The organism is Chryseobacterium formosum (assembly GCF_026460885.1).
Lineage (GTDB): Bacteria > Bacteroidota > Bacteroidia > Flavobacteriales > Weeksellaceae > Chryseobacterium > Chryseobacterium formosus.
The window spans coordinates 403,701-458,431 of the sequence record NZ_JAOVZW010000008.1 but is presented as its reverse complement, the minus strand read 5'-3'; the positions used below and the strand labels follow the sequence as shown (position 1 = coordinate 458,431).

Sequence of the window (54,731 nt, the reverse complement as noted above, 5' to 3'; positions counted from 1 at the left end):
TTTACCAATACCCAAAATGACCTTACATTTTGAGTATGAAGCCAGCCGCTATGACTCTAATTGTGTGCATAATGATTATGTACAGCAGCATGGTGATTTCCCGATTAACTTTCCGAAGGATATTGTGTTGACGAAGCAGTAGATTAAAGTTAGCCTAAATTATTAACCGTAAGATTTAAATTTTACGGTTTTTATATCGATAAATCATCCCAAAATAGGAAATAGAAACGGTGCACATCTTTTTCGAAAAAATAAAATAACTAAATGTTATTAAGCTTTCAAATTTTGAGACAGCTTCATTAAACCTAAGTAATCATAAATCTACGAAGGAACTTTCTCCTCTAAAACATCGTTTTCATTTTTATCAAAATAAGTACACGTCATTTTATTTAAATCCATCCTCCAGCCTTCTACTCCATTTTCTGCACAGTCTTCACAGAAAGTCATGTAATCTGTTCCTCCTTGCTGGTGAAGTTTTAATCTTGTTTTAAACTGTTCAAGATTTAGATTTTCAGAAATTTTTAAAGCTTCATATTTAGCTCCTGTTTCAGAAAAATTGTTTTCAGTATCAAAATATTTTGTGTTTCCATCTGCAACAAGTGCTTTGTAATGAGATACTCCAAGATTTTTTATTGTCTGAATATATTTTGGAAAATCTGCACCACTTTTTACTTTTTGGTGTTCTGCTTTGATTTCATCAATTGTAAATTTCATTTTGTTTGTTTTTTATTTGTTTTTAACGCAAAGGGCACAAAGTTTTTTTTTATGTTTGAAAATATTTTTCGTTCGCAAAGGCGTTTCACTCAGCAAGGACAAATATTTTATTAATTAAATTTCTGATCGATTTTGTGAGCAAATATATTTTAAAATTAAAACCGACAAAATACTCTGCCGGTTATTTATAACTATTAATTCTTATTCAAAAATGAATATTAAGGATGTTGCTGCATTTTTACCGGATCGTCGTAATTTACCATCCAATTGATGTCGAATTTATCGGTAAACATTCCGAAATAAGCGCCCCAAAAAGTATCTTCCATTGCCATTGTTACTTTTCCTCCTTCAGAAAGTCCGTTGAACAATTTGTCAGCTTCTTCTTTTGAATTTGTATTAATAGAAACTGAAATATTATTTCCAATTTTTAGACTTGAAGCCCATTCTCCGCCTGTATCGCTTCCCATCAAAATTGTTTCTTTTGAAATCGGAAGAGAAACGTGCATAATTTTGTTTTTGTCTTCTTCAGACATTTCCATTCCTTCTTGCGGTGGCATTTCGCCAAAAGTTCCGATGTACGGATATTCGCCACCAAAAACCGATTTGTAAAAATCAAAAGCTTCTCTGCAGTTGCCATTGAATGTAAGATAAACATTTACTGTTGCCATATTATATAGTTTAGTTTGAATTAGATGTTAGATGTTAGATGTTAGATGTAAAGTTACTAGATTTCGGCAAATGCATTTTTTATTATACATTACTTATTACCCATAATTATCTGTGTTGGTCGATAAGAATCATATTTCCATCAGGGTCTTTGAGGAAAATATGTTCTGGTCCGGTTGTAGATTCATCTGCTGATTTTTCTAATTCGATTCCACTTTCTTTGAGTTTTTTCTGAATTTCCCTTACGTCATCAAAAGATTCCAGGTTTTGCGCATTTTCATCCCACCCCGGATTGAAAGTCATCATATTCCCGTCAAACATTGCCTGAAAAAGACCGATTAAAGTGCTTCCATTTTTCATGATGAGATAATTACTCTCCATATTTCCGCCCATTGAACTGAAGCCTAATTTTTCGTAAAACTCTTTCGATTTTGTCAAATCTTTCACACTTAAACTCAGTGAAAAAACGCCTAATTTCATACTATTGTTATGTATTTATTTTTGAACTCACGCAAATTTTGATGACTTATCAGATTTAAAACACCAAAATCAATCAGCGTAATTTTTCAAAATCTGTGAGAAAAATTATTTTTTGTTTAAAGCCAATTTATATCCAACTAAAACCAATCCCCAAACCAAAATTCCTAGAGCCCAAAACCAAGCTGGTGTAGGCAAAACTGACATATTGTAAATCGTAAAGCAAAGGAAAATAACACCACAAATTATCGCTGAATTTGGCTTCTCGCTTCTAGAAACTTTTGTAGCAATAAATCCTGAAACCAGAGCTCCCAAAGCATACCCAACAATAACCATGAATTTTCCTAAAAATGGAAGAGTTTCAATATAATTTTTAAAACCTTCCATATTATCTGGTTTCATTCCTTTAGGAAAAGGATACAATAGATGATTAAGAGTTTCAACTCCCCAAATACAGATCGATCCGGCAATAATTCCGGCAAAAACCGCAAGTATATTTCTTAACATGATTATTGATTTTTTAAGTTGGTTTTAAAGTCTAAAGTTTTATCATAACTCACCCAATTTCCTGTTAATTCGATGTTTTCGCTTTCAATTTTTTCTGAAGTTTTATTCCATTTAAAAGTATAAACAAACTTCCCTTTGAAAATTCCGGAATGCTTTCCTTTATTCTCTTCTACCAATTCATAATCACCATAAACCACTCCTTTTTTCTTAGAATCTTTGTATTTGGTGATTTTAAGCTTCCCTTCAAATTTCGAATAATTATTTTCTACGACAGAATATCCTGAAACGAAATATTCCTGATCGTTTTTCTTATCCTGCTCGGAAATTTCTATTTTAAGCTTAATGGTTTCTTTGTCATTTCCAATCGTTCCTGCATAAGGTTTTGAATTATTCAACCATGCATTAGAAATATTTGGCATTTGTGAAAAAGCAAAATTCGAAATGAGAATAAAAAGTAATAAAAGTTTTTTCATTGTGTATTATTTAAATATAACTTTAGAAATATCATTATGGGAAAAATTGCTAAACCAAACTTCAGATTCTTTTCCGCTTTCTAAATTTGTCCAAATTCCTTTAAATGTCGTGTTAGAATGATTACCTCTGTCATTAGGATTTTTCATTGTTTGAATCCTGAATTTGCCTTTCATAAAACCATCATCAACATCGGGCTGAGTTCCCTTTAATTCAAAATCACCAAATACCAACATTTCATTTGGACGGTCTTTTACATTAAAAACATAATTGAAAGTTAATTTTCCTGAGCACGTTAATTTTTTCCCATTTAATGTATAAATCCCTTTTACAAAATAGTTTTCCGGTTTTTTGGAATCTCGGGAAATATTCACAAATTTAACGTCTATACTTCCTTCATCGATTTTACCGTCAAAACCTAAATCTGCGTTACTGATTATCTTACTGAAATCTTCATTTTTCAAAGGAAAATCATTCGACTGTGCAGAAAAATTAAAAAACGGAAACAGTAAAAAGAAAAATAATATTTTAGTCATTCTAAACTCCAAACTGACTCAAATGATGATTTAAATGTTTTGCAAACATATTGTTCCATTCGTGAGATTTTAATTTTCCAAAAGAAAACGACTCTTTACCGTCAAAAGCCTGAGAGCCTAATTGTTGCGTTTTTTGAATATAGCCAATTAATCTTTTCTTTTCCTCTTCAAAATTTTTTCTTTCTTTAATTAAAAACTGAGGAGCAGTAGGAGAATCGTGCGGATAAGCTTTTTCACTTACCACTTTTGGTTTTACAAAATTTTTCAGGATAAATTTGGCAATCGACCCTGGTTTTTTGTGTTTTTCGGGTTCATATACCATTTCATAAGATACACAACAGTGTGCCAACATCTGGTCAACCGTCATTCTGCCCCATAAACCATGAGTTTCTTCTACAAGATTATTTATTCTATTGATATAATTCTGAGCATCTTTTGCGTCAAATACGTTTTCCATTTTAGTTTAAATCTTTGTAAACAAATATAATATTATTTCGGATGATTTAAAAATAGTTTTTTTGATCTCCAATTGTGAATTATTGAATTACTATTGCTTCAATTTATAACAAAAAACTCCTCACAAAATATGTGAGGAGCAGATTATTTTAAAGTTAATTTACACTTATTTCTGAACTGCTTTTTTCATCGCAGCATCGGGACGTAAAATTCTGTAACGAACTTCCAAATCTTTAGGCACATAAAAAACCATTGGTAATTTACTGTTGTATCTCACAATTTCGGGTTGTAGAGAAACAAATTTCTTTGTCTTTTTCTGATCCGGACAAGCCATTAAAGTTCCGCCCGTTTCACCGTTGGATTCTACTTCGTAATAGTTATAACCCCAACCCTGCAAATCTTGGGTAGTAACTTTTCCCATTAAAAAATGTTTGTTACAATCGAGTAATTTTTCAACCCCTACAAAAAATTCTACTTTCAAGTCATTTTCATTTTTTACAACCGGCAATTGAATATAAACCTGCTTAAATCCTTCTTTAGCTTTTGGGAACATATCAATCTGAAGTTTTTCAAATTTTTCTGTTTTCTTTTGAGCTGAAATATTTCCAATAAAAAATATCATTAAAAAGGCAGATATAGCTTTTAAAAATTTCATAATTAATGTATTTAAAAATTATCAATTCCTTAACTCAAAAATTATTCCATAATTTCTACATTGCTACCTTTTGTATGAGCATTCATCTGCGGTGCATAATAGTTTTGGATTGTGGTAATTCCGTTGGAGAATTTTCCGGATACATTGGCTACGTAATCGTATTCAAAAACATATTTTCCTTTCGGCATATATTGAATATAGAAATTGGTAGATGCATCTTTTGCCGATTGGTAATATCCTAAATTATTCTTCCATTGATAACCAGAAAGTACATCTAAAGGCTCAAATCCTGCAGCTCGCATATCTTTGATGTGAATAAATTCCATTGCACGATCTGTGTTTAAAATCATTCTTACGGTAACTTTATCCCCTACTTTTAAAGGAGTTTCAGAAGAAATTTTCTGTAATTCTTCCCCATTTACCGTTTTTATTTTTTTGTATAATTCTTTAGTAACCGAAATATAATTCTCAGAAGATTTTATCTTATCTAAATTCTCATAATATTGCCAGAATAATCCACCCTGAACAATTCCTGCGCCAGGTTTTGTAACAGTAACTGTTGCTAAGTTTTTATCTAAATTATCCGTTTTGACTGTAGATTTCACATAACCTGTTGCCTGAATTTGCGGTTTCAATTCTTTTCCACCCCAAATTATTGTTGCTTTGTCGCTTTCTGCTGAAGTCCAGGATTTTCCTGAATTTAAAATGGTAAAAATCACTTCTGATGTTCCTCTTGAACTTCCCCAAGAATTAACTTCTTTCTGTGTAATCAACCAGATTTTCATGTCTTCAATGAATTTCTGATCGTTTGGCTTTAATTTATTGAAAGCCTCCAAAGCTCCTGCATGATTCACCACTTTTGAACTAAACCAGCCCCAATCATCAAGATTCTGTTTCCAATAAACACCTTGAGTTTTGGAGTCTACAGAAGTTTCTTTTAAATAGTTCAATAATTTATCTGAAACATCTTTCAAACCATAATCATTCATCAACAAAGCAGCTCTGTGCAACCCAAAAAAAGTAAAATCTGTAATTTTTGCCGTCTTTACTTTTTGTTTTACCAAAGATTTCAAAGTTGCACCATTTCCTTTTAACGGATATTGTTTTTCCCAATAATTGCGGGTATCAAGATAATCAAGCGTCCAGTTGGTCCAAATATTTTTTTCTTTAATATCTGAATATTTATTGATCTCATTGTCTACATATTGAACCAACTTCGCCACCAATTCTTTTTGTTCTGAAGACTGATAATCTTTTACATTGTCTTTTAACCAAACATTTATTTTCCCTAAGTTTTTAAGAATATAGAGCGAAGTTCCATAAGAACTCGGATAACCTTGATACCAAGAAAAGCCACCATCTGGATTTTGGAGTTTTTTGAAATCATCCCAATCCTGATTAATCGAATTTTTCATTGTATTAGTATCAAAAAGCAATGCTAATTTTGCCATCTGTTCCTCTTCGTTTTTACTTTCCAAAACCCATGGAGTTTCTTCCAATAATAATTGTTTCAGTTCCTGATTTTTTTCAAGATTTGAATTTAGTATTCCTGCATCCTGATATTGTTCGAAGATTGTTTTAATCTTCGGATTTGCTTTAAAAATTTCCGAAGCCAAAACATCGGCAAACCATTTATTAAAAATCACATCAGCCGAATTATTCTGGTCATTTTTCAGACTTGGAAGCGCAAACATAATTTCCCAAATCGGGTTCGTCGTCAGCTCCAAAGTATTTAAAACATTTGACAGGGTTGTTGAATTGGTATTTTTAAGGTTTTCTAAAACAAAAGTTTTCGTTTCACCCTCTTTTACAAAAATTGGCAAAGCGTCTGTAACCAGCATTCTGTTTGGAAGAATGGCAATTGCTTTTTGTTCGCCGTCAGAATATTGACCGGCTTTTGCAACCACTTTCAGAATGATTGATGAAACGTTATTCGGAACTTTTACTTTCCAAGTTAACGCTGAATTTCCGTTTTCGTCTATTGAAAAAGATTGTTCTTTATTATAACCGGAAACTGCAGTCAATGTGCTCAATCCGAATTTATCTGAAATATCTTCGTTGGTGAAAGCATCAAGAATCTGCAGTTGTGCAGAACCACTTAACTTTTTGCTTGTTAAATTGGATAATTTAGATTGAAGATTCAACTCATCACCTTCTCTCAAAAATCTTGGATAATTTGGTGTAACTGAAAATTCTTTCTGCGTCACCACTTCTTTTTCCAATGTTGCTGCTCTTGCGTCTTTTGTGTGAGCTAAGAACATTAATTTCCATTTTGTCAAAGCTTCGGGAGAAGTAAATTCGAAACTTACGTTTCCTTCAGAATCGGTTTTTAAATCTGGATAAAAAAAGGCTGTTTCGTTTAAATTTTGACGGACTGGGATTTTATTTAATTCCTGTTCAAATAAAGCAGCAGGATCGATAACATCGGTATATTCTTTCATTTCCTCTTTCGTTACTTGCCTTCCAGAAGCAATAATATCAATTGCTGCATCATTAACCATAACTTCTTTTCTCATTCTTGGAAAACTTTGTGGTGCAGGTGAATAAGCTGCTGTTTTTATTCCTTTCTCTGCAATTACTCCGGCAGCTTTTCCTTGTATTAATTTATCAATACTATAATAATCAAACCAATTAAACTGAGGAATTTCCACATATTTTCCATTAAAATCTTCCATTCTAATATGGAAATATTTTTGTTCAAGATTTTCATTAATTAAATATGAAGTTACTATCGAATATGGACTGTATAAATTCTGCCAATCAAAAATATTTACAGCAAACTTATCCAAAGACATATCATACATATTCGCTAAAATCTCTGCATTAACTTTCTCTTTTTCATTTCCTAAAACTTTAATTAACCATTTTTCCTTAGAATTTGGCTCTATTTTATCCCTGAAGGTAACGGTTTCAATTTTTAAAGTTTCTTCTGAGTTTTTGATTTTTAAATTAACTGTTTCAGTCTGAACATCATTAAACGCAACCAACTGAAACTGAATATTCAAACTATTTACATTTTTATCTTTTGGAACTTCAAGTTCATATTCTAAAACTCCATTTTTAAACTGTTGAGTTTCAGAAATTGTTTTTCCTAAACCGTTTTGCACAAAAATATTCACCATAGCATTCGGAACTGATGAATAAGCATAAATTTTAGCTTTTTCACCTCTCAAAACCTCATCTTTCGGACCTAAAACTGAAAGGAAAGTTTTCTGATTATTTTGTAATGCCTTTTTATCCCAAACTTTGAAATTTTGTGTAGATTTTATCGTGTCTTTACCCTCAATATTGTATAATTCCAGTTTGTAATCTCCGGAATCAAGCTTTCCAAGATCTAAAGATTCTGCGTTTAGTTTTTCTCCATTCAGAATGACAGATGATATTTTCCAATTTTCTAACTGATCATTTTTATCATATAAATCATGTGGAAATCTGCTGATAAATTCTTCTTTTGACAGCTTCGGTAAATTTTGAACTTCATCTTTAAAATTATCTCTGAAAATTCTTTGCGGAGCTTCCAGTTTTGATAATTTCACCTGATATGATTTTTTAAGATTTTGTTCGTTGTAATTTTTAGTTTCAACTTTCAATTTCACATTTTCCCCTGCAAAAATATTATTGAGATTATCCGTTTTGATGTAATGAGAAACCGACGACACTTTTAAATCTGTATTTGCAGTCTGTGTTTCACCATTAATATCGGTAACCGAAGCATTGATTTGATAATTATCAATTTGAATTCCTTCTAATTTATCATCTTTTTTCAGGTCTAATTTTATAGTGAATTCACCTTTTTCATTGGTTTTTGCTTCACCAAGAATCGAGTTTTCATTTTCGTGATTATTCGGATACCATGGAAAATATCTCCAGCGAATATTCTGTTTTCTGATTTCATAATTCACATTGGTATTGCTCAAAGCAACACCCGAAAACATCATTGCTTTACCTTTTAACTCAATGATTTGACCATATTTATATTCATCTTTTACAGGCTCAAAAGTCACTTCAAATTTCGGACGTTTGTATTCTTCTACATTTAAATTTTTATAACCATCCGTTCCACCATCTGTTGAAAGAGTGAAATTTCCGTTCAATTTTCCTTTTGGCAAAATAAAACTTCCGTGATAAGAACCAAACTCATTAGATGTAAAATTCTGAACAGAAACTTCCTGATTATTGGCATCTTTTAATGTGATTTTTTGTTTTAAACCCGAAGCAATTCCCTCAATTTCTTTATCAATTTTTGTATTGACAACCTTAAAATAAACAGTTTGTCCAGGTCTGTAAATTGCTCTGTCTGTGAAAATTTGAGCTTTAGTTCTGGTTTGTTTATTGGGATTGTACTCTTCCCGATTGTTGTAGCCATACATTTGCATGATTTGGAAATCATTAGTTTTCGGCTGTTGCACTAAAATGGTTCGGTAATATTCTTTATTTTCGGTTGCAGGAAGTTTAAAAATACCTTTATCATCTGTTTTTCCTTCAATTTTATTTAAAGTTTCATTCTGAAGAAATTCATAAAATGAAAGATTTTCATTAAGAACAGGTTTTCCGTTTTCCGAACTGACTAATTTTAGCTCATTTAAAAGCTGATTTTTTTCACTTTTATTATGGTAAATAATCTTATGATTTGATACTAAAAAATAAAAATTCTGACCGTTGTTTTCATCACTTTTCACGCCGGTAACTTGGTATTCTGCAACATAAATTCCAGAAGAAAGCGGCTTTATTTCTAATGAAGTTTTGTGAAGCAGATAATCTTTAGGATCATTTAATTGAAAAACTTCTTTTCTGACCAAAGTCTTCTTTACTTTCGAAAAAGTATTGTTATAAGAATTCTTTGAATATTGCATAAACGACAACCAATTATCTTTCACTTCATAAATATTCACAGAAAATTCGGTCACATTTTTAAATTCTGCAACCAAATGAATGGGTAAATTTGGCTGAGTTTGCTCTTCATACTTAATACTTAAAAAAGGATTTACAATCTGATTTTCCTTGTTTTTAATATTATAAATAAAAGGAGATTTTGGATATTGACTTTTTATAGAATTGGCAAATTGAATGGCTTCCTTTTCTTTATTTTTTAAAATCAATTCATTTATTATTTCTTCTGCAATCAAAACCTTGTAATCCCCTTCAATATTTGATTTCATTAAACTTTGAAGTTGCTCCAATTTGTCTTTGCATGAATTGAAATTACAGTCTTCAGATAATTTCTGGTGCATAAAATACAGTTTTGAATTCCCGCTGTTTTGAGCAATTAATTCATCAAAAATTGTATTGATAGAATTTCTGTTTTCCGCTAATTCATTTTTTGTAAACAAACCATTATCAGACAGAAAACTTACTTTTTTCAGCGAATACCAATCTAGCAAACTTGGGAAATAACTGGTATTTTCTGAGTTCGAAAAAACGTCTTTATATTTTGCCAAAGCAACTTTTTTCATTGCCTGATTCTGCTGATCTAATTCTTTGAAATTTTTATTCAAATAATTTTTAAAATCAAGTTTGCTCCACGTCTCAATTTGCACAACATCTTGAGAATTAATATTTGTTCTTCCATCAATTTCCCATGAATGATTATTGTAATAATCCATCAAAAAACCGGAAAGCAAAACTTTATAAACCAACTGGTCATCACCTTTCAATTGTTTTTCTGCAGATTGAAGTTTTATAAAAAACCTGGATTCAGAATCATTCTTTTCATCATCGGTTGTCTGATTCACTAAACTGAATTCTGCTCTTAGAGAACGAATCAATTGAAGTGCATTATTTTCTTTCATAGCTTGTTTTTGAATTTCTAAAACAATGGGAAGATTTGATTTATACGTTCCTTTTTTGGAATTTTCTTGTACTTTACCCCATTGTGTATCGTAATATTTCTGAGCAAAAACCTCTGAAAAATTGGATAGAAATAGGATGAGGAACAAAATCTTGGAAAATCTTAGCATAAGTGTTATTTTTGATAAATGAATTTCTTAAAAGTACTGAAAAAATCTGTCATAGACAGCCAACTTTACGTATCCTTAATGGGGACACTTTTTGCAGTATTTTTCATGCTTGAGCAAAACACATTCCGTTTTCCGACGGTTTTTCTCATCTTCATAACGTATTTCAGCGGTTATCTGTATACAAAATATCAAAAAACAAAATATTTCTATCGAATATTGATTCTGAATTTCTTTGCAGGGCTCATTTCAGCAGCTTTAATTATTTTCAATCATAATGAAATACGGTTATTAAAATGGTTTATCATTGTGGTTTTGGGTTTACTCTATAACAGTTTTTTTCTGGAAACATACATCCGGAAAATTCCTTTTCTGAAAGTTTTTTATGTTGGTTTAGTTTGGGCACTAATGAATTGCTGGTTAACATTACCCGAGTTTGACTTACCTATTTTTTTAATCAGTTTTTTCTTTATCACAGCATTGGTTTTACCGTTCGACATCCGTGATATGAAAAGTGATACCGTTCAAACATTTCCAAAATTAATTGGCGTACAAGACACAAAATATCTTGCTTATTCATTGGTATTCATAGCATGTATTTTATCTATTTTTAATTTAAAACTAGAGTTTGCGTTAAGCTTTTTCTTGACCTCAATCTTCACCTTCATCTTCATTTATTTCTCAGAAAACAAAAGACAAGATGTATATTTTTCTTTCGGGGTTGAAACTTGTTCGGCATTACCTTTTTTATTTTCACTAATAATGAAGTATTTTTGACAAATGATTATTAAGAGGCTTTCTTTATACAATTTCAAAAATCATTCAGAAAAAAAGTTTGAATTTTCACCACAAATCAACTGTTTTGTAGGAAATAACGGCGTTGGGAAAACGAATATTCTCGATGCATTGCATTATCTTTCTGTTGGGAAAAGTTTTTTAGGAAACACAGACCTTAACAACATCAAACAAGAAGAAGATTTTTTCACCATCGATGCTGAAATCCAAAATGAAGATAGTGAAGATACTTTGAAAATTTCTCAGCCAAAAGAAGCAAAAAAAATCATTAAAAAAAACGATAAAAGCTACGATAGAATGGCTGATCACATTGGTTATTTGCCAAGCGTGATGATTTCTCCTTATGATTCTAATTTGATTTCAGATTCCGGAGAAAGCCGTAGAAAATTTTTAGATTCGATGATTTCTCAGACCGATTCTAGCTATCTCTATGATTTGATTCAATATCAGAAAACGATTCAGCAGCGAAATGCTTTATTGAAATATTTTGCCAAAAACAGAGTTTGGGATAAAGATTCTTTGGAAATTTATAATGATCCAATCACGAAATCCGGAACTAAAATTTTTGAAAAAAGAAGAGAATTTGTAGCAAAATTAAATCCTATAGTTCAGAACTTTTATCAGATTATTTCGGGAGGAAAAGAAAGTGTTTCTGTTATTTATGAATCTCATTTATTAGAGGAAACATTTGAAAACTTACTTTTGCAAAGTTTAGAACGTGACAGAATGTTAACTTACACTTCAAAAGGAATACACAAAGATGATCTTCTTTTTGAAATGGATTCTGTTTTAATTAAGAAAATCGGTTCACAAGGACAGCAAAAATCATTTTTGATTTCACTGAAATTAGCTCAAATGAGTTTGATAAAAGAACTGACAAATAAAACACCAATTCTTTTATTGGATGATATTTTTGATAAATTAGATGACTCCAGAGTTTCTCAATTAATTGAATTGGTTAATCAGGAAAATTTCGGACAGATTTTTATTACTGATACGCATCGGGAACGTACTGAAAATGTTGTGAGAAGAATAAACGAGGAAAGTGTTATTTTTGAAATTTAAGGCTATGAAACGAAATAAAAAACGAGAATTTCAATCCTCAGAATTAGTAAAATCTTTTGCCAGAATTCATGGTTTTGAGCATAAACTTATTGCTTTTGAAATCAAAGATTTTCTAGAAGATTATCTTGATGAAAGCCTTTTTCAGGAGATTATTAGTGTAAATTTAGATAACAAAATCATTCAGATCAGAATCAAATCACCTTTGCTGAAAAATGATTTTAATATGAGAAAGAGCTTTTATTTAAAAAAGTTTCAGGATAAATTTGGAGAAGAAAAATTTAATGATCTTCAGATTTTGTAGGAATTGAATTCTGTACTAAGTTATTAGATTTCAAATCAAAAGTAGATTGTAGAGGAAGGAAAAACTTCAAAGGATTTCTTAAAAAATATCTGAAAATTGCACGGTAAATTTCTCTTACTTCACCGAAATTCATTTTTCTCGAACGGAAAGCCAAAAACATCGACAAACTGAAACTCACCAAAAAGTTGAAGAATCCGATAACAAAAACGGTGATAAATGATGTCCAAAATATTGAAGAACCAACCGTAAAATCTTTTCCATACAAACCAATTGCAAAATTTCCGGCAGCAAAAGTGATGTGACGAATATCTAAATCGAGCCCGAAAAACAAGCCGATTGGCGCTGTTGCTCCCAAAAAAACTCCAAACCAAAAATTAGAAATAATTCCTGCCCAGTTTTTAGCATAATATTTTGAAAGACCTTTCGCAAAATGAGCTCCAAATAATCTTCTTATCGGAATATTTTTAGCAATCCGATCCGGAATTTGATAAAAAACAGAATTATTACCGATATTTCCTGAAATAATTCCTGAAATAAAAAGATAAAAACCGGCAATACATGCATGAAGAATTGCTTTAGATTTAAAAGGATCTAAATCTTTCAACAACTTATCAGATTTTTCAACGGCTAAATTTTGAGAGAAAAAAACATCCAAACCATAAATTATCAGCAAAGCAATCGGAAATGAAAGCAAAACATTTCCCACAAATGCAATAAACTGACTACGGAATAATTTTGAAACCAAATCAGCAAATTCGGTGTAGTTACTTTTCGTATTTTCCTGTTCAGACAAAACCTTCGTCATCGTTGCAGCCGTCATTGCAGGCTGTTTTGTTGCCAAAGTAAATCCCATCAGGTAAATCATTACAAATCCCATTGCATAATTTAACGAGTATAAAAATGCGTGAAAAAAGTCGCTTCCGGGCATAAAACCGTACAACATTTTCAAGACACATAATGCTCCAACAATAATTCCTCCACCGCTCGCTTTGTAGAACATTTTCATGTACTGTTTTCGGCTTGAAGTGATGTAATGGCTTCCTGTTTCGGCAGTGTGATTCGTAATTAAATGTGAAATTAATCTCGTACTGTCGTTGATGAGATCGGAAATATTATTTTTGTGAGATTTATAATTTAGAATGTTAAAAATCAATTGTTTAGACTTAATAATTACATCCTCATGTTGATCAATAATTAAAAGATTTACAATCTCAGAAATTCGCTGTGTTTGTTGACGGATTTTAAGAAGTGACTGATTAATCTTCCCGGAAATCCCGTATTTTGAAGAGTTTTTAAAGGCAATATTTACAAAATCCTGACATTGTTCGGCATAAATTTTAATCTGTTTATATCGACTGTCTTTGGAATTTAGTTGAATTTCAGGATTTATTTTAAAATCTTCTGCTAAAGCTTCCAGCTCATTTTGTAGCGCTAAAAATGGGTTATCAAAATTTCTGTATTCAGGAGCCATCCTCACAACATCCACTTCCAAAGCCATTCCGGTAACACGCCACGAAAGAATATTCATTGAAAAAATAAGTTCATTTTTCACTTTTGGTTTCAAAATAAAATCTGAAACTCCTAAAACATTCATCAACTCACTGAGTTCATTTTCGGGAAGATTGTGAAGATATTCGAGATCTTTTTTAGTACTAAAACTTATGTTGTCAATAAGATACCAAACCGTATTTTCGTGTTCAACGGGTGGTAAAATTTTATTTAAAATCCTTTTTTTAAGCTCTGGAAAGAAGGCATTTTCAGAAAGAATATTGGCCTCCGTCAAAGAAAGATTAAAAGGTCTATCCGAAAAAATATTGTAGAGATAATGTCTGAAATTATCCGCAGAATTCTGATTTGTTTGAAGAAACTCAAGAATATTTTTAAAATCTGTTTTTTTTATTGCCTCTAAAAACTCGGTCAAAGGTTCGAGCGAAGTGGTTTCATTCTTAAAAGAAAAATATTTTTTAAGAACAGATTCGAAATTTTTTGTACTTGAACTCAGCAGTTTCATTGGTGCAAAGATACTATTTCAAACTCACATTCCTCATTTGTCTCATAATCCAGTTATGTTTCTTTCTTAAATATGCTGAAGGATTTTTAGGATCATACTTTTTCGGATTTGGTAAAACCGCTGCAATCCACGCTGCCTCGGAAGTATTTAAATCTTTTGAAGATTTTCCAAAATAATACTGCGAAGCCGCTTCAATGCCGAAAACTCCCTGTCCCATCTCGATGGAATTTAAATATCTTTCGAGAATAATATCTTTAGACCAAACTTTTTCGATAATGAAAGTATAAACTGCTTCAAGTCCTTTTCTGACCCAACTTCTACCCTGCCAAAGAAAAATATTTTTTGCAGTTTGCTGGGAAATCGTACTTCCACCTCTTATTTTTTTTCCTTTTTCATTATTTTTCATGGCTTTTTCGATTGCCGTATAATCGAAACCATTATGATTAAAAAACTTTTGATCTTCAGAAGCAATCACCGCTTTTTTCACATTACTTCCCATTTCATCGTAAGAAATATAGTCACGTTGTAATCTTCCATATTCAAAAAGTCCACCGATTTGAGTAATCGTGATGGGCGGATTGAAGAATCTTCCCCAAATAATGAAGACTACGTTCAGAATCAGAACTATAAAAATAAACTGTTTTATTTTTTTCCACATAAGCTAAAAACTTGGGGCAAAAATATAAAAATACTGCGAGTTAATGCAATTCATTCATATAAGTAAGTTGATAATTTGGCAAAAGTTCGGGATGAAAAATCTTGATATAATCTTTTAAAACCAAGTCTGAGCGCACTACTCCGCTTTCAAAAAAATCATTGGCTTTCTGTCTCTCTTTTCCTGAAACTCCGTAAATTTTTCCTTTGTTAAACACTTCTAATTTCCCATAAAAAGGATTGATGCTCAACATTTCTTTTTTCGAAATATGATTTCCCGCATTTATCCAGAATTGAATATTTTTTGATTTTGCAAAAACTTCTTCAAAGCTCATTGTAACAGCTTTTTCTTCTGTATTTTCTTTTAAAATATAATTAGCATTCGCGTCGGCAACGTAATTGGCTGTAAAAGTTTTCCCACCCGGCAAATACCATACATCGCCGTACATTTCATTAGCTAAAACATTTGGTCTTGAAGTTGATTTTAAAGCTAAACTTTTCAAATCGTTATAATTTTTTTGAATTTCATCAAATTTTGTTTGAGCTTCTTTTTCTTTGCCTAAAAGTTTTCCAAATAATTTAATGTAAGAAGTCTTTACCATTGGACTTTGCTCCATGTATTCATCCAAAAAAATCACCTGAATATTATTGTTTTTTAAAAGCTGGTAAGTATTATCGAAACTTGCAATGTAATTGGTGAAAATCGCATCTGGTTTCATTGAAATAATTTTTTCGACATCATATTTTTGTTCATTCCCTACATTTTGAATTTTCCCTGATTTTATTAAGCTATGAATTTTTTCAGAATAAATATACTCTGGACTTGCAATTCCAATAACCAAATTTTCTGCATTAAGCTCGGAAACATAGCCCATCAAACTTGCATTTAAAAGGATAATTTTAGAAAACGGAACTTTATTTTTCTCAAAACTATACGTGAAATTTCCTGATTTTACATCTAATTTCCCACCATCATCTTTAAATTGTACTCTTTCAGATATCTTTTCCCATTCTGAAGATGATATTTTTTGTTCTCTTTTACAGTTGATTAGAAATAAAAATGCGATTAACAGTAAAAATTTTGCTTTCATCTTTCAAAGAAAGCAAAAAAGTATTATATTTGCAAACCAATAAAAAAGGCCTCGTGGCGCAACTGAATAGCGCATCTGATTACGGCTCAGAAGGTTACAGGTTTGAATCCTGTCGAGGTCACAAATAGCCAAATGGCGCCAACTAAAGACAGTTGGCGCTATTTTTTATCGGTACTATATACTTCTATGTACCAACAGGAAGTTCCTTCACTATTTTCATGAAAATTATAGTTATTCTTAATTAGAAGAGAATTTTTAAAATATCATCTATTTGGTACAAGAAACTATATAATATTGCTTATAAAAATTTAAGAAAGGTATTTCTATGGTCTTCAGATTGACTTACAATTGACTTAGAATCAAATTAATATTTAAAGACTTAAACCCAGATGAGGCAAGTTTTATAGAATAGTATTCTACAAATTACACTATCAAACATATTTTTTTAAAAATTTCAAACTTTCTAATGCCAGTTCTTCCGCATCATAAGGTGATTTTTGCCAAAGTGAAACCATCTGCTGCATTCCCGAAATTGAGGATGAAAAATTTTCCAAGACAAGATTTCCTTCAAAATTAGTTTCAATTAAAGCTTTGAAAAGTTCTTCCCAATTGACAGTTCCTTCGCCTAACATTCCGCGGTGAGATTCTGTGATATGAACGTGTTTCAGTTTTTTTCCGGCAAGAATGATTGGATCATAAAAATTATTTTCCTCAATGTTCATGTGAAATGTATCTAAATGAAGAAACAAATTATTTTTGTCTGTCTTTTTGATTAAATCCAACACATTTTCAGCCGTATTACAGACATAAGATTCATAACGGTTTATAGGTTCGATTCCAATATTGACGCCTTTTTCTTGAGCATAATCCGCAACTTTGCTCCAAACTTCGACGATAATTTCAGCTTCATTTTCAGTTAAAGGATTTCCAGAGAAAACTCCGATTCCGCCGTGAAGGACACCGCCTAAAAAATCAGTTTCTATTTCTGAGGTTTTATCAATTGCCTTTTTTATTAATTTTTCTGCAACGTCGGGATAAAAAGCGATATGTGCTTCTTTGGGAAGATTCAATGAGCAGACAACATCCAGATTATTGTCTTTCAACTGTTGTTTTACTTCTTTTGAATTGAATTCCATTGAAGCTGGTAAAAGAATTTCAATCAAATCAAAACCTGCTTCCGTTGTTTTTTCAATCGCATATTTTCCAGCTTCGGGAGTCCAGTTGGGTGTAATCCAAGATAGCAGTGAAGCTCCAAATTTTACTTTCATTTTTTTACTTTTAAATTTTAATTAGAAAATCCACCATTCTGTTCTCACGCCAAAATAAGTCCCAAATCTTTTAGAGCCAGATTGTTGTAAAAATGGAGAATAAAAACTGTTCATTGCCTGATCATTATATCTTGAAACTTCTGCAATGAAACGGATATGTGGCCTTGCCCAGACACTTCTTTCCGCAGTCGGGACGATGGTTGGTGCCAGAACCAATTTTGTCATCGAAGCTGAATTCTGATTGCCGTCTTTCCTTGATGCAAAATGCAATTCTGAGAGAATGTGAAACCAATTATTAAAGTAATAGGTCGCTCTAACACCAGTATTAAACTCCGATTTCTTATTAAAGATTTCACGCTCATAATAATCTATGGCTTTATTATCACTATTTGCTCCGCCTTTACTCATTGTGAAAACTGCATATGCATTGGCCGACCATTTATTGGAAAGATTTAACAAAATATGTTCGACTGCGGTCAAAGAATAAGCGCCTTTATAGGTTTTGGTAATCTCGTTGGGAGCACCATAAGTTCGCCAAGTTTGAGTATTTCCGCTGTCACCTCCGTTGGCAATTCCGCTTCCGTATCTTACTGATATTTGATTGAAAGAGCCTGTGATTTTTGTTTTTAAATTGGTATTGAGTTTCGCTCCCAAAACCCAACCATTATCGGATTTATATTGCTCCATCGAGTTTTTACCCGACTTTTCTAAACTATGAAATTCTGCCAAAAGTTTCAGTTTGTGAATATTATTTTTGAATGGAATTGTTTGTTCTAAAACCAAAACCTCACGTTGCCTGTAGATCAGATTTTTACTTCCACTGATCACATTTGTGTAAGAATATGGTGTCGAATTACTTGCTGCGGTATCAATTGCTGCCGGAAAAAACATAGAGAATCTGGTATTTTTATGCCTCACACCCCAGCCGGTTGCAGAATGATCATCGAAGTAAAAATAATCTGCAATGTGAACGTCATCGTATCTCAGCCAACGCGAACCTGCCCAAACATCCCAATCGCTTCCCATAATATTTCTGGCTTCTACAAAAGCTTCCGGCAAGGCAATGATCATTCCCTGGTTTGATTTTGAATCTACATTTCCCAAGAAAGTTCCACCGGAATAGAAGCTCAATCTCGCCTGCATATCGATTTTTGTCGTTTTCACACTGTCACCATTGACGACTGGAGTGAAATGAAAAGCTGGTAAAAAATCCACATAATCGCTCTGATCCATTCTTCCTCCAAGTGAACCTTGATTATTAAGATTCAGTTGTCTTCCGGTTTTCCCATCTGCATTTGGAGAATATCCGGCGCCAATTCTGCCCGTCGTTCCGAAAGAAAAATCCTTATTCGTGATTACAATTTGTGCGTAGGAAACCTGGCTAATGATCAATATAAACCAAAAGCTGTATTTAAAAACGTTGAAGTTCTTCATCTTATTTAAATGTCTTTGGCTTGTAGAATTTCAAAGCAAACAATAGAATTACAGCATAACAAACAATTGGAAGAAGATAAGCGTGAGCAATATCTTTCTCAGCAATTTTTCCCATCAAAGGAGGAAATACCGCACCTCCAAACATCGCCATCACAAGGAAAGAAGATGCCTGCGGAACTCTATTGCCCAATCGCTTCAATCCAAGGCTGAAAATGGTGGGGTACATAACACTTAGGAATAGATTCAATAATATTAAACTGATGAAAGATGCCCAACCGAAACTTTGCGAAATAATCAAACATAATACAATATTACAAATTGTGAAAACCGCAAGAAGTTTATTCGGAGCGATGAATTTCATCAAAAATGTTCCTACAAAACGTCCGATCATCATCATCGCCATACTAAGGGAAAAATAGTAGGAAGCCTCAATTTCCGGAAGATTCATTTTCTCAACACCATAATTGATAAAATAGGCCCAGGTTCCGCCTTGTGCAGCGATATTGAAAAATTGTGCGATCACTGCAAATATAAAATGTCGTTGTTTCCAAAGTGGTGCGTGAGGATCTGATATTGAAGCCTCTACTCCATTTTCGTTCTCAGAGATTTGAATATCTTCTGCGTGGGGATCCTTCAAACTTGGAACTTTAATAAAAGAAAAAATAATAGTGATAGTCAAGATCACAACGCCAATCCAAGTGTAAAGATCTTTGACGGAATCCAATGAATTATCATCCAGACCAGACTTTCCGAAGATAAAATAGCCTCCCAAAAGCGGACCGATAATCGCTCCCAAACCATTGAAAGACTGAGCGAAATTCACTCTTTGATCACTCGTTTTTTCATTTCCTAAAGCTGCAACAAAAGGATGTGCAACAGTTTCCAAAGTCGCCATTCCCATTGCCAATACAAAAAGTGCAATTCTGAAAAAGTCAAATGACATTTGGTTTGCTGCCGGAATGAAAAGAAATGAACCCAACGCAAACAATGACAATCCCAGGATAACACCCATTTTGTAACCAAATTTCTTCATAAACAAACCCGCCGGAATTCCCATCAGTGCATAAGCTCCAAAAATTGAAAGCTGTACTAATCCAGATTTTGATTTGGAGATATTCAAAACATTCTGGAAATGTTTGTTCAGAACGTCGCCCATCGTCAAAGCGATTGCCCAAAAGAAAAATAGTGAAATCACAAATGCCAATATGACATAATATTTCTTTTCTGTAAATTTTGCAGTATTCATAGTGTTGATTTTAAATAGTTTGACCGTAATGCTCTTCACGGAAAGATTTGAATTCTTCGTAAGTATAATCTGGGCAAGCACCTGATTTTGAAGTAATAAAAGCACCAAGGGAAACAGCCTGTTTCATAATTTCTTCAGGTGATTTCCCCTGAATTCTTTTCGATAAAAAGCCGGCTAGAAAAGAGTCACCGCTTCCTACTGTATCGTTAATTTCTATCGAAACTGCCGAGAAATTGTAACTTTTATCTCCCACAAAATATCTTGCACCTTTGCTTCCTTTTGTAAGAACGATCTCATTCAGGTCAAAATGTTTTTGAATATGCCTGATGCTGTAATCTTCATCAATGTAATCTTCGCCAAGACATTCTATTATGGTTCTCAATTCCGCTTTGTTCATCTTTACGAGATTAGCTTTCTGAAGTAAAATTTTAATCAAATCAAAATCAATGAAAGGCGGACGGAAATTGACGTCAAAAACTCTGAATTTGGAAAGTTCTATCAATTTTAAAAGTGTATTTTTGGATACCTCGTTTCTGGCACTCAGACTTCCAAAAACAAAAGCTTCGGAATTCTGAATTAAGTCTTTTTGTTCCTGTGTAATTTTGATATGATCCCAGGCCACATTCTCTACAATATCATAATGTGCTTCTCCGTGTTCGTCGAAATTAGCAATGACAGTTCCTGTTGCTTTTTCATTATCAATCTGGATAAAATCTGTTGAGATGTTCCAGTTTTTGATTTGATTCAGAAGTTCATTTCCCAATTTATCATTCCCGACTTTACTGATCATCTGAACTTCTACTCCCATTTTGTCAAGATTGTAAGCCACATTGAACGGTGCACCACCGGCTCGTGATGCGGTAGGAAAAATATCCCAGAGAACTTCTCCGAAACATACGGCATAAGATTTATTATTATCCATAATTTGATTAAACGTTTAAGTAAATTGGTAAAAAAATTATTTTATTGAATTTTTAATGATTAATTCTCCTGACAGCGTTACTTTTTTTGCTGTAGAACTGTATTGGTTAATTTGATTATCAAGCAATTTAATAGCTTCATCTGCCATTTCTTCCAATGGCTGTTTTACAAAAGTGATTTCTGAAGGAAATAATTTGTAGGCTTCAGTCTCATCAAAAGCAAGTACAGAAACCTGTTCAGGCACTTTGATATTATTTTTCACAAGATAAGCCAGACCGGCAACAGCAAGTTTATTACTCGAGAAATATAAAGCGGTATTCTTTGGATTTTCACCTAAAGACAGTTTAAGTTGAAACTGAATTTCTTCCGTGATATTTTCCAGACCCACAGCTATATATTTTACTTTAACTATCTTTCCTGACTCTACAATGCCAGTTTTAAATCCAGCCTTTCTGTCTAAAAGGTGAGGCAATTGCGTATCATAACCTAAATAGATCATCTCATCAAAATCCTTTTCCAACAGATAAGAGGTTGTACTTTCCGCAATCTCTCTGTTATTCAATATCACCCCAGGAACATTGATACCTTTAAGATATCTGTCGATTGTGACCAAAGGATAGTTTTTATCTAATAACTTCTGCAGGATAAGTTCCGAACCGGCGACTGGAGCAACAATCATCCCATCAACCTGTTGTTGGGAAAACAGGTCAATCAGTTTTTCAAACTTCTCTGCATTTTCATCAGAACTTCCGATAATCAAAGTGTAACCCAGCTTTAAAGCCCTGTCTTCCAGACTTCTGGCAATACTGGAATAAAAATCATTGGAAATATCTGCTACAATCAGCCCTAATAATTTACTTTTATTATTCTGAAGACTTCGGGCAATCTTATTTGGAGTATAGTTAATCGTTTCAGCTATTTCAAAAATTTTTTTCTTTGTATCCTCGCTGATTCTCTGTCCTTCTTTTCGGTTCAGAACATACGAAACGGTTGCAACGGAAACTCCGGCAATTCTGGCAATGTCTTTAATGGATGCTCGTTTCATTGTTCTGATTTACAATGCAAAGTATTTAATAATAAATTAAAAAAACAAGAGTTGATTTTTTTTCGTCATTTCAGAAAAAAGTGTAATTTGGCAAATTTTTCTATAAACAAGAAATCATATATAACCCACACACAATCAATACATTAAAAATTAATTTAAATTCAGACATTAATTTATCTTTAATAATTACTATTCTAATATTAAATTTTGGTTAATCGTTTAATCTAAATCTTTAAAAAAAATTTTTTCAAAAGCTTATCTCTGTGAAAAACAACGCCAATAGATTTATTGACGTTGTTTTGATTTGATATTTAAATTTTAAGCTAATAAAAACTGATTGATATTTAGTTGCAATTAATTAGTCAAGTTTATTTCTCATTCACTTCCGCAATCGCAGCCTGAATACCACCACCTGCAATTTCAAAGAAAGAGGGACCAGCCAACAGATATACTTTTTCAAGTTTTTTTGTTTTGGAAAGGTTATGTTCTTTCAAATAATTTTCAGAACGGTTTGCTAAGACAATACCTTTTACCACATTTCCTGCAATCAGAGCCGTTGGAGAATCAATTCCGCCATCTTTTAAATCGCTGGCAAAGGCAAAGTTGGTCACGCCCAGTCTCATTGCTTCACGGGCTGCGACCTCTCCTACTGAAGTCATCAGTTCAGGGGTAAATTTGCTTCTGTCTCCCAAGCCGATGAGCAATAGTTTTTTTGCAGACATAGAACCTTTTGGAGGAGAAATCAAAAGAGTTTCCAAAGAATGTCCTTTGAACTGACCCGACTGTCTGATTTTGGTAAATTCACCCTTTAAAGCTTCATCCAGATGTACCAATCCGTTCAGGTTTGCTGGCAATGCCTGAGCACTGTGAATGTCATTATCTGTATATTCAAAAACACAGGCCACCTGCAGTTGAGCGTCGGCTGAAGATGGTCCCTGAACCAATCCTATCATTGAAATCCCATCCACTGAACCCCAGTTTTTGGATGTTCCGATTTTTGCAGGAGTTGAAGAAGAATTCGCTGTTGTATTTTGTGCGAAAGTTAAAGTCGAGAAAACTAAACCTGCAATCAATAATGATTTGTTTATTGTATTTTTTAGTATATTTTTCATAATAATTTGTTTTAAAATTTAAAGTTTTATTGTAGTTATAATGTTTATCAAAGGTAGTTTCAGAAATAGATTCTGCCATTGATGTGGGATAGCTATTGAAAGTAATTTTCAAATTACCGCATTCTCAAATTTTCAAATTAATTCATTAAAATTTGAAGACAATTCTTGAATTAATAAAAAGTCCGTTTTTATCATTTTCGATAATATCGTCTACAAACTCTCCCGTTTTGAAATATTGAATTCCTGTATTAAACGTGAAAGATTTATTGATTTTATAATTAAAGCTTCCAAGGAAAGCCGTCCCGATGTATTTCTTTTTAGAATTCATTGAAGTCAGATTTAAAGAACCGCTCGGTCTATAAACGCCGTCCTGCGTAGAATATCTCCAGTTGAAAACCACATCGGCCTGAACCGTCATTTTACTATTCAAATCTACGGTTACATAAGGATGAATGTCAATCAAATTCACAGGTCCGATTTGTGGATTGAATCCGAAATAACCACCTTTTGGATATAATGGATTGAAAGTTCCCAATTTGCCATCTTCTCTGTTTCGGTCTCCGGAAATGTAATCGTTTCGAAGATTGATGGTTGGTTTTCCTTTTACATTTTCAAACATATAACCAATATCTGCAGAAGCTGTCCACGCGCTGATTGTTCCTTTATTGAAATTCCCGAACTGATAAGCGCCTTCAAAGTTGTAAATAAAACCACCACCGTATCTGTAAAATCTTCCACCCAAAGTATGTCTTGTCTCGTCTCCTATTCCGTCTTCGAAACGTGATTCTTTTCTGTGAATTCCCAGATAATAGAACTCTAAATTTCCGCTTTTCGGAAGAACTAAAGTATTGTAACTTCCCCAAAGGTTGACCGATTTTAAAGGTTTGTTGTCAAAAACTCCCGTACCGATTTCACTCGCCATCATCATAAACGCATCCGATTTGAAATTTCCTCTTTTGTACATCAGTTTCAGTCCGTCAAAATAGAGTCTCAAGTTCGGACCTTCTCGTACAGAAATCAATCTTCCGCTTCCATAATCCAGCTCCTGTCTTCCTGCACGAACGGTCAGTTTTTCTTTTTCATTTTTAATCACATCAACGTCTATGAAAAGGTTTTGAACATTCAGATGGTCTTCGTCAATCGGTCTCGGCCCGTTTTTTCTTCCGTTTTCCCAAGCACTTCTCAACTGTCCGAACACTCGCACTCTTGAACCTAAATGCAAATCTGCGTGAACCGTATATCTCTGGATAAAAAACGGATTGCTTCCGATTCCCAATCTTCCCCAATCTTCATTATTAAATTCTACAAACTCTGCTCTCGCCTCTCCGCCTAATGATAAATATTTATTGTTATTTTTTTCAGAAAGCGGAATGTATTTGATGGAATTGTAAAATGTGTCTGCAGAATCTTTGTATGTGGAATAATTTTCATCAAACCTCATCAGTTTAAATTGTGCGGAGACATTTACCGAAAGAAAAATCTGAGTGATAAATAGTATTAGATTTAGCTTTTTCATTGATTTAGGTTTGAGTTTTCAGGAATTAGTTATTTCGTTTGATATCCGCCGTAATATTTTACAGGAGACCATTCCGGAAGAACCGGAAGTATAGCTGGAGAAACTGTTTTGTAGGTTTCGTCTCCATAAACCACTTTTCCGTCAACAATAGTTAATTTTGAAGTAATTTTTTTGATTTCTTCTTCATTGACGCTGAAATAATCTTTATCTAAAATCGTAAGGTCAGCGAAATATCCTTTTTTGATTTTTCCCTTTTCATAATCCTTTATCAATTCATATCCTCCAAAAGTGGAAAGTGACAACGCTGTTTTTCTGTCCAGAGCATTTTCTTTTGCCATCACCTGAGTCCCGCCCAAAGTTTTTCCTGATGTAATCCAGTACAAAGCCACCCACGGATTATAACTTGCGACTCTGGTTCCGTCTGTTCCCAATCCTACAGGAATTCCCATCTCGAGCATTTTTTTAACAGGCGGAGAAGCTAAAGCCTCTTTTTTCCCATAACGGTGGATGAAACTTTCACCCTGATACGCCATTCTGTGCTGTACTGCAATTCCGCCGTTTAAAGCTTTGATGCGTTTCATGTTGTCTTCAGAAACTGTTTCTGCGTGGTCAAAAAACCAAACCAATCCGTTCAAAGGTGTCTCTTTATTCACTTCTTCAATCACATTTAAGAATCTGGTAATGCTTTCATTATAAGTTGCGTGAATTCTGAAAGGCCATCTTTTTTTCACCAAAAGACTTACGACTTCTTTCATACTTTTCTCCATCGTTGCTGGCAATTCCGGTCTTGGGAAAAGGAAATTTTCAAAATCAGCACCGTCTGAAACCAGATTTTCGCCTCCGCCTTCTACGTGATAATCAATTCCGTTGTGGTCGTTGTGCCCGTGGTCATCGATGTCTACCATTCCTGTCCATTTTGTATAGTCTGCTAATTCAGAACCTTTTTTCTGAGCAAATAAATAGTAAGGCAAACGAACGGTAATTTTTCCTTTTTTATTTAAAGCATCAGTTGTTCCGTAATCATCTGGGAAGTTTTGAAAACCACCGCCAGCATCCATTACCGCTGTTACGCCAAGACGATTCAGTTCAGTCATATATTGAAGCGTTGAATTTTCTTTTTCAGCTTCGGTCAGCTCAGGTAATTTTGCTAAAGTTGAATAGAGAATAAATGCATTTGGTTCTGCAACCAAAAGACCTGTCGGGTCGCCGTTGTTGTCTTTTTCAATTAAGCCCTGAGCCGGATTTGGCGTTTCACCAGTAATGTTTAATTGTTTTAAACCTGATTTGTTCAGCCAGGCTTTTCCGTAGAGATACATCATGAAAGCCGGAACATCGCCTGTCGCTTCGTTGATTTCTGCTAAAGTCGGCAGTCTTTTTTCTTCAAACTGATATTCATTCCAGCCTCCGATTACTCTTACCCACTGCCCTTTTGGTGTTCTCTGAGACTGCTCTTTTAACATTTCCAAAGCTCTTTTCAAAGTTTTAACACCGTCCCAGCGAAGTTCTGTATTGTAAAATCTTCCACCACGGATGACATGCAAATGACTGTCAAACAATCCAGGAATCACACGGTTTCCTTTAGCATCGATGATTTTTGTAGCGCTTCCTTTCAGTTTTAAAATCTGAGCATTTGTTCCGGTTTGGAAAATTTTGTTGTCTTTAATGGCAACCGCCTGAACTTCCGGATTTTTATCATCCATTGTCGTGATTTTTCCGTTCGTTACTATTAAATCTGCTTTCTGAGCGTTAAACAATCCGGCACCTAAGACGAATGAGAATAGAATTTTATGGAGAGGTTTCATAATGTACTTTTTAATGGTTTGAAGAAAAAAGCAGGTCGGTTTCAACCTGCCTCTGTTGAAATTTGATTAGTGTTTAAGCATATCCTGAGCATACTGAATTCCCAATCCGTAAGCACCACCATATTTTTTCATTAAATCATTGACCGGTTTGTAAGTTTCTTTTCTAGACCAATCTCTCTGTAATTCAAGAACATACTGAACAGATGTAATCGGATGTGCACCCGCTTGAACCATTCTTGTAACCGCTTGGTCGTGAGCTTCTTTTGAAATATCACCTGAAGCGTCCGTAATCACATACACTTCATAACCTTCATCGATGGCCGATAAAGCCGGGCCTACGATACAAACGCTCGTCCACAGACCAGCCAAAACCAATTTCTTTTTGTTTTTTCCTGTAATCGCTTTGTGAGCGTTCAAATCTTCCCAAGTATTCATCGTCGTTCTGTCTACATATCCGCTAGTCGATTCAGGATAAGCTTCTGAGATTTCCGGAAAAACGGGTCCTGCAAAAGATTTTTCTGCAACTGTAGTCACCACAGTTGGAATGTTGAAGATTTTTGAACCACCTGCAATCAAAGCAACATTGTTCCTCAATTCTTCCATACTGATGCTTTTTGTAGCGAACGCCATTTGTCCTTCGTGGTCAATTAAAACCAAAGCGTGGTTGGTTGGGTTCAACATCGATTTTCCAGGTTTCTGAGCAAATGCTGTTACTGATAATACTACTGTTGCGAATGTTAAGATTAACTTTTTCATAATGTTTGATTTTTAAATGTTGTTTTGTTATAATGTGTGATCGATTTTCAAAATCTTTTTAATATCTGTTTGATTTTGATATGACAAATTTAGGGCGACGGGAAACCCTGCACATTTAACTAGTTTAATAAATCATTTTTATTGAAAAAAAATTAAATTTACTTTTATTGAATTTCAGACATACTTAAGTATAGTGATCTACAAAGAGAATAACACAAAATTAAAATCATGATTATCAGTATTTTATAAATAAAATTGAAATTTTTATCTGCAAAATTTGGATAAAAAAAAATAAGACCCGGATATTAAACCCAAGTCTTATTCATTATAATATATCACTCAAAAATGAATGAGTGTTTAATTTTTTATTATGATATTATCATTCTTTTTTCAAAGTATTTTTTAACTTTTCGAAGATTAATGACAGGACAAATTTATGATGAAAAAGTTCACTGTACATTTAACCAGTTTAATTAAATCAGTTTAGCGAAAAAAAATGCAAAATTAATTTGTTGCTTCTTCGTCAGTAAAAATCTGTACTCCTTCTTTCTTTTCAATTAACTGAAGCGGATATAATTCAGGATGATATGCTCCATTTAAAACTTCATTCAGAGCATGTTTTTTAGATTGACCAAAAGTGACAATCAAAATATTTTCAGCTTTATTGATGATCGGCTCAGTCAAAGTGATTCGGTGCATTTCCTGAGGTTTCAGATAATAGGCATCAACCCATTTTTCTTTTTCATGTAAAACCTTTTCACCTGGAAATAATGAAGCCGTATGCCCATCATCGCCCATTCCTAAAAGGATAAAATCAAAAATGCCGTCATCACCCAAAACATTTCGGATTTGCGCTTCATATTCTTTAGCATAATCTTTAGGTTCAACTCCATCTTTGTACATGGGAAAAACCTGATTTTCATTTACCGGAACTTTAGATAGAAGCATTTCCAGAGTCATTTTGTAATTGCTTTTTTCATCATCCAAAGAAACCCATCTTTCATCTACCCAGAAAAAATATACTTTGTTCCATTCTATTTTACCGGCATATTCCGGATTTGCCAATAAACTGAAAATGGCTTTCGGAGAAGAACCGCCACTTAATGCAACTGTAAATTTCCCATGTTTTTGGATAGACTTTTCTGAAAGTTCAACAAAAGTGTCTGCTGACTTTTTGTATAATGTGTCTAGATTATCAAATATCGTAGTTTTCATTTTGTTCTTTGCTTAAATTTTAAACCCACTGATTTCCCTGTCTCTCAACCAAAGCATTGCTGTCATCAGGTCCCCAGCTTCCTGCTTCGTAATTCGGAAAAGATGAATCCTTCGTTTTTTCCCAGGTTTCCTGAATTGTTTTTACAACATCCCAAGCTTCTTCTACCTGATCAGAACGCATAAACAATGTAAGATCACCTACAAGTGCCTCTAAAAGAAGCGTTTCGTAAGCTTCCGGAGTATCGGTCTGACATGCAAAATTGTCAAAGATCATCTCTACGGGTTTCAATTCTAATGAAAGTCCGGGTTTTTTTGACATGAACTGCAGCCTGATATCCATTTGTGGCTGGATGTTGATAATCAACCGGTTGGCAGACAGAAGAGATGTACTTTCTGAAAATGCAGAATGAGGGAGCGGTTTAAACTGAATGGTAATGTAAGAATGCTTTTCCTTCATTTTCTTTCCGGTACGAACGTAGAAAGGAACGCTTTCCCATCTTTCATTATCTAAATAAAATTTAATGGCCACAAAGGTTTCTGTATTTGAATCAGGTGCAATTCCTTCTTCCTGGCGGTAACCGTTTACTTTTAATCCATTTACTTTACCCCGTCCATATTGGCCCCGAACAGCATAATGATCTACTTTTTCGGGCGAAATTCTGCGGATTGATTTTAAAACATCCACTTTACGGTCTCTGATTTCACCGGACTCCAGTGAAACCGGTGGTTCCATGGCAACCATGCAGAGAATCTGTAAAAGATGATTCTGAATCATGTCGCGCAAAGCACCTGTCTGCTCATAAAATCCAGCTCTCGTTTCTACACCCACTTCTTCTGCCACGGTAATCTGGACAGATTCGATATGTCTTTGGTTCCACAGAGGCTCAAAAATTGAATTTCCGAACCTGAATGCTAAAATATTCTGAACCGTTTCCTTTCCTAAATAATGATCGATACGGTAAATCTGTTCTTCCTGAAAGGTTTGAGAAAGTAGATTATTCAGTTCTATAGCAGACTCTTTATTATGACCAAAAGGCTTTTCTATAATAATTCGGTCTTTTGCCGGATCGGAAGCGATCGATGTGTTCTTAATATGATTTGAAATAACCGAAACAAAGTTCGGTGCAATAGAAAGATAGAACAGCCTGTTCCCTCTCATTCCGTACACTTTATCAAAGCTTTCCAGTTTCTGATATAAATTTTGGTAGGAACTTTCTTCGTCCAGCTGATGCTGAAAGTAGCTGATGTGTGCCTGAAACCCGGCCCAGTCTTCCGATGCTATACTCCTTCTTGAAAAACTCTCAAGATTTTCTTTTACGTAAGATCTAAATTTTTCATCTGTATTTTCGGCTCTTCCCAAAGCTAAAATATTGAAGCCCTTCGGCATTCTGCCATCAATATACAAATTATAAAATGCAGGAAAAAGCTTTCTTTTTGCCAAATCTCCAGTCGCACCAAAAATTACAATAGTCGTTGGGTGCAGGATTGTATTGTCGCTCATTTTCTGAATTTTAATTATTTTCTGTGTTCCAGGATGTGTGAAAAACTCCTTCTCTATCTACTCTTTGATACGTGTGTGCCCCGAAATAATCGCGTTGAGCCTGAAGAAGATTTACTGGCAAAGATTCAGTTGTGTACGCATCAAAATAACCTAAAGCAGATTGAATTCCCAGGCTTGGGATTCCATTTGAAACAGCGAAGGATGCAGTGTTTCTTAATGAGGAAATTTTATTTTTAACGATTTCAGAAATATCTCCGTTTAATAAAATATTAGATAAATTTTCATCTGTAGAATAAGCCTGATAGAATTTTTCTAATAAGACAGAACGGATAATGCAACCGCCTCTCCAGATTTTGACAACATCTTTCAAAGGAGTTTCAAACTGATATTCTTCAGAAGCTTTTACTAACAATGCCAAGCCTTGTGCATAACTGATCAACGTAGCCAGATACAATGCATCACCAACTTCTTTAATAAATAATTCTGTATTTTCAGGACTTGCAATTTTTTCTTTTGAATATAATTGAGACGCCTGAATACGCTCATTTTTATAAGCAGACAAAATTCTTGACGTTACAGCAATGTCGATTGTAGGAATTGAAACGCCGATTTCCATTGCCTGCTCAGAAGTCCATTTTCCTGTTCCTTTTGCTCCCGCTTTATCTAAAATCTGATCGACGAGAAAGCCGTCTGCCAAATCATCTTTCTGTTTGAAAATATCTCTGGTGATTTCAATGAGGAAAGAATTCATCTCTCCTTCATTCCATTTTTTGAAAACTTCGTATAACTGACCGTTGTTCAGGTTTGCTCCCTTTCTCAAAAGATCATAAGCCTCACTGATCAATTGCATAATGGCGTATTCGATACCGTTGTGAACCATTTTTACGTAGTTTCCGGCAGCACCTTTTCCCATGTAAGCTGTACAGGGTTCACCGTTCACTTTTGCTGAAATCTTTTCCAGCATTGGTTTTACTAAGTTGAATGCTTCCAAATCACCTCCGGGCATGATACTCGGTCCTCTTCTTGCACCCTGCTCTCCTCCTGAAACGCCCATTCCCATAAAATGCAGGTTTTTAGAGGTTAAATCTGCAATTCGTCTTTCAGTATCTTTAAAATAAGAGTTTCCAGCATCAATTACGACATCTTTCGGGCTGAGAAACGGTGTAATATTTTCTAGAACAGCATCGACCGGCTTTCCTGCAGGAACCATCAGAATAATTTTTCTCGGAATGTCCAGACCTATTACAAATTCTTCCAGAGAAACAGACCCGATGACCTTTGTACCTTCAGCCACTCCATTTCTAAGCTCAATAACTTTTTCTTCATCTAAATCGAATCCTGCTACAGAAAAACCATGATCAGCAATATTATAAAGCAGATTTCTCCCCATTACGCCGAGACCAACGACCCCGTAATTATACTTTTCCATTCTTACTTAAGATTTATTTTTATTTTTACAGCTCAAATTTACGGAAATGCAAATCAGTAAAAAAATTATGTTAATTTTATTTCGTTTGATGCCTTACATATCATTAATTAAAACCCAATAAATATTTGAAAAATTTTATCCAATTCTTACATCGTCATCGGAACTTCCATCAACAAAATTTCTGTATTTTCTGAGGTTGATTTGATGTTTAGATCGGAAATATCCCAAACTCCGAAACCGTCTCTCGTTTCCACTTTCTGTCCTTCGATTTCTGCGCTTCCTTTTAAAATAAAAGCATATACACCGTTCCCTTTTTTCCTGATTTGATACTTGGTTTCAATATGATTCCCGAAGTTTCCCAAATGAAACCAGGCATCCTGATGAATCCAAACCCCGTCGTCATAATCATTGGGAGAAAGTATCTGCTGGAACTGATTCTGACCTTTTGACTTGTCTAAAGTTATCTGGTCATATCTCGGTGTCACATTTCTTCTGTTTGGATACACCCAAATTTGAAGAAACTTCACCAAACTGTCATTATTTTTATTGAATTCGCTGTGCATAATTCCTGTTCCTGCGCTCATCATTTGAATGTCTCCACTCCTGATAATTGCTGAATTTCCCATACTGTCTTTGTGCTCCAAATCTCCTTCCAACGGAATACTGATGATTTCCATATTGTCGTGAGGATGCGTTCCGAAACCTCTTCCCGCCTCTACTTTATCGTCATTCAAAACTCTGAGAACACCAAAATGCATTCTTTCCGGATTGTGATAATTGGCAAAGCTGAATGTATGATTGCTCACCAACCAGCCATGGTCTGCCATCCCTCTGGAATCCGCTTTGTGAATCACAGAATTGTCTTTGATTTTTGAATCAGTGTTTGGTAAATGATTGTATCCGATCGGCTCCAGTGGCTCGATTTCGTCAATCTCATTTTTCATTGTATTTCCCAATGAAGCGGTTGCTACAAACATTCCTGTTCCGAGTAGTCCTTTCTTTAAAAAATCTTTTCTGTCCATATCTTTTGGTTGTTTATTCGTTATTGATAGGACAAATTTATGGTGGTGAAAATTGCTGTGCATTTAACTAGTTTAATAAATGCATTTAAAGAAAAAAAAAGGAGCTTAAATTTCCCCTACTCTTAAGGGGTTGATTTTTGTGAAACAAAGAGACAGGGTAGTTTATACATAACGCATAAACCACCCCGTCAAAAATTCTTTGAATTTTCGCCACCAGTGCCTCAATATTTTTTATTTAGTTATTTGATTCGGCGAATCTCGTTCCTCGATTTCCAGTGGAGGGGAATTTCGTGCGTGTTATTATTTAATAATAAAAATTACTTTTCTTTCGTCGCCAGGCGTTTTCTGATTGTACTCACAAATTCTTTAGAAACACCCAAATAAGAAGCGATATAGTACTGCGCAACCCTTTGCGGAATCGTTGGATATACTTTTATAAATTCCAAATATCGGTCTGATGCACTTTTTGAAATGGTATTCACCAAACGGTTTTGAAGCGTAAACAGATTTCTCTGAACCAACATTCTGAAAACCCTTTCGAATTTTGGAATTTCCTGCAACAGCTTTTCTTTGGTGGTCGGATTCAGCATAAAAATTTCTGAATCTTCAATCGTTTCAATATACAAATTCGAAGGTTTCTGGTTCTGAAAAGACGCAATATCACTAATCCACCAATCTTCGATGGCAAACAGAATCGTAACTTCAAAACCATTATCATCAAGGTAATAAGCCCTTAAACAGCCTTTGTGAATGAAGCCTTCAAATTGACAGACTTCACCTTCCCGCAGTAAAATTGTTTTCTTAGGAATCGTTTCACAAACCAATAAATCGGTGAATATCTTCTCTTCTTCGCTGCTCAGACTGATAAAACGCGTGACGTTCTTAATGATATTTTCAAACATAAATTAAGTTTACGGTTGCAAATTAGGAAAAAGTGTGTAAACTTCGTTCTTTAAAAGTCCGCTTCCTCCGCCGTAATGGTCGATTACCTTGACTTCTTTATTTAAATTTTCGCAAAATACTTTAATATCATTTTCAAATTCCTCATACAAACCGGAACTCAAAAGCACAATATCTACCTGATTTTCTTTAATATAATCATAGCAGACAGTCTCATCACTTTTGATTTCTGCTTTCCAGCCTTCATTATTTTCGATAATTCTTTTTAAGGTATCAAGAATTTCCTGATTTTTTCCAATCACTAAAAAGTTTAATGTATTCATAAGTGTTTATGTTTGAATTTAATTATCATTAATTATTTAAAGATGTATAAATAATGATGTCCGCTCTTTCTTTTCAAGATTCTTAGTTTTGTGACCTTTTCCGGAAATATCTTCTACCAAAAGAATTTCGCCGGTTTGAAACTGTCTGATTTCTCCCAGCGAAGTTTCAATCTCAACACCACCATTCAACAAAACAATATATTGCTTTTGCGGAGCGTGATGAAAATCGTAATCATAATCGGCAGAAACCTTTCTGAATTGAAGTTTTTTAACAGAAATATCTTCTGACAAAAATCCGATTTCGCCTTGATTGATTAATGGGATTTCAATGTCTTCGAAGTAAGATTCGCCATTTTCATCGCTGAATATTCTTGTGATTTTCATACTGTTTTTTTTTTGCCACGAATGCACGAATATTATATTCTATTTTTATTTGTGTATTCGTGGCTATAATTTATTTAAAAATAATGGAATTTGCCAATTCAATTTCTTCCTGATTGATAGAATGACCGAAATTTGCGTACACTTTTTCCGTCACATCCGCATTCATTTCCTTTAAAATATTGGCTGTTGCATACACTCTTTCAATCGGAACGTGAAAATCTGGATTGCTCGTTCCCAAGAAAATCGGAGTTTGAGCAAAATCGCCTTTATATTTTTCACGATTGATTTTTTCACCAATCACTCCACCAATAATCGCCACTGCTCCACCAAATCTTTGAGCATTTCTCGCTAAAAATTCCAAAGTCAAACACGCACCCTGTGAAAATCCGAAAAAGTAAATATTTTCAGCTTTAATTCCGGCATCCAAAGCGGATTTAACAGTTTTTCCAACCGTTTCAATTGCAGAAGACAACCAAGGTTCATTTTGTTCTGTCGGTGCAATGAAGGATAGCGGGTACCAACTTCCATTGGTCGCTTGTGGTGCTAACAAAGCATAATCTTCCACATTCAAATGTTGGGATAAGCTCAAAATATCCTGCGCACTTCCACCTCTTCCGTGAATCATTATTAAAACTTTTTCAGCTTCATTCAATAATTTCCCTCCTGTTTTTATATCTAAAATATGACTCATTTTTATCTGTATTTTTCTGTTGGATAATTAAATTCTGGTAAAACTTCCGCCAAATGTTCTCTTTGCTCTTCAAACTGTGCCGGTAAACTCAAATGTTCTCCCAAAGATGCCAATTCCTCATCCACATCGAAGCCAGGACCTGAAGTTGCGATTTCAAATAAAACACCGCCCGGTTCTTTGAAATATACAGAAGTGAAGTATTTTCTGTCTTTCACTTCGGTATGTTCCAATCCGAATTGGTTGAGTTTTTCAATCATTTCAAGTTGGGTTTCGGCATTCGGAGTTGCAAAAGCGATGTGATGAATCGTTCCTCTTCCTGCCAAACCTTTCAAAGCTGTTGATGTACAAAGCAAATCGACATATTTTCCCGGTTTATCTTCCGTTGCAAATCTGAATCTGTCAGAACTTTCAGCAATTAATTTATGGTTCATTTGAGTCGTCAATAATGCGCCAGTTCTTTCGTAAGCATCCAACCAAATTTCGACGTGATGAATTCCTTTAATCGCAAAATCTTTAGGAATAAATCCGTTATCATAACCTCTCCTGTCATCTTTTTCATTGAAAACCAATTCCAAACCCAATCCGTCAAAATCTTCCAGATATATAAAAACTTCACCTGAAAATCTTTGCTGAGGCTGTTTGAAAGGAATATTAAAATGTTCCAAACGGTTCGTCCAATAATCCAGCGCATCCATCGAAACAGAAAAAGCGGTGGTATTCAGCATTCCTTTGCCGTGTCGTCCGTTCACCAGACCTTTTCCATACGGAAAAGTTGTCATAATGGTTCCCGGAGTTCCGAATTCGTCCCCGAAATAAAAGTGATAAACCTCGGAATAATCAAAATTGACGGTGGTTTTCACCAACCGAAGTCCTAAAATTCCAGTGTAAAAATCGATGTTTTCTTGTGAATCGCCTGTGATAGCGGTTACGTGATGAAGTCCTGTGATGAGTGACATTTTAGTTGGTGGTGTTTGGTTTATAGTTGTTTGTTTTTAGATTTCTTTTTTAAACCAGATATCGTTGTATTCTTCCGGATTGCGTTTGAATTGGGCGTGAACATACGGACACAACGGTACAATTTTCAAATCATTTTCTCTTGCGTAGGAAACCAGTTTGTTTAATAACAATTTGGCAAAACCTTTTCCTGCGTATTCTTCATCAACTTCGGTGTGATAAACGGTTAACTTATTTTTGATAACCGAAATATCCATTTTCCCTGCTTTTTTATCGTCTGAGAAAAGCTGAATTTCGCCTTTCACATTTCCTAAAACTACTTCTGTTCTTTCCATTGTATTATTTTTTTCTTGTTGCTAAATTAGATTGTTAAATAGAAGAAAGCGATGACTTATGATAACTTCGGCAAGACTTCTTCGATTCTTGAGCGTAAAGGTTCGTGTTGTTTTGGAAGTTTTAAATTGGTTCCTAACTCATTCAAAGGTTCATCTACAGTGAAACCCGGATTGTCTGTTGCAATTTCAAACAAAACACCACCTGGTTCACGGAAGTATAATGAGTAGAAATAATCTCTGTCGATTTTCGGAGTGATGTTCAATCCTGCAGACATTACTTTTTCACGGAATTCCATTAAAACTTTATCATCTTTCACTCGGAAAGCAACGTGGTGATTGGTTCCTCCTGCATTTCTTCCTGCCGGGATTTTATCATTTTCAATAATATCAACAAGATTTGCTGTTTCAATCGCATCGGTTTCAAAACGATATCTTTCACCTTCTTGTTTTTGTAAATCGTATCCAAAAATATCAGTTAAAACTTTGATAGTCGGGTCTGCTTTTTTCAAGGTTAAAGTGATGTTGTAGAAACCTTTCAAAGCATTTTCATCTTTAATATCATCGGTTGTCCAAACTTTTCTATCGTCTAGTGTTGAAGATTCGATGAACTGTAATTGTAAACCGTCTGGGTCTTGGAATGAGATTAATTTTTCTCCAAAAATTTCACTTTCCTCAACATTTACATTGAATTGTTGCAATCTGTTTTTCCAGAATCCCAAACTTCCTTTCGGAACAGAATATCCGATATGTGTTGCCAAACCGGAACCGTTTGTACCTTTTCCTACGCCTTCCCAAGGAAAGAAAGTGAGAATTGTTCCCGGAGTACCTTCCTCGTTTCCGAAATAAAAATGATAAGTTCCCGGATCGTCAAAGTTGACAGTTTTCTTAACTAATCTTACCCCTAAAAGCTGAGTATAAAAATCTAAATTTCTTTTTGCGTTGTCTGCAATCGCTGTAATGTGGTGCAGTCCTAATATTCTATTTTCCATTTTGTCTATTTTTAATTATTTGATTTGTTCGATTTTGATATGACAAATTTAGGATGATGGAAAATCCTGCACATTTAACTAGTTTAATAAATGATATTTCTCTATTTTTTTAGGACTTAGTTAAATATGTAAACAACAGAAAGGTCATCCTTTCATCGAAATCTGCGAACGAAATTCTAAAGTGTTCAAATAAAATATGATAATAATATACTAGTTAATACCAAATTAATTAAACAACATTTCAATACGTAAACAGCATCAATCTTTTGATGCTGTTTTTTATATTCGAATCATCAAATAATAAGCCACAACCAACTGAAAATCAAACACAAAATAAGATAAAAATCATAAAAATTTGTTCTCCAGCATTGTTCAGCCTCGATCTTTTTTATTAAATTTATATATACTAATAAAATATGATAATTCACCGAGTAACAAAGTTTATTGATCTTAGCTTTAATAATTCTACGAATTCTATAACTAATATGATGGAATCATTGAATACAGAACAAAAATGTCGAGAATATCTCGAAGAATTGCTTTGGAATGGTGACCCAATATGTACTAATTGTGCAAGTGAACGAGAAGATCATTACAAATTAAAAAAAGACGGTGAATTCAATGGTATTTATAAATGCAAAGATTGTAGAAGAAATTTCAATGTGAAAATTGGAACTATGTTTGAAAACTCTGCAATCTCACTTAGAAAATGGTTTTATGCAATCTATATTTTTACATCACACAAAAAAGGAATTAGTAGTCATCAACTTGCAAGAGATATTGGTGTAACTCAAAAAACTGCATGGTTCATGCTTTCAAGAATAAGACATTCACTACGTTCTGAAAAAGTTAAAAGTTTTAATGGTGACACTCAAGTTGATGAGACTTATATAGGCGGTAAAAATCATAAAAAATCATGGCAAAAAAGAGTAGAAAATACTCAGGGAAGAAGTACTAAAACAAAAACTGTTGTATTTGGCTTACTTAGTAATGGAAAAGTATCTACAGAAATTGTTCCTAACACAAAAGGAAAAACCCTTACAACGATTATTAAAAATATGGTCAAAAGAGGTTCTATTGTGGTTAGTGATGGTTGGAAAGGTTATTCACAAGTACACAAACATTACGAACATAAAAGTATACCTCATACTAAACTAAAGGTCAATATGTCAAAGACAATTATCATACTAACAGTATTGAAGGATTTTGGAGTTTACTAAAACGAGGAATTCTCGGTATTTATCATTCAGTTAGTCCAAAACATCTTCAACTTTACTGTGATGAATTTTCCTTTAGATATAATACTAAAGATTTTGATGAAGGTAACCGATTTAATTTTGCTTTATATTGTGCATTTGAGGAAGGTATTACTTATGAACGACTGATAGCTTAATAATTATATAAAGTTGTTTAACTTTTGATTTACTAATGTTTTCTAAATGCTGATAGTTATATTATTTATAAGAAAAATAAACCCATCTATTATAGACAGGCTTATTTAATTATTAGAAAAATTTTTCTAACAAATCAAGGATTTTGTAACCAAACTCATTAATTAAAAAATTACTGATTCTAATACAATCTTGAATAGACAAACTGCGGAAAAGTTGCTTCGCTCTAGCAACTATTTTCCTGAAAATACTAAATTTTTTCATAAAGTATGTATCAGGCCGTTTTGTCAAAATCAGGTTTTTTACCTTTTGAAAAAGTTAAATTTTTGTTAAATTTTAAAAATTTTATAATCAGTAATTTACCTTCAATTTTAATAAAAAAATTGAAGGTTTTTAGTGAATTACTATTAAATGTTAAAATTCATTAACACTTAAAAACACCAATCAATCGATTGATTTATCAAACAATTGTTTAATAATTTTATATTCCCAACACTCTAGTAGAAGCACTTAGGTAGTCAATAAATTCAGATGAATATTTATGGTAATTTTCTGTTGCATTCTGCAATTCTAATAATCCCCATATTTATCTGTTAAATCAACTTCTTTTTTATTTAAAAGATTAGCAGACTTTGTTAGAATTGTCCATGATAAAATATCTGCCTTAGACATTCTATTTCTATGCATTCTATATAATCTTACATAATTATCAAATTTAGGGATTGTTGCAATGATTTGTTTTCTTATGGCTGTTCAAACCAACCATCAATTTTTTTCAAATATTCTTTGTCTCTTTGTAAAACGTCAACCGTTGAAAGGTTACATAAAATTCGATAATATTTAGTTTTTACATATATGGCTCCATCTATTTGAGAGGTTTTATATCCCATTGATTGCATAAATCCATCTATCATTTTTAGTTCTGCATCATCTTTTTTAATCTTTTCTTTTTCTTCATTCATACTTTTAAGAAAATCTGAATACATCATGTAAAGTTTCTTAGCATTTTCATTTTCTATCAATAGTACATGACTTTCAGAGAGTTCATAATATTTTATAACTTCTTCACATAGTTCATACTTAAGAAAATGCCCTGTAACATCTTTGTCATGAAAACCCATTTTGTCTGAAATGACAATAAATGAACCTTTTAATTCATCCGATGAAATAGATATTTGTTCATCAATCGAAATCATGTAGGCTTTTCTTGTTTCAGAATTATCAGTTATTTGCTTATACTCAACTGGAAATAATGTCTGATAATAAAACTTTTTTAATGTTTGGTCATCAAAAGAAAATTTAGTTTGTCCTGATACGGAGAAGTTTGTTAGCATCAATATAGAACATGATGCTACTGTTTTGAATGTAGATAATTCAAATTTCATTGTGTGGTAGTTTTGGTTAATAAATGCTTAAAAAATAAAGCGTGGACATTGTACCAAGTTAACCAAGGGCTACCACACCCTTAAAAGCAATGATACAAGCCACGCCAAAATGGCGTACCTTATATACATTATTTGCTTTTAAAGATGAAGTTCGAAAACTTCGTTGTGGTAGTTTAGGTTAGCAATAATGCAATTAGCACGATTTATTTTACATTCCTTTTTAGCAATGGTTTTTATTTTTAATAATACAAATATAATAAAAATTATCTAGGCTGAAAAACGCAAAACCCTCTAAAATAGAGGGTTTTGATGTTTAATTATTTAAGTACAATTTTACATATAGTAAAAGAAATTATTAAAAATATTATTTCTTTTAAAAATATAAAATCAATCTTTATGTAGTTGAATTCAATATTTAATTGACCTATTGTATAACTTTGAATTAAATAAAGAATACCACATGCTAATACAAAAGAGTTGTATTTTCTAATTTTCTTTATCAGAATTTCCATTAATCTGTTTTAAAATATTTGCTAGTTCTTCAGGATTAATTTCCATTTCGGTTAATTTTTTAGATAAGTTTTCTTTAAGTTCACGATCTTTATTTTTATCTAAAAAATTATTTATTTTTTGGATTAAACCATCACTTTTAAATTTAAAACTTCCAAACAATTTGAAATTTGATTCAAACTCAGCTCCTATTAAAGCAACAATAATAGTAGCCAAAACAACTACTCCTACAACTGAATATGTAATGAATTCAATTGTTCCAGGCGATTCAACATTAATTTTCAGATTTAAATCTTTTTTATTAATATCTATATCTTCACTTTTACCAAACTCTTCTGTTAAATCTAAAAGTTCTGTCCAAGTTCTAAATACATCATAGGCAGGAAAATCTTCTTTTCTTTCAACATTTATAGAAATGATTTTAGTAGATTTTTATTATTGTGAGCGTTGTTTATAGCAGATAAGCGTATATCATCATATCCAATAGCAATATAATCGTTGTCAAGAAATGTTTCATAAAAATCACCTCCATGAGTTCTAATAAACCAATAATTTCTTTTATTACTAACTATAGTTAATGAATTTATAATCTCTTGAATATCAATATCAGCCATAAATATTTATAAAATTTTTAATGGCTCAAATTACAAAAAATTAGTACATAATGAAAATTAATTTTTTCAGAAAAAACTAATTAATCAATGTTATCTTTTTCAGTTTTTTTATTCTTTACATTCTCAGCTTCTTGAACAGTTTCTTGATTTTTATTTTCTGAAATATTTTCAGTATTTTCTTGAACGAGGATAACAGTCGAATGTTCTAAATTTTCTGCAATGAATTCTTTTAATGATTTCATAATAAATTGAATTTTAGAATATATATAATATTTATGAAAATCCTTACTTTTGAATTTGCGATGTTGTTTAATTAATTTGGTATAAACTAGTATATTATTATCTAAAATATATTCATCAAAATGCAAAAAATTAAACTAGGCTAATTTCCAAGTAACATAAACACCGTATATTTGCTAAAGAAATAAGACGACAAATAATTATCAGATAAATTAAGCAACGATATACTTGAATGTACTAAATTCCATCTTTATATAAATCCTATTAACTGCATACACATTAAATATTTTTCGTAAAATCTTTAAAAAGGTAGAAGACAATCGAAATATACTAAAGATTAAAAATGTCAATTTCTATTATTCCAAATACATAAAATTAAATTTCAAAAAAACTTTATAAATACAAAAAATTATTAATAGCCCATTCTTGCTTAATTTGACTCAATGGAACCAAATCATCAATAAAAGTCTTTGAAGGTACGCTCGTTAAGATCACAAATGCCAAATGGCACCAATTAAAGACAATTAGCGTCATTTTATTTACTTAGGATAATTGTTTTTAGGTTATAATGTAATTAAAAACATCTGATTACAACTTTAAAAATAAAATATTGTAAAACAAGTAGTACTTTTTTCGATTCGGTAATATAATAGTAGCCATTATTTTTTTGAGTGCAGGATGCTTTTCTACATTTGCAGCAGTAAAAATTCAAATCTAGGTTGGAGTCATTACACACAGTTTCACTAAAAATTTGCATTCACCCTAAAGTATGTATCAATACTTATACTAATTATTCCCGAATATTTATAGTATTTCATCTACCCTAATATTACAACAATAGAAGGACTTTGTATATCTTTGTAATAGCTATGAGTACCCAAGAAAATCTGCCCGATAAAAATTTCAGCCCTGATTTAATCATTCAGGCTTTAGTTTCATCTCCTGCACCTACATCCATCTATTCGGGAGAAAATATGATCATACGTTTTGCCAATGAAGGTATGTTGACACTTTGGGGAAAAGACTCTTCTGTTATAGGCAAACCTTTGATAGAAGCCATTCCTGAACTTGAAGGACAACCCTTTTTAGAATTATTGCAGGAGGTGTGGCCCTCTGGTCAAACGTATTCCGTACATGAGGCACCAGCAAAACTGATAAAAAATGGGATTGAAACGCTTGATTATTTTGATTATGAATATAAAGCGCTGATTGATGAAGATCATAAAACCTGGTGTATCCTCAATACCGCACTTAATGTAACCTCCCGTCGGGAATTTTTGCAGCAAATCAGGCAAAAAGAAGAACGGGAACATGCACTCAATGAGGAAATGGCTGCAACACTTGAAGAGTTGACATCTACCAATTAAGAACTCAACATATCCATGCAGCAGCTGGCAGAAAGCAGAAAGTATATTCGTACGATCATCGAACAGGCTCCTGTCGGAATTGCCATGTTAAAAGGTTCTGAACGTATTATTGAAATCGCCAATCCAGCCATTCTTACGATTTGGGGGCGTGAAGAATCTGAAGTAATAGGCTATCCGCATGAGAATGCCCGCCCAGAATTGAAAGGTCAGCCTGTCAATACCTGGCTTAGAGAAGTTTACCAAAATGGAAAACCTAAGATCAATACTGAATTCACCGTAAAATTACGCCATAACGGTGGATTAAGGGAAGCTATAGTCAACTCCATATACCAACCAATATTTAATGAACGTGGTAATATTTCAGGGGTTCTTGTCATTCTTGAAGAGATCACTGAGCAGGTTTTGGCACGCAGGAAAAATGAAAATGACCAGCAGATGTTGGCGCTTGCCATCGATGCCGGAGAACTTGCCACCTTCTATTACCAACCTGCAACCAACCTCTTTTCCGGAAATAGTCTTCTTAAAACATGGTTCGGCTTATCTTGTGACGAAAATATAGACCTGTCCGTAGCATTAGCGGCAATTTTACCTGAGGATCGAGATCACGTTACTTGAGAAATAGCGCATGCACTTAGCAAAGATTCTGATGGCCATTACGCGATAGAGTATAAAATCCAAAATCAAGTAGATAAGAAAATCAGGCTGGTACAAGCAAACAGTAGAGTTTTCTATGATAAAGAAAGTAATCCGTTAAGCCTTAATGGAACCCTTAGAGATATAACCCAACAAAAAAAAGAGGAGGAACGAAAAGATGATTTTATGGGCATGGTCAGCCATGAACTTAAAACTCCACTAACATCACTTCAAGCTTACATTCAGATCTTACAACGAATTGCAGCAAAAGAAGAAAATCCTCAGCAGCAAAACATTCTGGAAAAATGTTTTAAGCAGACGAATTACATGAACAGCATGATCAATGGTTTCCTTAATGTATCAAGACTTGATTCCGGACGATTGCATATGGAAAAAGTAATTTTTGATTTCCACGTATTATTCTCAGAAATCGAAGATGAAGTGCTGTCAACCAATCCTGCCCGTCATTTTGTTTTCAAATCATCAGGGCAGACGATGATATTGGCAGATCGTGAAAAGATAGCGCAGGTACTCCACAATCTTATTGGAAATGCAATCAAGTATTCTCCATCAGATACTTCGATAACTGTAGAATATCTGACAATGGATCAAAACAATTTGATCATTCATATTCAAGACAAGGGAATAGGAATTTCCGAAGAAGATCAGGAGCGAATATTTGATCGCTATTACAGGGTAAAAGATTTGAATAGCAGATTTATAGCAGGATTTGGTATCGGACTTTATCTTTCGAAAGAGATTATTGAGCTCCACAACGGTACTATTCAAGTGAAAAGCACCAAAAATGAAGGAACCATATTCTCAATCATCTTACCTATTGATGGTGTAAAGACCATCAATTGATACAATAATAATGGTATAGAAACCAGTTTCTTTAGATTGAAACCAGCAAAGTAAAGCAGGTTTGTTCTTCATCTGAAGTCACTGACAATACACCCCGATGTGCTTTTGCTATTTCTGATGAAATATATAATCCGAGTCCCAGGCCATTGTGATTAGATTCTATACCTCCTCTTTTAAAAGGATGAAAGAGATTCTGTAACATTTCTTCAGGGATTTTCTGACCAGTATTAGTTACCGAAATCTTCCAATTTACGTCAGTGGTCTCTGCGTGAATCAGGATTGGAGCATCAACAGAACCGTGTGTTATCGAATTAGCAATAAGGTTGGACACTAGTTGTGAAATACGTCCAGGGTCACACTCAATCGCTTTACTGATATTATAATGAGATTTAATAACTCTATCGGGGTGGGAGATTTTTAGTTCATTGGTAACTTCTTTGAGCAGTTCCTCCAAATTGACAACAGCAGGAGTAATTGAAATGCCTCCACCTAACCTGCCACGAGCCAAATCCATAATATTGTTGATCATTTCGTACATTCTTTTCGAGCTGGAATGAACGATGTTTATCAACTTTCTGTCGCGCTCACTTCTTTCAGATCTTGCTAGTAGCTGTGTTGCACTTATTACAGCGCCGACAGGGTTTCGGAGGTCATGCCCCAGTACTGCTATAAATTGTTCTCGAATGACGGCCTGTTCCTTTTCAATATTTAAGTTTGTTTCTGCAAGCTTTTTGGATATTTTAAAGTTCTCCTCATACAAACGCCTGTCGGTAGCCTTAAATAAAGTAAAACGTATAAAAACTGGTTTATTGTTTTCATCTTTTTTTTCATATCCATTAATGAAAACCGGAAATTTACCATTTCCTGTGTCAGCCAATTCAATGGATACTTCGTCAAATTGTCCTTGTATTCGAAGCAAAGGCCACAAATGGGTTTCAAAATATATTTTACTGCCTATAGCAAGAATATCTGAAAAGCGACTTTCTTTAAAATCTTCCGGATTCCCATTCAGCCATTTAGCAGCACATTGATTGACCCTCGTAATTTTTCCATTGCCATCAGTGATGACATAGCCACATAACGAAGATTCAAAAAAATCGTCAAAATCCTCTGAAAGATCAGGTGGTATTTTATCAGTCATTTAAAAATTCTTTAATTGCCGCAATGGTTTCTTCAGGTGCACTCAGATTAGGACAATGTCCCGTTGCATTCAAAATGACCAATTGACTTCCATCCATCTGTTCGTGCATATAATGTCCCACCTCAACTGGGGCAATGACATCTTGGCTACATTGAAGAATGAGTACAGGAATTTTTGAATCCTTTAGAATATCCCGTTTGTCGGTTAAAAAAGTGGTTCGTGCAAAATGTTTTGCAATCTCGGGATCAGTTTTGCAAAAACTGTTGGTCAATTCTTTCCCAAGCTCTACTCTATCAGGATTGCCCATAATTACCGGCGCTATTGACGCAGACCATCCTAAGTGATTATCATTAAGTGAATCAAGCAGTTCATTAATCTCCGATCTTTTAAAACCTCCGATATAATTTTCATCATTGATATAAGATGGCGAAGGAGCAACCAGCACAAGCTTTGCAAATAATTCAGGTGCCATTTTTGCTGCCATGATGCCCATTACTGCACTGACCGAATGCCCAATATAGACTGCATTTGAAATCTTCAGTTCTCTGGCAATTTCAACAATATCTTCGGCATAACCTTCAAGTTGATCATACTTTGTAAATGAATAGGCTGAAAGATCTGAATTTCCCGCACCTACGTGATCGAAAAGAACAGTCGTATATTTTTCCTGAAAAGCAGGTGCCACGTAGCGCCACATGTTTTGGTCACAACCAAAACCATGAGCAAAGAAAATCACATCTTTTCCTACACCTTTTATTGTAACATTATTCCTTTTTAGGACATCCATTAACTCAGTAATTTCGACAAATTTAATCATTTAATTCTGATACAATTCCATAGTTACAAAATTTAAGTTGACAAAGGTTTTGGAGTTATAAGCTAATAATATTAAGCCTAAAGATCCACAATTATTTTTGTAACAATTATTTATCGACCAATAGTGTAATGTATTGTTGTACAGAGATTAAATGATTACCATTTAAATTGATTACATTTAAAACAACTCTAAAGTGATTCTCATTGGATCATCATTATAACGTTTTAAACGCAACGGCATTAACCTCGATTAGCATTCCATCCAACGCTAGCTCTGGTACCGGAATTAACGTACTTGCCGGAAACTGATTATTCTTCCAGACCTTATGCATTTCTTCTGTCCATATTTTAAGCTTTTCCTGATTGTGGTCAACGATCAATATGGTTATTTAAAAAACATTATCAGTGGTCAATCAAGAACGGTGGTCAGATTTTGCAAAGCAGTTTACATTTTTTATGGTGTTTTGTCGTTTTACGGAAATTCGTAAAAAGTTTTTCGATTACCTTTTGTAATTGTTCGGTTTTTTTCAAATATAATAAACAATTTTAATCTTCCTAACTGAATAGGAAATGATTCTTTGACCTTCTAAAATGCTAATGAAAGTGTAACATTTGCTCTTGAGAGGAAAAATTCTCTGCAAAATCAAATAATTTCTCTGCTAAGATCTCCAATCCAAGATTCTTCTCACTATTACTACTAATCTTTTTGTATAAAGCCCGTAATTCCTGAAATGTATGCATATCTTCTTTTTTCATCAGCTCTATTCTCTCCTCGTTTATAAACTGAAAGACATCCCAAAAACTTTTCTTCAAAAGAGGAGTAACCGAGTAATTTTCAATGGGAGCTATTTTGTTTACCAAAAATTGTTCAGGACTTTTTATAAGCCATGCACAATATAAATTAGTTTAGGAATACCCACTATTTTTTTTGCTTCAGTTACTAAATCAAACATACCATCGGGGTATCTATCTAATTCACTGTAATCTATACAAATAGAAGCAAGCAGATTATCTTGGGCATTAAATCTAAATGTATCATTGTCTTCTGTAAATAACCAGCCTCTATCGCTTCCATTAGTTGTTAATATTTCGTCGGTTATTTCTTTACTACTATTACATGTTGTTAAATAAATTGCTACATCATAGAGAAGCAATCTAGGAGTTGCGGACAATTGCTGACCAATAATAATTTCTATATCTACATTATTTGTTAATTTATACATCTCTTTTATTCTATATTATCATTTTGATTGTGTTTATAAAAGAACAATGCACTTTCCTCATCCGTTATCTGAATGACAAAATCAGGATTTTGTTGAGGCATTATTCTTACCGGTCTTATGTCGTTGGTTTTGATATAATCAATCAGGTCTTTTTTGGTTGAGAGGACAGTTTTTCCTTTAAATTTCTTTATCTTTCCTTTGTACATGACAACATCATGCATTACGTAATAATTTACATGATCATTTAACTTCTTTTCAAAACAAATGACAGGATCTCCAAAAGAAATAAAATCATTGACATTTAAAAGTTCTTCAGATTTCAAAAAAACAGCTTCTGGGTCTGTCGATATTTCGTGATGTTTAAGGTTTAAAAATAAATACATAATTTAATGAATGGCTTTTACTCAAATAGGAAAAAACACCTTCTTCTATTATATGGAGAAAGCGAATCGTTCTAATATATGAATAAGGATTATTTTTTTCAATAGATACAAAATTCATTTCAGATGATAAAACATCTATTCTATAAACTTATACTGATATTTTTGATGAATATTTCCAGACAGAACATCTTCTATCACATCAATTTCATGATAATCTTCCTGGTAATAATTTGTTGTTTGTGTGGCAGCAATTACTTTAACACGTTTATTTATTTCATAAAACACTTTTTTCAGTTCTTTTTCATGTGCCATTTCAAAAACAGCTTCCCTTACATAAAAAATGACAGCCTCTATATTTTTGTAGTCAAAAGACAGATAGGCTATCAATACATCATAACCAAGTTTCTGCCCTTGGTCATTATATCCCCAATGCATGTCATAACTATAAGACCCTCCTGTAGGATGTTTCTTGAATTCTTCTAAAGTTTGTAAAGCATCTTCCAAAGTTTCCACCATTATTGTTTTTGCATCATCAGTATCGCTACCAGGACGAGGATCTGTATCTTCAAAGTGAAAATTTTGATAGTTATAATCTATTATGAAATTATTTTCCAGCATAACTTCATCAACTATACTTACAATATCTTTAGTAAGTCTTTTTTCTATTACTAAAATAGTATCTGTTGTATGGTATCCCATAATTATTTTAATTTATTTCTAAATATTTGTGCATTAAAGATAATTTCCATGATCTATTTCAAAAGAAATGTCTTTGTAATTTTCATCCAGCCATTTTTCATTAGGAAAAAAAACATTCCACATAAGAATAAATATTTCTTTAAGGTCTTCATTATCATCGCTTGGAGCAAAATCTTCCACGAAAAAGAACTGAAATAATTCTACCTTTTCAAGATTATTCAGTGTAATTTTCAGACTTTCTTTCAATCTTTGAAAAAATTATCTAAGTCTTTTTCTATAACACTTTCTTTTATCTCATTAAACCGAACTTTAGGCATCATATAAGTCTTTGGCAAAAATGGCATCTACCGCTTGACCAATTACATATTCTACATAATTATAGTAAATTATTTTCATTTCAATTGATTTAAATACTTTAGAATTTCCTCTATTTCCAATTTATAAGAATTTACATTTATTCTTTCATATAGATTTTTACAAGCATTCAGAAACTCTTTAATAAAGATATTTCTGTTTAGATAAAAAAGATTTTCATTACCTATTTTAATTCCTATCAATTCTTTTTCTTTTGTTATAATAACCTCAACAGGCTGATCTGGAAAATAAAATTTCTCAGATTCTTTATTATTGATTGTGATCTCATAAATAGCATGAATAAAATAGGAACATAACTGATCTATCAGATCCCAATATTTAAATCCTATGAGTTCTTTTCCAAAGTATGTGATGCAGATTGCTCCTTCTATATAAAAATCATCATTAATTAAATACTCACTTAACTCATTTTCATTTAATTCATTAAGCCTCAGAAAATAAAACTTCCAGTTCGGTAAGATATTTTTTAAATCATCAATGACAATATGTTTCTTTTTTAAGAAAAACTCTACATGAATTTCTTTATTTTGTATAAGATCAAGCAATTCTTCCATCTTGAGTTTATTTTTAAGTTAGCTGTTGTACAAACTTTATGATTAAAATTCTTTATAGTCCAATTCAAAAAGAATATCTTCATAATTCTTATCTTCCCAATTTTCATCAGCAAAAAAACTCTCCCATAACAATATAAAATAAGGCTTCAATTCTTCGTTATTCATGCCTGGTATCAATTCCTCTACAGGAAAAAAATTGAATAGATTTACTTTGTTGATATTGTTTAAAATTATTTTTAAACTTTCTCCTAATTGCTGTAAAAAAGTTTTATAATCAGGCTCATTAGTTGAGAAAAACTCGTTACTCTTTTTAAATTCTTCTTTTTAGCTTTGATAAGAATTAAAATTAAATGAAGCTTCTATAGATTGTAACAAAATAATGCGAATTTGTTCAACATATATTTTTTTCATGGCGATAGTCATATAATATTAACAAGGGTACAAAATAATCTTTAGTAATAATCAATAAATTAAAGTTAATATATTTACAGATATTGATTTAAACTAACATTATTTTAATAAAATAAATCCAGTTTAAGAAATTAAAATACTAAATTAATGAAACTAAGAAGAATTATACGCATAGAAGACTATCCCTTTCCTGCTGAACAACAATATTACTGAAATTAAACAAATGATGGAATCCGTAAAAAAACCAGAAACATGACTTAAAAGCCAAAAAAGAAATAAAAGAAGTAGAAGATTCTTTTGAAAAAAAATACAATGTCCGCAAGTTTAATGGTAATATGGGCGAACCGGATAATGTTACAAGCTTTATTATAGAATACGGAGTTAATCCTTTCACGCACGAACCTGAAACCCTTAAAAGTTTCCATGAAAAATATACCATTGATCTAAAACAGGAGATCCCATTCCGAAAGAAAAAAGTGAATAATTTTATCTTCAAATTCATTAAACATGATTAAAAAAATTGAAATTGGCAAACAAAAATTATTTGACGGAGATGAAGAAAAATGTCTTGAAGAGATTTTTGAACTTGAGTATCAAAAGATCAAATTAACTGATTTTTACAATAATCCGTTAAGAAATCTGAAAAAAGAAATAGATGAGGAAAGTTTTAATGCGATTATTCAAGAAAGTAAATTTAGTCTGGTCAATAGTTTTATTGAAAAATATACATCTGAAGATGGATTGGAAGTTAATTATCTCAAAAACCACAATTTGATCTATCTGTTTTCTTATGGCGAATATCAAGCAGGAAGGTATTTATTATTTTTAGAAAATATCTGGCATTATTCTGCAAAGAAAAAAATGGATAAAGAAAAATTTATTTCCAAAATTCAATCACACAAACGGTGTTCTTATATTTACAGTGAAAACGAACGAAACGAAAATACCGGCTTAATACAGGTGTGGTTATACAACGGACAGATTATTTTAACATGGGAAGAAAGTCCTGCAGGATTACAATATGATGAATCTACCTATTCTAGGGACGAAGTGCATAATTTTAACAGTTTTGAGGAGCTAAACACTTTTTTTAATGATTATAATCTTTCATATTCTAATTTCAGCTCTTAATAAAGATGGCGATAAAATTATTAAAGGGAACGCTCAAAAAATAAATTAATTACAATCTTTTAGAGAAGATAAGCCAAGAACATGAATAAAATTAAGATAAATGTAGATATTAAGCAGACAGAAACAATCATCTTATTTACAGTAAGTTTATATAATTTCTCCGAAAAAACCATTATCTCCAATATTTCTGACGATTCGGGAGATTTTACAAGAAGAACAGTTAATTTGTACGAAGAGCATCACAATAAAGTAGCAAGAGTAGATAATTACTTGTCACCAATAATTACACTGAAAATTTAATTACAATCGAAATCGGGGGATCTGCCCAATTTATTATAAAAGCAAAAATTGAAGACATGAATAACAGCTTATTTCTTGATTTCAAAGGGGTGAACTTCAATGTCATTAAGAATAAAACTTATTATTTTCAAATGGAATATCTAGATTCAACATCCGAAATGCTCCCTTTTAATATTAAATAAAAAACAATGGTTTTACTTCAATAGTTGACTGCGTAACAATTACTAACAACATATTCGGCACATATTAGTGGGCTCACTTTTTAAATCCCAAATTCATCTCTTTCCCAAATCCATAAATTCACACTTGGCAATCCACAATAAATAACGATTTCCGGACGATCCAATTGTGATTCAAGATTAAGTTCTTTGGCATTATCCACTAGTAAATTGACTTCTTTTAAATTAGGTAAAGTATTCAGCACCCGTATGTCTGTAACTTTTGTCTTGTATAGATCAAGGCGCTCTAACTTTTTTAACGGTTCTAAGCCTGAAATATCATCTAATTCTTCACTTTCTAAAAATGTCAGCCATTTCAAATTAGGAAATTTCGAGATTCCTTCTAAATTAATATTACCATGAATGCTTGATAAATTTAATTTTTCAAGGGATGGTAAAGTTTCAAACGAAGAAAGGTCATTAATTCTACTATTTTCCAAGTCCAGAACCTTTAGTTTTTTCAAGGCTTTCAATTGCAATTTCTTCACTCCTTGGAGTTTCAGAAATTCTAAATTAGGAAATCTTTCAAGGTCTTTAATACTGGAATCATAAGCAGAAAAATTCAATCTTTTTAAGGATTTCATTTCTGGAAGTGTTTTTACATCAAATTTTCGATCATTAACGATCTGCAAAGACTTTAGACGTTTCAGATTTTCAAATCCAGTAAACTTTACTCTTGAATTAAAAATTAAAAACTCCAGCCTTTTTAAATTTCCTAAGTCGAAGACCTTTTTTGTTTTTGTAACATCTATATTCAGTTTTTTCAACTTTTTCAATTTCAGAATAGATTCAGCAGTCTGTGACGAAATTTCATAACCAATTTTTAAAGATTCCAGTGCTGTAAATTGTTCGATTGAATAGTTTACAGGTTTTTTATGCATTTCATCATCTTCATAAAAATCCAATTCTTTCAACTGATTTTTTAGGGGAAGCAATTTTGAAAAATTTCGTATACTTTTACCATCTCTTGAAAAACATATTGATTCAAAGTTTGTCAAATTGAGAAAATGCTCTAAATAATTATGTTTTTTAATTGCAGAATCTCTCATCTCTACACTTTCTATTTGCTTAGCAATGTGTAAAAAAGCATCTACGTAAAACTTAGATTTATCAAATGACAGGACTTTCACCTTTTTAAATTTTCCGAGATTATCAATCGTTTTTTCTTTTAAATTGGTAAAGTGTAAATGATTAATATAATTTTTGAGTCCTAATACTTTTTTTAAACCAAATGGTTTTTCAGTTTGAACAAAATGACATTTAATTTGTTTATTGATCCGATTTTCAATTTCTTGTAATTTTTCAACTGAACTATCAGTATCAATCTTAATTTTTTCGAGTTTCTTAAATTCCGAAATTCCGTCAAAGCTTCCAATCTGGCAGTTTTTAAACTCAATGTAAGTTACTGATTTTTTAAAAGGTATAAAGGAAATATCTTCAAACTGAGAATCGGAAATATGTATCATCCATATTGATTTCTCTTTTATTTTTTTTGGATGATAAGTAAAAGTTATTTTGTCTAGATGTAATGAGTATAAACCTTCTATATTGCTTAGTTCCTGAATATTATCAATGTGGCAGTTTTTAATAAAAAGATGTTTATGTCCTTTCCTAGGTCCCGATGTTTGAAGACCATTCATACAATTGGCATCAAAGTTCATATTAGAAAAACGGATTTCATACGGAAAATCCTTTATTATAGTACAGTCATTATTTTGGAATGTCACATTATCCAACTGAAAGTAAATGCAACGATTCAACTTCATTAATTCAGAAAAATTTGAAATGACAGAATTGCTGAGACGTAAAGTTCTTATGTTATTTAAATAGGGCAACAATATGGGAAAATCATCGATTGTTAAATTTTTAAGACTTATATCTGATATTGTATAATCCTCTCCAGGTTTTATCCCTAAAATTCCTTCTAATCTTTTAGTTTTTTCGTCAATTATTGGTGGTATATTTATTTGATGATCTTCTTTCATTCTAATCGCTGTTCTAATTTTTAAATTATGTGATTAAACATTAATTTTTGCTCTGATTTTTTACAGAAAGTTTTGTGGCATTTTTTATCTTTAAAATAATCGTTTACCTTTCTTATCAATATAAAACCAGGTTCCGTTTTGTTTTACCAGAGCTACACCGTCACTAAAACCATATAAATATTCATAAACTTCATTGAATAACTCTTTTCCATACCCATCAAAAAACTTGGCACCTCCATTTCCGATGACATCAACTATCCCTTCACCCTGCTGTTGGCGTGTCCGGATTTGCTCCATATTCAAGCAATAGTCTAAAGTTTGTGTATTCGTTTCGGCTGTATGCCAATGAAAGAATAGGACGTTAAATTGAGGTTCGTTTTGATAATTTGTGTTTGTAAAATTCGATCAGCTGAACGAATATTTTATTGGATAGCCGACGAACCCTTTTTCTGAAATTGGTAATTTGTCGTGGTTTCATTATTACTTTGAGTTTACAGGATATAGTCGGAAATATTCACTATCCTTTTATTATTAGTTTTTAAATTTTCTGCAATATAGAATGTTTTAAGAAAATTGAAAATTATTTTCACCTATAAATATTCTTATTTTAAATCATCACAACTCAAAGAATGTGAAAAATACAAATCTCCATCTTCATCAAGAATAAAAAATGTAACTATGCTGTTTCGAAAATAAACCATACATGGCACATTTGAACGTAAATAATTTGGTTACAATATATTTAAATGTACCAAATTTATTTTTGCAGAAAAAATTAATCTTACTTTTCTATAGATAGTAAAATAAAGTAAAACAATGTCAACTTAGATTGATTCTAATGCTTAATATTATATTGCAAAAGCTTTACAACTATAAGAAAGCAAATGTTAAATTTGCGATAATCAATTGTTGTGTAATTTGGTTCAAACGAACCAAATCATCGATAAAACTATTTGTATAAATGTCTGTCAATATCATCGGATATCTACAATAATAATCTTTGATAAAATATCAAAACTTTAAACAAAAAAAATCCCGAATTAACGGGATTTTAAATTCTTATCTATAAATTTATTTTATCTCTACAGGAACTGAGATTTTATCCCAATCCATTGTGAATCCATTGCTGTTTACTTTGTAAACTAAAATTTCCTGAGTGGCTTTTGAAGCCTTTGTTTTAACATCAACACGCAAAGCATCTTTAGATTCTTCGTACTTGTAAGCGCCCCATTGTTTTGACTCTTTATTGAAAACTGCAGTCCAAGTTCCGGATGTTTTTGGAATTAAGAAAAAGC

The 54,731-nt window shown here is 32.8% G+C and carries 55 protein-coding genes, 1 tRNA gene and 1 pseudogene (1 of these 57 only partly in view); 9 read left to right on the top strand and 48 right to left on the bottom strand.

Features of this window, described 5'->3' with window-relative positions; all coding sequences use genetic code 11:
- Positions 1-321: 321 nt before the first annotated feature.
- From OF897_RS08415 to OF897_RS08375, 9 genes are all read right to left on the bottom strand, one after another.
- A complete protein-coding gene (locus OF897_RS08415; protein ID WP_267265249.1) occupies positions 322-714 on the bottom strand; it encodes a DUF1398 domain-containing protein in 393 nt (130 codons plus the stop codon).
- Positions 715-932: 218 nt separating this feature from the next.
- Positions 933-1,382: a VOC family protein gene (locus OF897_RS08410; protein ID WP_267265248.1), complete on the bottom strand. Its 450-nt coding sequence runs from the start codon at positions 1,380-1,382 to the stop codon at positions 933-935.
- 106 nt (positions 1,383-1,488) lie between these two features.
- A complete protein-coding gene (locus OF897_RS08405) occupies positions 1,489-1,860 on the bottom strand; it encodes a VOC family protein (RefSeq protein ID WP_267265247.1) in 372 nt (123 codons plus the stop codon).
- Between the two features lie 105 nt (positions 1,861-1,965).
- Positions 1,966-2,364 carry a hypothetical protein gene (locus OF897_RS08400; protein ID WP_267265246.1) on the bottom strand — a complete coding sequence of 133 codons (399 nt, stop codon included), beginning with the start codon at positions 2,362-2,364 and terminating at the stop codon, positions 1,966-1,968.
- Between the two features lie 2 nt (positions 2,365-2,366).
- A complete protein-coding gene (locus tag OF897_RS08395) occupies positions 2,367-2,837 on the bottom strand; it encodes a hypothetical protein (protein WP_267265245.1) in 471 nt (156 codons plus the stop codon).
- Between the two features lie 6 nt (positions 2,838-2,843).
- Positions 2,844-3,371, bottom strand: coding sequence for a hypothetical protein (locus tag OF897_RS08390; RefSeq protein WP_267265244.1), 528 nt, complete (start codon positions 3,369-3,371; stop codon positions 2,844-2,846).
- A 1-nt stretch (position 3,372) separates the two neighbouring features.
- Entirely contained in the window at positions 3,373-3,828 is a 456-nt protein-coding gene (locus OF897_RS08385; RefSeq protein WP_267265243.1) for a DUF1569 domain-containing protein, read from the bottom strand.
- A gap of 165 nt (positions 3,829-3,993) precedes the next feature.
- The gene (gene eco / locus OF897_RS08380) at positions 3,994-4,482 is read right to left on the bottom strand and encodes a serine protease inhibitor ecotin (RefSeq protein ID WP_267265242.1); all 489 of its coding nucleotides are present in this window, start codon (positions 4,480-4,482) and stop codon (positions 3,994-3,996) included.
- A gap of 41 nt (positions 4,483-4,523) precedes the next feature.
- On the bottom strand, positions 4,524-10,439 hold the full coding sequence (locus OF897_RS08375; RefSeq protein ID WP_267265241.1) for an alpha-2-macroglobulin family protein: 5,916 nt from the start codon (positions 10,437-10,439) through the stop codon (positions 4,524-4,526).
- A 777-nt stretch (positions 10,440-11,216) separates the two neighbouring features.
- On the opposite strand from OF897_RS08375, the gene recF reads away from it, so the two are divergent.
- Together recF and OF897_RS08365 are read left to right on the top strand one after the other, a co-directional pair.
- Entirely contained in the window at positions 11,217-12,296 is a 1,080-nt protein-coding gene (gene recF / locus OF897_RS08370) for a DNA replication/repair protein RecF (protein WP_267265240.1), read from the top strand.
- A 4-nt stretch (positions 12,297-12,300) separates the two neighbouring features.
- Positions 12,301-12,597, top strand: coding sequence for a hypothetical protein (locus OF897_RS08365; protein WP_267265239.1), 297 nt, complete (start codon positions 12,301-12,303; stop codon positions 12,595-12,597).
- On the opposite strand, the gene OF897_RS08360 is transcribed toward OF897_RS08365, so the two are convergent.
- From OF897_RS08360 to OF897_RS08350, 3 genes are read right to left on the bottom strand one after another with little or no spacing between them, the layout of a single operon-like run.
- Positions 12,575-14,608: a recombinase gene (locus OF897_RS08360; protein WP_267265238.1), complete on the bottom strand. Its 2,034-nt coding sequence runs from the start codon at positions 14,606-14,608 to the stop codon at positions 12,575-12,577. The two genes, OF897_RS08365 and OF897_RS08360, sit on opposite strands and share 23 nt — an antisense overlap.
- 13 nt (positions 14,609-14,621) lie before the next feature.
- Positions 14,622-15,266: a monofunctional biosynthetic peptidoglycan transglycosylase gene (mtgA, locus tag OF897_RS08355; protein WP_267265237.1), complete on the bottom strand. Its 645-nt coding sequence runs from the start codon at positions 15,264-15,266 to the stop codon at positions 14,622-14,624.
- Between the two features lie 40 nt (positions 15,267-15,306).
- Positions 15,307-16,353, bottom strand: coding sequence for an ABC transporter substrate-binding protein (locus tag OF897_RS08350; RefSeq protein ID WP_267265236.1), 1,047 nt, complete (start codon positions 16,351-16,353; stop codon positions 15,307-15,309).
- Between the two features lie 47 nt (positions 16,354-16,400).
- On the opposite strand from OF897_RS08350, the gene OF897_RS08345 reads away from it, so the two are divergent.
- Positions 16,401-16,474, top strand: a tRNA-Arg gene (locus OF897_RS08345).
- A 310-nt stretch (positions 16,475-16,784) separates the two neighbouring features.
- Here OF897_RS08345 and OF897_RS08340 read toward each other — a convergent pair.
- From OF897_RS08340 to OF897_RS08245, 20 genes are all read right to left on the bottom strand, one after another.
- Entirely contained in the window at positions 16,785-17,621 is an 837-nt protein-coding gene (locus OF897_RS08340) for a sugar phosphate isomerase/epimerase family protein (protein WP_267265235.1), read from the bottom strand.
- A 21-nt stretch (positions 17,622-17,642) separates the two neighbouring features.
- A complete protein-coding gene (locus OF897_RS08335) occupies positions 17,643-19,055 on the bottom strand; it encodes a carbohydrate porin (RefSeq protein ID WP_267265234.1) in 1,413 nt (470 codons plus the stop codon).
- Between the two features lies 1 nt (position 19,056).
- Positions 19,057-20,301, bottom strand: a complete 1,245-nt coding sequence (gene fucP, locus OF897_RS08330; RefSeq protein WP_267265233.1) for an L-fucose:H+ symporter permease — start codon at positions 20,299-20,301, stop codon at positions 19,057-19,059.
- A 10-nt stretch (positions 20,302-20,311) separates the two neighbouring features.
- Positions 20,312-21,223: a carbohydrate kinase family protein gene (locus OF897_RS08325; RefSeq protein ID WP_267265232.1), complete on the bottom strand. Its 912-nt coding sequence runs from the start codon at positions 21,221-21,223 to the stop codon at positions 20,312-20,314.
- Positions 21,224-21,259: 36 nt separating this feature from the next.
- Entirely contained in the window at positions 21,260-22,267 is a 1,008-nt protein-coding gene (locus tag OF897_RS08320) for a LacI family DNA-binding transcriptional regulator (protein ID WP_267265231.1), read from the bottom strand.
- A gap of 368 nt (positions 22,268-22,635) precedes the next feature.
- Complete coding sequence (locus OF897_RS08315) at positions 22,636-23,379, bottom strand: M17 family peptidase N-terminal domain-containing protein (protein ID WP_267265230.1); 744 nt, start codon at positions 23,377-23,379, stop codon at positions 22,636-22,638.
- Between the two features lie 145 nt (positions 23,380-23,524).
- Positions 23,525-24,895 carry an alginate export family protein gene (locus tag OF897_RS08310; protein WP_267265229.1) on the bottom strand — a complete coding sequence of 457 codons (1,371 nt, stop codon included), beginning with the start codon at positions 24,893-24,895 and terminating at the stop codon, positions 23,525-23,527.
- A gap of 29 nt (positions 24,896-24,924) precedes the next feature.
- Positions 24,925-26,697, bottom strand: coding sequence for an amidohydrolase (locus tag OF897_RS08305; protein WP_267265228.1), 1,773 nt, complete (start codon positions 26,695-26,697; stop codon positions 24,925-24,927).
- Positions 26,698-26,763: 66 nt separating this feature from the next.
- On the bottom strand, positions 26,764-27,453 hold the full coding sequence (locus OF897_RS08300; protein WP_267265227.1) for a hydrolase: 690 nt from the start codon (positions 27,451-27,453) through the stop codon (positions 26,764-26,766).
- Positions 27,454-27,957: 504 nt separating this feature from the next.
- Positions 27,958-28,668 carry a 6-phosphogluconolactonase gene (pgl, locus tag OF897_RS08295; protein ID WP_267265226.1) on the bottom strand — a complete coding sequence of 237 codons (711 nt, stop codon included), beginning with the start codon at positions 28,666-28,668 and terminating at the stop codon, positions 27,958-27,960.
- Between the two features lie 19 nt (positions 28,669-28,687).
- A complete protein-coding gene (gene zwf / locus OF897_RS08290; RefSeq protein ID WP_267265225.1) occupies positions 28,688-30,169 on the bottom strand; it encodes a glucose-6-phosphate dehydrogenase in 1,482 nt (493 codons plus the stop codon).
- A gap of 10 nt (positions 30,170-30,179) precedes the next feature.
- Entirely contained in the window at positions 30,180-31,598 is a 1,419-nt protein-coding gene (gene gndA, locus OF897_RS08285; RefSeq protein ID WP_267265224.1) for an NADP-dependent phosphogluconate dehydrogenase, read from the bottom strand.
- Between the two features lie 146 nt (positions 31,599-31,744).
- Positions 31,745-32,620 (bottom strand): pirin family protein, encoded by an 876-nt coding sequence (locus tag OF897_RS08280; RefSeq protein ID WP_267265223.1) that lies wholly within the window; start codon positions 32,618-32,620, stop codon positions 31,745-31,747.
- A 317-nt stretch (positions 32,621-32,937) separates the two neighbouring features.
- Positions 32,938-33,522 carry a Crp/Fnr family transcriptional regulator gene (locus OF897_RS08275; protein WP_267265222.1) on the bottom strand — a complete coding sequence of 195 codons (585 nt, stop codon included), beginning with the start codon at positions 33,520-33,522 and terminating at the stop codon, positions 32,938-32,940.
- A gap of 9 nt (positions 33,523-33,531) precedes the next feature.
- Positions 33,532-33,843: a hypothetical protein gene (locus tag OF897_RS08270; RefSeq protein ID WP_267265221.1), complete on the bottom strand. Its 312-nt coding sequence runs from the start codon at positions 33,841-33,843 to the stop codon at positions 33,532-33,534.
- Between the two features lie 36 nt (positions 33,844-33,879).
- Positions 33,880-34,227 carry a cupin domain-containing protein gene (locus tag OF897_RS08265; RefSeq protein ID WP_267265220.1) on the bottom strand — a complete coding sequence of 116 codons (348 nt, stop codon included), beginning with the start codon at positions 34,225-34,227 and terminating at the stop codon, positions 33,880-33,882.
- A gap of 70 nt (positions 34,228-34,297) precedes the next feature.
- On the bottom strand, positions 34,298-34,918 hold the full coding sequence (locus OF897_RS08260) for an alpha/beta hydrolase (protein WP_267265219.1): 621 nt from the start codon (positions 34,916-34,918) through the stop codon (positions 34,298-34,300).
- Positions 34,919-34,920: 2 nt separating this feature from the next.
- Positions 34,921-35,874, bottom strand: coding sequence for a VOC family protein (locus OF897_RS08255; RefSeq protein ID WP_267265218.1), 954 nt, complete (start codon positions 35,872-35,874; stop codon positions 34,921-34,923).
- 36 nt (positions 35,875-35,910) lie between these two features.
- The gene (locus OF897_RS08250) at positions 35,911-36,207 is read right to left on the bottom strand and encodes a GNAT family N-acetyltransferase (RefSeq protein WP_267265217.1); all 297 of its coding nucleotides are present in this window, start codon (positions 36,205-36,207) and stop codon (positions 35,911-35,913) included.
- Positions 36,208-36,263: 56 nt separating this feature from the next.
- Positions 36,264-37,196, bottom strand: coding sequence for a ring-cleaving dioxygenase (locus OF897_RS08245; RefSeq protein WP_267265216.1), 933 nt, complete (start codon positions 37,194-37,196; stop codon positions 36,264-36,266).
- 473 nt (positions 37,197-37,669) lie between these two features.
- Here OF897_RS08245 and OF897_RS08240 point away from each other — a divergent pair.
- Positions 37,670-38,589, top strand: a pseudogene (locus tag OF897_RS08240) (IS1595 family transposase); the annotation flags it as partial.
- A 741-nt stretch (positions 38,590-39,330) separates the two neighbouring features.
- Here the strand turns inward: OF897_RS08240 and OF897_RS08235 are convergent.
- The 4 genes from OF897_RS08235 to OF897_RS08220 form a co-directional block, all read right to left on the bottom strand.
- A complete protein-coding gene (locus OF897_RS08235; protein ID WP_267265215.1) occupies positions 39,331-39,972 on the bottom strand; it encodes a hypothetical protein in 642 nt (213 codons plus the stop codon).
- Between the two features lie 486 nt (positions 39,973-40,458).
- Positions 40,459-40,698, bottom strand: a complete 240-nt coding sequence (locus tag OF897_RS08230) for a hypothetical protein (protein WP_267265214.1) — start codon at positions 40,696-40,698, stop codon at positions 40,459-40,461.
- A 191-nt stretch (positions 40,699-40,889) separates the two neighbouring features.
- A complete protein-coding gene (locus OF897_RS08225) occupies positions 40,890-41,096 on the bottom strand; it encodes a hypothetical protein (RefSeq protein ID WP_267265213.1) in 207 nt (68 codons plus the stop codon).
- 80 nt (positions 41,097-41,176) lie between these two features.
- On the bottom strand, positions 41,177-41,338 hold the full coding sequence (locus OF897_RS08220; protein WP_267265212.1) for a hypothetical protein: 162 nt from the start codon (positions 41,336-41,338) through the stop codon (positions 41,177-41,179).
- 867 nt (positions 41,339-42,205) lie between these two features.
- On the opposite strand from OF897_RS08220, the gene OF897_RS08215 reads away from it, so the two are divergent.
- The 3 genes from OF897_RS08215 to OF897_RS08205 all read left to right on the top strand — a co-directional run bounded on the left by OF897_RS08215 (position 42,206) and on the right by OF897_RS08205 (position 44,200).
- Positions 42,206-42,703: a PAS domain-containing protein gene (locus OF897_RS08215; protein ID WP_267265211.1), complete on the top strand. Its 498-nt coding sequence runs from the start codon at positions 42,206-42,208 to the stop codon at positions 42,701-42,703.
- Between the two features lie 15 nt (positions 42,704-42,718).
- Positions 42,719-43,318 carry a PAS domain-containing protein gene (locus OF897_RS08210; protein WP_267265210.1) on the top strand — a complete coding sequence of 200 codons (600 nt, stop codon included), beginning with the start codon at positions 42,719-42,721 and terminating at the stop codon, positions 43,316-43,318.
- A gap of 204 nt (positions 43,319-43,522) precedes the next feature.
- A complete protein-coding gene (locus OF897_RS08205) occupies positions 43,523-44,200 on the top strand; it encodes a sensor histidine kinase (protein ID WP_267265209.1) in 678 nt (225 codons plus the stop codon).
- 31 nt (positions 44,201-44,231) lie between these two features.
- Here OF897_RS08205 and OF897_RS08200 read toward each other — a convergent pair whose 3' ends face one another.
- The 9 genes from OF897_RS08200 to OF897_RS08160 all read right to left on the bottom strand — a co-directional run bounded on the left by OF897_RS08200 (position 44,232) and on the right by OF897_RS08160 (position 49,556).
- A complete protein-coding gene (locus OF897_RS08200; protein ID WP_267265208.1) occupies positions 44,232-45,341 on the bottom strand; it encodes a PAS domain-containing sensor histidine kinase in 1,110 nt (369 codons plus the stop codon).
- A complete protein-coding gene (locus OF897_RS08195; protein ID WP_267265207.1) occupies positions 45,334-46,128 on the bottom strand; it encodes an alpha/beta fold hydrolase in 795 nt (264 codons plus the stop codon). The genes OF897_RS08200 and OF897_RS08195 overlap by 8 nt, the downstream gene beginning before the upstream one ends.
- Before the next feature lie 244 nt (positions 46,129-46,372).
- Positions 46,373-46,537: a RidA family protein gene (locus OF897_RS08190; RefSeq protein ID WP_267265206.1), complete on the bottom strand. Its 165-nt coding sequence runs from the start codon at positions 46,535-46,537 to the stop codon at positions 46,373-46,375.
- 498 nt (positions 46,538-47,035) lie between these two features.
- Entirely contained in the window at positions 47,036-47,380 is a 345-nt protein-coding gene (locus OF897_RS08185) for a hypothetical protein (RefSeq protein ID WP_267265205.1), read from the bottom strand.
- A 5-nt stretch (positions 47,381-47,385) separates the two neighbouring features.
- Positions 47,386-47,763 carry a hypothetical protein gene (locus OF897_RS08180; RefSeq protein WP_267265204.1) on the bottom strand — a complete coding sequence of 126 codons (378 nt, stop codon included), beginning with the start codon at positions 47,761-47,763 and terminating at the stop codon, positions 47,386-47,388.
- 135 nt (positions 47,764-47,898) lie between these two features.
- Positions 47,899-48,462, bottom strand: coding sequence for a hypothetical protein (locus tag OF897_RS08175; RefSeq protein WP_267265203.1), 564 nt, complete (start codon positions 48,460-48,462; stop codon positions 47,899-47,901).
- A gap of 33 nt (positions 48,463-48,495) precedes the next feature.
- Positions 48,496-48,708 carry a hypothetical protein gene (locus OF897_RS08170; protein ID WP_267265202.1) on the bottom strand — a complete coding sequence of 71 codons (213 nt, stop codon included), beginning with the start codon at positions 48,706-48,708 and terminating at the stop codon, positions 48,496-48,498.
- Between the two features lie 146 nt (positions 48,709-48,854).
- Positions 48,855-49,391, bottom strand: coding sequence for a hypothetical protein (locus OF897_RS08165; RefSeq protein WP_267265201.1), 537 nt, complete (start codon positions 49,389-49,391; stop codon positions 48,855-48,857).
- Positions 49,392-49,433: 42 nt separating this feature from the next.
- The gene (locus tag OF897_RS08160; protein ID WP_267265200.1) at positions 49,434-49,556 is read right to left on the bottom strand and encodes a hypothetical protein; all 123 of its coding nucleotides are present in this window, start codon (positions 49,554-49,556) and stop codon (positions 49,434-49,436) included.
- Positions 49,557-50,309: 753 nt separating this feature from the next.
- Between OF897_RS08160 and OF897_RS08155 the strand changes: the two genes are divergently transcribed.
- Together OF897_RS08155 and OF897_RS08150 are read left to right on the top strand one after the other, a co-directional pair.
- Positions 50,310-50,933: a hypothetical protein gene (locus OF897_RS08155; RefSeq protein WP_267265199.1), complete on the top strand. Its 624-nt coding sequence runs from the start codon at positions 50,310-50,312 to the stop codon at positions 50,931-50,933.
- 81 nt (positions 50,934-51,014) lie between these two features.
- On the top strand, positions 51,015-51,233 hold the full coding sequence (locus OF897_RS08150; protein WP_267265198.1) for a hypothetical protein: 219 nt from the start codon (positions 51,015-51,017) through the stop codon (positions 51,231-51,233).
- Positions 51,234-51,495: 262 nt separating this feature from the next.
- Here OF897_RS08150 and OF897_RS08145 read toward each other — a convergent pair whose 3' ends face one another.
- From OF897_RS08145 to OF897_RS08135, 3 genes are all read right to left on the bottom strand, one after another.
- Entirely contained in the window at positions 51,496-53,436 is a 1,941-nt protein-coding gene (locus OF897_RS08145; RefSeq protein WP_267265197.1) for a leucine-rich repeat domain-containing protein, read from the bottom strand.
- Positions 53,437-53,526: 90 nt separating this feature from the next.
- Positions 53,527-53,733 (bottom strand): WG repeat-containing protein, encoded by a 207-nt coding sequence (locus OF897_RS08140; protein ID WP_267265196.1) that lies wholly within the window; start codon positions 53,731-53,733, stop codon positions 53,527-53,529.
- Between the two features lie 774 nt (positions 53,734-54,507).
- A protein-coding gene (locus OF897_RS08135) for a DUF2911 domain-containing protein (RefSeq protein ID WP_267265195.1) crosses the window boundary here: on the bottom strand, positions 54,508-54,731 show its final stretch. The gene runs 295 nt beyond the window's last position; 224 of the gene's 519 nt are visible here — the last part of the coding sequence; its start codon lies off the right edge, out of view; the stop codon is at positions 54,508-54,510.

Excerpts from the sequence above, each read along its gene's own strand:
- OF897_RS08150 (WP_267265198.1), top strand. The coding sequence starts at position 51,015 with ATGAATAAAATTAAGATAAATGTAGATATTAAGCAGACAGAAACAATC.
- pgl (WP_267265226.1), bottom strand. The coding sequence starts at position 28,668 with ATGAAAACTACGATATTTGATAATCTAGACACATTATACAAAAAGTCA.
- OF897_RS08325 (WP_267265232.1), bottom strand. The coding sequence starts at position 21,223 with ATGGATAATAATAAATCTTATGCCGTATGTTTCGGAGAAGTTCTCTGG.
- OF897_RS08340 (WP_267265235.1), bottom strand. The coding sequence starts at position 17,621 with ATGAAAGTAAAATTTGGAGCTTCACTGCTATCTTGGATTACACCCAAC.
- OF897_RS08315 (WP_267265230.1), bottom strand. The coding sequence starts at position 23,379 with ATGAAAAATATACTAAAAAATACAATAAACAAATCATTATTGATTGCA.
- OF897_RS08410 (WP_267265248.1), bottom strand. The coding sequence starts at position 1,382 with ATGGCAACAGTAAATGTTTATCTTACATTCAATGGCAACTGCAGAGAA.
- OF897_RS08185 (WP_267265205.1), bottom strand. The coding sequence starts at position 47,380 with ATGTATAAATTAACAAATAATGTAGATATAGAAATTATTATTGGTCAG.
- OF897_RS08305 (WP_267265228.1), bottom strand. The coding sequence starts at position 26,697 with ATGAAACCTCTCCATAAAATTCTATTCTCATTCGTCTTAGGTGCCGGA.
- OF897_RS08400 (WP_267265246.1), bottom strand. The coding sequence starts at position 2,364 with ATGTTAAGAAATATACTTGCGGTTTTTGCCGGAATTATTGCCGGATCG.
- eco (WP_267265242.1), bottom strand. The coding sequence starts at position 4,482 with ATGAAATTTTTAAAAGCTATATCTGCCTTTTTAATGATATTTTTTATT.
- OF897_RS08270 (WP_267265221.1), bottom strand. The coding sequence starts at position 33,843 with ATGAATACATTAAACTTTTTAGTGATTGGAAAAAATCAGGAAATTCTT.
- OF897_RS08245 (WP_267265216.1), bottom strand. The coding sequence starts at position 37,196 with ATGGAAAATAGAATATTAGGACTGCACCACATTACAGCGATTGCAGAC.
- OF897_RS08210 (WP_267265210.1), top strand. The coding sequence starts at position 42,719 with ATGCAGCAGCTGGCAGAAAGCAGAAAGTATATTCGTACGATCATCGAA.
- OF897_RS08405 (WP_267265247.1), bottom strand. The coding sequence starts at position 1,860 with ATGAAATTAGGCGTTTTTTCACTGAGTTTAAGTGTGAAAGATTTGACA.
- OF897_RS08195 (WP_267265207.1), bottom strand. The coding sequence starts at position 46,128 with ATGGATGTCCTAAAAAGGAATAATGTTACAATAAAAGGTGTAGGAAAA.
- OF897_RS08205 (WP_267265209.1), top strand. The coding sequence starts at position 43,523 with ATGGGCATGGTCAGCCATGAACTTAAAACTCCACTAACATCACTTCAA.
- OF897_RS08215 (WP_267265211.1), top strand. The coding sequence starts at position 42,206 with ATGAGTACCCAAGAAAATCTGCCCGATAAAAATTTCAGCCCTGATTTA.
- OF897_RS08255 (WP_267265218.1), bottom strand. The coding sequence starts at position 35,874 with ATGTCACTCATCACAGGACTTCATCACGTAACCGCTATCACAGGCGAT.
- OF897_RS08165 (WP_267265201.1), bottom strand. The coding sequence starts at position 49,391 with ATGGAAGAATTGCTTGATCTTATACAAAATAAAGAAATTCATGTAGAG.
- fucP (WP_267265233.1), bottom strand. The coding sequence starts at position 20,301 with ATGAATACTGCAAAATTTACAGAAAAGAAATATTATGTCATATTGGCA.
- OF897_RS08235 (WP_267265215.1), bottom strand. The coding sequence starts at position 39,972 with ATGAAATTTGAATTATCTACATTCAAAACAGTAGCATCATGTTCTATA.
- OF897_RS08310 (WP_267265229.1), bottom strand. The coding sequence starts at position 24,895 with ATGAAAAAGCTAAATCTAATACTATTTATCACTCAGATTTTTCTTTCG.
- OF897_RS08300 (WP_267265227.1), bottom strand. The coding sequence starts at position 27,453 with ATGAAAAAGTTAATCTTAACATTCGCAACAGTAGTATTATCAGTAACA.
- OF897_RS08275 (WP_267265222.1), bottom strand. The coding sequence starts at position 33,522 with ATGTTTGAAAATATCATTAAGAACGTCACGCGTTTTATCAGTCTGAGC.
- OF897_RS08395 (WP_267265245.1), bottom strand. The coding sequence starts at position 2,837 with ATGAAAAAACTTTTATTACTTTTTATTCTCATTTCGAATTTTGCTTTT.
- OF897_RS08160 (WP_267265200.1), bottom strand. The coding sequence starts at position 49,556 with ATGAATAACGAAGAATTGAAGCCTTATTTTATATTGTTATGGGAGAGT.
- OF897_RS08415 (WP_267265249.1), bottom strand. The coding sequence starts at position 714 with ATGAAATTTACAATTGATGAAATCAAAGCAGAACACCAAAAAGTAAAA.
- OF897_RS08265 (WP_267265220.1), bottom strand. The coding sequence starts at position 34,227 with ATGAAAATCACAAGAATATTCAGCGATGAAAATGGCGAATCTTACTTC.
- OF897_RS08350 (WP_267265236.1), bottom strand. The coding sequence starts at position 16,353 with ATGAAAGCAAAATTTTTACTGTTAATCGCATTTTTATTTCTAATCAAC.
- mtgA (WP_267265237.1), bottom strand. The coding sequence starts at position 15,266 with ATGTGGAAAAAAATAAAACAGTTTATTTTTATAGTTCTGATTCTGAAC.
- OF897_RS08260 (WP_267265219.1), bottom strand. The coding sequence starts at position 34,918 with ATGAGTCATATTTTAGATATAAAAACAGGAGGGAAATTATTGAATGAA.
- OF897_RS08250 (WP_267265217.1), bottom strand. The coding sequence starts at position 36,207 with ATGGAAAGAACAGAAGTAGTTTTAGGAAATGTGAAAGGCGAAATTCAG.
- recF (WP_267265240.1), top strand. The coding sequence starts at position 11,217 with ATGATTATTAAGAGGCTTTCTTTATACAATTTCAAAAATCATTCAGAA.
- OF897_RS08365 (WP_267265239.1), top strand. The coding sequence starts at position 12,301 with ATGAAACGAAATAAAAAACGAGAATTTCAATCCTCAGAATTAGTAAAA.
- OF897_RS08320 (WP_267265231.1), bottom strand. The coding sequence starts at position 22,267 with ATGAAACGAGCATCCATTAAAGACATTGCCAGAATTGCCGGAGTTTCC.
- OF897_RS08200 (WP_267265208.1), bottom strand. The coding sequence starts at position 45,341 with ATGACTGATAAAATACCACCTGATCTTTCAGAGGATTTTGACGATTTT.
- OF897_RS08175 (WP_267265203.1), bottom strand. The coding sequence starts at position 48,462 with ATGGGATACCATACAACAGATACTATTTTAGTAATAGAAAAAAGACTT.
- OF897_RS08145 (WP_267265197.1), bottom strand. The coding sequence starts at position 53,436 with ATGAAAGAAGATCATCAAATAAATATACCACCAATAATTGACGAAAAA.
- OF897_RS08360 (WP_267265238.1), bottom strand. The coding sequence starts at position 14,608 with ATGAAACTGCTGAGTTCAAGTACAAAAAATTTCGAATCTGTTCTTAAA.
- gndA (WP_267265224.1), bottom strand. The coding sequence starts at position 31,598 with ATGGAAAAGTATAATTACGGGGTCGTTGGTCTCGGCGTAATGGGGAGA.
- OF897_RS08155 (WP_267265199.1), top strand. The coding sequence starts at position 50,310 with ATGATTAAAAAAATTGAAATTGGCAAACAAAAATTATTTGACGGAGAT.
- OF897_RS08335 (WP_267265234.1), bottom strand. The coding sequence starts at position 19,055 with ATGAAGAACTTCAACGTTTTTAAATACAGCTTTTGGTTTATATTGATC.
- OF897_RS08220 (WP_267265212.1), bottom strand. The coding sequence starts at position 41,338 with ATGAAATCATTAAAAGAATTCATTGCAGAAAATTTAGAACATTCGACT.
- OF897_RS08225 (WP_267265213.1), bottom strand. The coding sequence starts at position 41,096 with ATGGCTGATATTGATATTCAAGAGATTATAAATTCATTAACTATAGTT.
- OF897_RS08180 (WP_267265204.1), bottom strand. The coding sequence starts at position 47,763 with ATGTATTTATTTTTAAACCTTAAACATCACGAAATATCGACAGACCCA.
- zwf (WP_267265225.1), bottom strand. The coding sequence starts at position 30,169 with ATGAGCGACAATACAATCCTGCACCCAACGACTATTGTAATTTTTGGT.
- OF897_RS08375 (WP_267265241.1), bottom strand. The coding sequence starts at position 10,439 with ATGCTAAGATTTTCCAAGATTTTGTTCCTCATCCTATTTCTATCCAAT.
- OF897_RS08140 (WP_267265196.1), bottom strand. The coding sequence starts at position 53,733 with ATGGAGCAAATCCGGACACGCCAACAGCAGGGTGAAGGGATAGTTGAT.
- OF897_RS08280 (WP_267265223.1), bottom strand. The coding sequence starts at position 32,620 with ATGGACAGAAAAGATTTTTTAAAGAAAGGACTACTCGGAACAGGAATG.
- OF897_RS08385 (WP_267265243.1), bottom strand. The coding sequence starts at position 3,828 with ATGGAAAACGTATTTGACGCAAAAGATGCTCAGAATTATATCAATAGA.
- OF897_RS08390 (WP_267265244.1), bottom strand. The coding sequence starts at position 3,371 with ATGACTAAAATATTATTTTTCTTTTTACTGTTTCCGTTTTTTAATTTT.